Here is a 55,648-nt window from a genome sequence, read left to right on the forward strand (position 1 = left end):
AGTGCGGCCTATGGCCGCGAAAGGAGAGGAAAGAAATGAACAACATGCCGAAAGAAAAAATCGCTATCGTAGCGGTAAGCCGTGACTGCTTCCCTATGGATTTATCCGTATCCAGAAGAAAAGCAGTAGTTGCAGCTTACAAGGAAAAATATGGGGACGGCCTTTATGAGTGCCCTGTATGTATCGAAAATGAAATCGATATGAGAAAAGCACTGGCGGACGTGAAGGAAGCCGGCTGCAATGCAATCGTGGTTTACCTTGGAAACTTCGGACCTGAAACACCTGAAACCCTGTTAATCAAGGAATTTGACGGACCGGCTATGGTAGTGGCTGCTGCGGAAGAAACCGGAAACAATCTGGTAAGCGGCAGAGGCGACGCATACTGCGGCGTTCTGAATGCAAGCTATAACCTGAAGCTGCGCAACCTGAAAGCATATCTTCCCGAATATCCGGTGGGAACTGCTTCTGAATGCGCTGATATGATCGCTGAATTCGCACCTGTTGCCAGGGCAATCGTTGGTTTAAGAAACCTGAAGATCATTTCCTTCGGACCCCGTCCGAAAGACTTCATGGCCTGCAACGCACCGATTAAGCAGCTGTTCAACCTGGGTGTGGAAATCGAAGAAAACTCTGAACTGGATCTGTTCGAAGCCTTCAACAACCATGCAGGAGATGAGAGAATCCCTGAAGTTGTAAAGGATATGGAAGAAGAACTGGGTGCAGGAAACAAGAAGCCCGAAATCTTAAACAAGCTGGCTCAGTACGAGCTGACCCTGCTTGACTGGATCGAAGAACATAAGGGAAGCCGTGAATTCGTAGCAGTTGCCGGAAAATGCTGGCCCGCATTCCAGACACAGTTTGGCTGCGTTCCCTGCTATGTAAACAGCCGCCTGACCAAGAGAGGCATCCCGGTATCCTGTGAAGTTGATATTTACGGCGCTCTGAGTGAGTTCATCGGAACCGTTGTCAGCAACGATGTGGTTACTCTGCTGGATATCAACAATACGGTTCCCGCTGATATGTTTGAATCCGACATCAAAGGAAAATATGACTATACCCAGAAAGATACCTTCATGGGCTTCCACTGCGGAAATACCGCATCCAGCAAGCTTTCCTTCTGCGAGATGAAATATCAGTTCATCATGGCAAGAAGCCTGCCTGAAGAAGTTACCCAGGGTACTCTGGAAGGAGATATCATCCCCGGGGACATTACCTTCTACCGTCTGCAGAGCACAGCGGATGCCAAGCTGCGCGCATACATCGCACAGGGCGAGGTTCTGCCTGTGGCAACCCGTTCCTTCGGCGGAATCGGCGTATTCGCCATTCCTGAAATGGGACGCTTCTACCGTCATGTCCTGGTTGAGAAGAACTATCCTCACCACGGCGCAGTTGCTTTCGGACATTTCGGAAAGGCTCTGTATGAAGTATTTAAATACATCGGTGTTGAAACGGATGAAATCAACTTCAACCAGCCTAAGGGCATGATGTATCCTACGGAAAATCCGTTCGCTTAAGTAAAAAAAAATTCCGGTTCCGGCGCTGCCGGATCCGGGTAAAAAAGAAAGAAAACCGCAGAAGCAGTGTTTACGTGGGGTGGCGTAAACCTCGTCTGCGGTTTTCAGAATAAAAACCTACAGAAAAATGCAGCCGGAGAGATACCTGAGGCTGCATTTTTTCATAAGCTGTAACTGTTCAGTTCCTTCACAGTTACCATAGGTCATTCATTATTTAATTACGAAGCTTCAATGCCAGAAGGATTAATTCATATATGATCTTCTGTTCTTTGGGAGTCAGTTCCATTACAAGAAACATGATTTTATCCGGAATATAATCCATGGCAGGAAAGTTGGCAGCAGTGACATTGGCAAAGAGCTGGTCTAAGGGAACCTGCAGTCCGTCGGATATCTTCATGACACTTTCTATTGTCGGGTTTTTCTCTCCGCGTTCCAGCTGCCCGATGTAAGTGGGATGAAGATTGCATTTTTCTGCCAGCTCCTCCTGGCTTAAATGCTTTTCCTTCCGAAATCCTCTGATTCTGGCCCCAACCAGTTTCGAGATGTTATCCATATTTTTTCCGACCTCCATATAAAAGACTATAAATACGGAAGTTATCTTTCAATATACTAATAATATGCAATTCCTTGAATTTGATACTATAAATATTTCCCTGTGCGCCATGGATTACGGCTTTGCGCATGTTGACAAAGCACGGCGGATGAGGTAAATTCCTTGTAATTTATTTTTGAAGGGATTTATGGGGAGTGTACGCGTTTTAGCGGAGAAAGAGGGGAAGAAATGCCTGAATCTAAGCTGTTGATGGATATTGGGGACAGACTGCGGGCCCGGAGGGAGAAAATGGGGCTGACACAGAAGCAGACTGCAAAGCTGCTTGGAATTTCAGAAACGTATTACGGAGAGATAGAGAGAGGAAACAGGAAGCTTACCATAGAAAGGATTTTACTGGTCAGGAAACATTTAGAGCTTGACCCTACCTACCTGATTACAGGGGAGCATAATTCCAACCAGCTGATTGAACAGCTGATGGAGGAATGCCCCAAAGGAAAAGAGGACCTGGTGATACAGCTTATGCATTATCTTGCGCTTCTGTACCGGTGATGCTGGCAGGTCCTTTTTGCCTGGGCTGCGGATTATCTGGCGGAATCTGTTTTTTTATCTGTGGCCTTACCGGCTCTTTCATCCCAGTAGGGACAGCTGCGCCCGATAACTGAAGAGGTAAAAGGCGTTCCGTCTTTCTTTTTAAAATGGGCGGTGGCGCGGAACACACATTTTGCTCCCAGATAGAGAAGGGGAATGTTGGCAAAAACGATCAGGATGTTGCCCAGATCGGAGATGGCCCAGAGATTTCCCAGTTCAATTCCGGCCAGGGAGCAGGCGATACCGAAAGCCGTGATGAAAATGCCAACAATGCGGACGGTATAAATCACCTTTTTGCTGGAGCTGATCCGGTTGGCTGCGATTTCGCTGAAGGAGATCATTCCCACCAGGCAGGTAAAGGCGAACAGACAGAAGCAGAAGGTGAGCAGGAAGGCCACTGCCGCGTTCATGGCCGTACCCGGGGTAAGCACCTTTGCGGATTCCAGGAATTTAGGCAGGCGATCCATGGCAAACCAGGCCTCAGCGCTGCTGCCGGTCCAGACATGCGCCATGACAACGACGAAGCCGGTAAGGGTGCAGATAACCATGGTGTCGAGAAACACGCCGATGGACTGGACACAGCCCTGTTCGCAGGGATGATCCGTATTGGCGGCGCCGGCGGCCATGGTGATGGTGCCCTGTCCGGCTTCATTGGACATCAGCCCTCTTTTCACGCCCTGTACCAGAACCGTGCCGAAAATACCGCCGAATACTGCCTGGGGCGTAAATGCGCCTCCGAACACCGCGCCGAAGAAATAGGGGACGCTTCCCAGGTTCAGGAGAATGAGCAGGAAAACCACACCCACGTAGATCACAGCCATGACAGGTACCAGCCCGTCGGTGACCCTGGTGACCTTGCGGATGCCTCCGAAAGCGATATAGGCGGTAACGAGGATGAGAAGAACGGATACAATATAGTAAAAATAAGAAGCGCTGCCCATGGAAGCGCCGGTAACGATTTCAGCCATCTGGCCGATGGAGCTTACCACGTTAAAGCCCTGGGCGGGAAGGCAGCACATGGCGTAGATGATGTACATCAGCGACAGGGCGACGCCTGCCCAGAGCTTGTTCCCCAGCAGCACCTTTCCATAAAAGGGAAGGCCTCCTACGAACTCATCTTTTTTCTTTTCTTTGAAAATCTGTGCCAGGACGGCTTCCGTATAAGCGGTTGCCATTCCGAAAAATGCGGATACCCACATCCAGAACAGCGCGCCCGGGCCTCCTGTTGCGATGGCGCCGGTAACGCCAAGAATATTGCCCGGGCCGACGCGCATGGCTGAGCTCAGGAAGAACGCCGCCAGGGAGGAAATGCCGATTTCATCGCTTTTTTTCTTTGCCAGGATGCGGATTCCCTTTCCAAAATGCGTCACCTGGATAAAACCTGTCCTGATGCTGAAATAAATGCCCGAGCCGATGAGCAGCATTACCGCCAGTGAAAAATTCCCCAGGATGGGAATGGAGGCATACCAGCTGAAATTGGTGGGAAAGTCCCAGAAAAAGTCGGAAACGGGTATGACGAAGTTGAAGATATTGTTGATTGCCGAAAAGAGATGTTCCATAGCGCCCCTCCTTATGTGTTTGGTGCCACGCTGCCTGTATTGGCAGCCTTTTTTATTATTATACGAGAGGCAGAATGCATTCACTACAGAAAAAACACTGATTATATTGTAAAAAGTGCTTCTTTTAACAACGTTTTTGCCTGCTCACCGCCTGCGGGCAATAATATAAAAAAGAACATATGTTTGATATTTCAGTTGCTGTTGCAGAGGGATACTGTTATAATGAAAGCAGCAAAACGGAAAGAAGGATGATCGCATGGAGTATATCCTGGTTCGTACCCCGGAGGAAGGGGAACCTTTTCTGGAGCAGTTGAAAAAGGCGCCTGTGCTGGCGGTGGATACGGAGACTACAGGGCTGGACGTACACAGGGACAGGCTCAGACTCATACAGATAGGCGCTCCCGGTATGCCCGTGCTGTTGATAGACTGTTTTTCCTTTCTCGGCGGCGGGACGGAGGACAGGCGTGACAGGACGGCCGGGCCGGAAAAGGGAACCGCGTTCCTGCGGGAGGCGCTGGAGGGTGACAGTGTGAAAATTTTTCATAATGCCAAGTTCGACCTGCAGTTTTTGAGAAAAGCGGGAGTGTGCGCGGCGCCGGTGTTCGATACCATGCTGGCGGCGGAGCTGCTGCGCCCCTGCGGTGGCCCGCGTAAGGTGAACCTGGCGGCTGTGTCGGAGCATTATCTGGGAGAGACGCTGGACAAGACGGAGCAGACCGGGGACTGGAGCGGTTCCCTGACCGCGTCCCAGCTTGAATATGCGGCGCTGGATTCCGGTGTTCTGCTGCGGCTGTGGGAATGCCTGGGAAAGCAGCTTCAGGATAACGGGCTGGAGAGGGTGGCACAGATTGAATTTGCATGTGCGCCGGCGCTGGCCTGGACGGAATATGATGGGATCTGTCTGGATCTGGAGCAGTGGGAGGTTTTGTGCGCGGATATCCAGGAGCAGTATGAGAAGTCGCTTAAGGCGTTATATGCCTTCAGCGGGGAACCGACCTTCCAGCTGACCCTGTGGGGAACGCAGGAAGCCGTGGATGTGAATTTTGACAGCAATGTCTATGTGCTCAGGCTGCTGCGGGATAACGGCATCCATGTGCCGAACACCTCCCGCTACAGCCTGGCGCCCTATCATAATCATCCTCTGGTAAAAGCGCTCACCGATTATCGGAGATATTCCAAGCTGCTTTCCGGCTTCCTGCATCCTCTTCCTGCGCAGATACATCCGGTTACGGGCCGGCTGCACCCTAAATATGGGCAGATCGGCGCATACAGCGGCAGAATGTGCTGCTGGGGGCCGAATATCCAGCAGATTCCCAGGGAAGCCCGTTTCCGCAGCTGTTTTATCGCCCCGGAGGGCAGAAAGCTGGTGCTGGCGGATTATTCCCAGATTGAACTCCGGGTGGCGGCGCAGATTTCAGGGGATGTGAGGATGAAGGGGGCATATGCCCGCGGGGAGGATCTGCACAGGCTGACCGCCTCCCTCATATCGGATATTCCGGCAGAACAGGTGACATCCGCCCAGAGACAGGCGGCCAAGGCGGTGAATTTCGGCCTGATATTCGGAATGGGGGCGGCGGGGCTGCAGCAGTATGCAGCCCAGTCCTACGGCGTGGATATGACGCTGGAGGAGGCTAAGAAATTCCGGGACAGTTTTTTTAACGCTTATGCGGGAATCAGCTGGTGGCATCATGACCTGAAGGTGGGAACCTTCTGGGAGGGCAGGACGCTTACCGGAAGGAAATTCCTGTTTTCCCCAAGATCCGGCGTGGCCGACATGGCCAATACCCCCGTACAGGGAACGGCGGCCGATATCCTGAAAAGGGCTTTGGGCCTGCTGTTTGAGGAAATTGTGGGCAGGGACTGGAAGATCGTGGGGATTGTCCATGATGAAATCCTGATGGAGGTGCCGGAAACGGAAGCATTGGAGGCGGCGGCACGTCTGAAGACGGTGATGGAAAGTGCGGGGAAGGATATCCTCAGGTCGGTGCCCTGTGTGGCGGAGGCCAAGACGGCGGACAGCTGGGCGGCGAAGTAGAGCACGGAAATTATTTGCTGTTCATATTTACCGTTTCTTTTATTCATAAAGGATGCTAATATAGAAAAGAGCGACTGTTGAATATTGCATCGGGGAAAGAGGCCCAACCGCCATGAATGAGTTGACACAGTACAAGGAACGGCTGCATGTGGCGCTGACCGCCGCAAAAATCTGTATTTTTGAGGTGGATATACAGAAGCAGCTGTATACTTATTTTGAAAATGCGGAAGTCATCTTTGGTGTTTCCGGAGAATCCATTTTGAAGGATGTCCAGCCCTACAGCGGGCTGGATCCGGAGGCATACAGACTGGCCGTAAGCAGGTATTTTTCACATCCGGAGGATGAGGCTGTGATTGAGAATGCCTTTTCAGATGTTCTGGCGGGAAAATCCACTGCCTATGAAGCCCGTATGAAGGCAGGGAATTCCGGCTATATATGGTGCAGGATTTTTGTAACCCCTGTCATGGAGAATGGAGTACCGGCAAGAATGGTGGGGGTGATCACGGATATATCCGATATGAAGGAGCAGACGGACTGCCTGCGCCAGGCGGTTAAGCTTGATGCGTTTACAGGCCTTTATAATAAAGAACACACAATAAAACTGATTACTGAAAATCTGCGCAGGGAAAGCCACATGAAGCATGCCCTGATAATGCTGGACATTGATAATTTTAAGAACTTTAATGATACCTTCGGCCATTTCGAAGGCGATAAGGTGATTAAAGCAGTTGCGGAGAAAATACGGAATACTTTCAGGAAAACGGATATTGCAGGCAGGTTCGGCGGGGATGAGTTTATTATCCTGGCCAGGGATATTGATAATGAGCGGTGGCTGTGGGGCAAGCTGTCCGGCCTGACGCGTATTGAGACAGACGGCATTGCCTGCACGAACAGCATCGGTGTGTCGATCTGGCCCCGCGATGCAGCGGACTTTGGCGAATTATTCAAAAAAGCCGATACCGCCCTCTATCATGCAAAGGCGGAGAAAGAGAAGTTTCTATTCTGTACGGCCCAGGATAGCTGAGCCTGCCGGCCCTTTGCAGCAGGACGTAAGATAAAACAAAACCGGAGTACAACATGGAACCCTACTATTATATGCAGCTGGACAAACAACAGCAGGCTGCTTACCGTGACATGAAAGCGGGCCTTCAGGCCCTTGCGCCCTCATTCCTGGTTACAAGGCTGGAAAACCGGGTACTGGGGGATATCTTTTTCCAGCTGCGTCTGGACTGCCCTGAGATTTTTTATGCCGTGGGCTTTCAATACCGTTTTTATCCGGATTCTGCCAAAGTGGAGCTGGTTCCCGAGTATCTGTTTGAGAAGGCGAAGATCCGGGAACACCAGAAGGCAATGGAAGCAAGGATCGCCAAGCTGATCCGCCCGGCACAGGCGCTTACAGCGTGGGAAAAGGAGCTTTATATCCATGATTTTATCTGCCAGGGCGTTCGCTATGATAAACTGAAAAAGCCCTATTCCCATGAAATTATCGGCCCGCTGGGACAAGGCGTGGGCGTCTGCGAGGGAATTGCCAAAACGGTAAAAATATTGTGTGACGCCCTTGGAATCTGGTGCATGATCGCCATTTCCGAGGCCAATCCGGAGAAAAACATTAAGTACAGACATGCCTGGAATATCATCAGGGCGGAAGGAAAGTACTGTCACCTGGATGCCACCTTTGACAATTCCCTGGGTACTGGGGACAATATCCGGTATGATTATTTTAACCTCTCAGACAGCGCCTTTTTCCGGGATCATGAGCCGGTTCTTTACAAAGCGCCTCCCTGCAGCGAAGGGAACCTGTTTTATTACCTGGTAAAAAAACAGTCCTTCACCAAAACGGAGGATGTGGAAAAAAGAGCGCTGCAGGCAATCAAAAAAAAGAAAAACCTGACCTTCCACTGGCGCGGCGGATATCTGACGAGGGAAAAGCTGACTGAGCTGCTGCAGCTTCTGGAAGGAACGGCGCGCAGCCGGGGAAAATATGCGCAAGTCAGCCTGAACTGGCCGCAGGCCGTTCTGTCCGTCAGTTTTTTGGACGAACTTCCGGAAAATGAACTGGTGCTTGAAGAAGTAAAGGACACCTGAGTGATTCTATCCCGCCCTTTGCCGCGGTGTAGCTTTCCGTATTCGGCTGGCTCATGCGATCTCTTGAGGATGAAATATTCACGATGGAAGCGCCGGGATTAAAATACGGCAGGAACAGCTTTGACAGATAAAAAGGCGCAGAAACGCCCACCTTAAGCGCGTAGTTGAATTCCTGCCAGGTACAGCTGTCAATTCCCTTCATTAATGGCAGCGCGTTGTTAATCAGATAGTCTATATGGCCATAGTCGGCAATTACCTGCGCCGTAAAGCGCTCCAGTGTTTTCTCGTCAGCCAGGTCACCGGTATAATAGACGCCGGGCTGCTTGTCAATCACACATACCTTCGCACCGTTTTTCTCAAATTCCCCGGCAATGGTCCTGCCGATCCCCTGCGCGCCGCCGGTTACCACAGCGATTTTTCCCTCAAACATATATTTTCCCCTTTCTTCTTTCCATACGTCCTGATTTATGGTGATACAGTATCTTTATGATACCATTTTACGCAAAAGTATGCCAGGGAGCCGGAGTAATAAACGGCGCCGCTGTGTGGAAAGCGGAAAACCCGGGTAAGCAGGGCGGAGAAGGAAAAATAAAACGTAACTGTGAGACGCACAGTTACAATAAAAAATGATAAAAAGGAAACCAATGCATGAGTACAGAAAATAAAAACACGCCCGCGTCCCATGGCTTCGCCCAGTACGGACTATCCCTGTCAATCCTGGAGGCCCTGGATATGCTTGGCTATCACCATCCCACCGTAATCCAGCAGGAGGTTATCCCCCTTGTCCTGGCGGGTAAGAATGTGGTGGCGCGTTCCCGGACGGGAACCGGAAAAACAGCGGCCTTTGCAGTTCCCCTCTGCGAAATGGCTGTATGGGAAGAAAATTCTCCCCGCGCGCTTGTGCTGGAGCCGAGCCGTGAGCTGGCGGTGCAGGTGAGCCGGGAGCTGTTTCAAATCGGAAGGAAGAAGCGGCTGAAGGTACCGGCCGTATTCGGCGGGTTTCCCATAGATAAACAGATGCAGACCCTGAAACAGAAATCCCATATCGTTGTGGGAACGCCGGGCCGTGTCATGGATCTTGTCCGCCGCGGCAGCCTGCAGCTGTCAGGCATCACCCACCTGGTCATTGATGAAGCGGATCTTATGCTGGACATGGGCTTTTTGGAAGAGGTGGGAGAGATCATTTCCCTGCTGCCGGAAAATAGGAAAATCCTGCTCTTTTCAGCAACTCTGGAAAAACAGGTGCAGACCCTGATCGACAATTATGCAGCCGACGCTGTTTTTGTGGCGCAGGATCAGGAGGATGGCCCGCCGCCTTCCATCGGACAGGCGGCTTATGAGGTCACCGCAGAAAATAAGTATGAGATGTTCAAGAGGGTGTTAATGAAGGAAAACCCTGACAGCTGCATGATCTTCTGCGGCACCAGGGAAATGGTTAACGTATTGTTTCAGAAGCTGCGGCGGGACCGGATTTTCTGCGGCATGATTCATGGGGAAATGGAACAGAAGGAGCGGCTGAAAAATGTGGACGCATTCGGCCGCGGCGGCTTCCGGTACCTGATCGCCACTGACGTGGCGGCAAGGGGAATTGATTTTGAGAACATCGGCCTGGTGGTAAATTATGATTTCCCCACAGGAAAAGAAACCTATGTCCACCGGATAGGGCGGACCGGACGAAACGGGAAGGACGGCCGCGCCGTAAGCCTGGTTTCTGCACAGGAGAAGAAAATGCTGCAGAAGGTGGAGGAGTATACGGGAACGGCCCTTCCGGTTTTACAGGAGCTGATTGTGACGCAGGAGGAAGAAAAAGCCTTCTGGGCGCTGCAGCGCAGGAAATCTGCGCCCAAAGCAGGAAAAGGGGAGGCGCTTAACCGGGATATCATGAGGCTGTCCATCGGAGGCGGGAGAAAATCCAAAATGCGCACGGCGGACATCGTGGGGACCATATGTGCAGTTGACGGCATTACGGCAGAGGATATCGGTGTGATAGATATCCGGGAAAGCCTTACTTATGTGGAAATCCTCAACCGGAAGGGCCCGCTGGTCCTGGAACGGCTGCAGATGAAGCCCATCAAGGGAAAGGTGAGAAAAGTAAGAAAAACATCGGGTCAGGCAGGCGTCTGACCGATTAAAGCACTCGGATACGCAGAAGCGGGCAGTTCGGAGCAATTCTGAAAAGGCCCGCTATTCTTTTGCCGTAAAACGGAAGACACGGAATACAAATATACGCGCGCTCTCTTCCGTTTTTTTACAAAAAAGTAAAATCAGGGTACACAACCTTGAAATCGGGGTGTATGACCGCCAGCATCCGTTATTATATAATCTTCTTAAATGAAAGAACGTAACTGTGAAGGCATTTAACAGTTACGATTATGGGAAAAGGGGATGCGGATATGAAAAAATTATCAAAAGCAAAGAGCGGCGGGGGAATGACGGCGGCGTGCAGAGGCTGGAAACAGGAATTTTATCACAGCTGGCCGCTTTATCTGCTGCTTCTGCCAAGCATTATTCTGGCTGTTATTTTCTGCTATGCGCCTATGGGCGGCCTGGTGATGGCATTCCAGAATTATAAGCCCTGGCTGGGGATTCTGGATTCCGAATTCGTGGGACTGGAAAACTTCCGGCAGATTTTTGCCTTTAAGGAGTCCTATCAGGCAATCATCAATACGCTGATTATTGCCGTGAGCAAAATCGTCCTGGGTCTTGTCGTTCCGATTGTTATGGGGCTTCTGCTCAATGAAGTCCATCATACGGGGCTGAAAAAAGGGATACAGACGCTTGTGTATCTGCCCCACTTCCTTTCCTGGGTTACGGTGGCGGGGATGCTGAGGGATATCCTCAGCCTTGACGGCATTGTAAACGGTTTCCTGACAAAGCTTGGCATGGAACGGATTTTTTTTCTGGGAGAGGCGGGGATGTTCCGGCAGATAGCGGTCATATCCGATCTCTGGAAGGGCTTCGGGTTCGGCATGATTGTTTATCTGGCGGCAATTTCCAATATCGACCAGAACCTGTATGAAGCGGCGGAGATGGACGGGGCAAACCGTTGGCAGCAGACGCTGCATATCACGCTTCCGGGGATAATGCCGATGATTATCGTCATGGCGACACTGAGCCTGGGAAATGTGCTGAATGCGGGCTTTGATCAGATTTTCAACCTGTATTCCCCGCTGACCTATTCCACCGGGGATATTATCGACACCTATGTTTACCGCCAGTCACTGGTGAACGGGCAGTACAGCTTCGGTACGGCGGTGGGGCTGTTCAAGTCCAGCATCAGCCTTGCCCTCACCGTGGTTTCTTACAGGATTGCCTACAAATACGCCGGCTACCGGATTTTCTAGGAGGGAGAGACTATTATGCGACGTACACATTTGAGCAGAAAAATATTTGTGCTGTGCAATACCATATTTCTGATTCTGGTAGCGCTGCTGTGCTTCCTGCCGTTAGTGAACCTGTTCGCTATTTCCCTCAGCGGGAAAAGTGCGGCCAACAGCGGGCTGGTCACCTTCTGGCCGGTGGATTTCACCACGCTTGCCTATATCAAAACCTTCCATAACAGCAATTTTATCCGTTCCCTGGTGATTTCCTTCCTACGGACGGGGACGGGGACGCTGTTTGGCATGTTTGTCATCACCACGGCCGGATATGCGCTGTCCAAGGAGTTCCGCGGCAGGACGGCGCTGATGTGGTTTTTTGTATTCACCATGCTTTTTGGCGGCGGGCTGATTCCCAGCTACCTTGTGAATACATCCCTGGGGCTGAAAAATAATTTCCTGGTTTATATCCTGCCGGGAGCGTTCAGCTGCTACAACCTGATATTGATTATGAATTTTTTCAAATCCATTCCCAGGGCGCTGGAAGAAGCCGCCCTGATAGACGGCGCCAGCTTTTTCAAGGTGCTGTGGAAAATATATCTGCCCCTTTCCAAGGCGGGCCTGGCTACCGTGGCGCTGTTTATCATGGTAGGAAACTGGAATGAATGGTTTACCGGTATCCTTTATATGTCGGATACCAAGAATTATCCGCTGGCGTCCTTCCTGCAGGTGATTGTGGTACAGGGGAACCAACAGGATCTGGCGCTGGATCCCACCTCGGCGGCCGCCATGTCAGAGAGGACCATCAAGGCGGCGCAGGTATTTATCGGCGCGCTTCCCATTTTGCTGGTATATCCGTTCCTGCAGAAATATTTTGTGACAGGAATTGTTATGGGGGCGGTAAAGGAGTGAGCAATTCAGGGCAATTTCCAAACATGCTCTGAACCGGTTTACCGGATTCTGATTCCTCTTTCAGGAGGATTCACGATAAAATAAAAAGTGGAGGTAAGATATGGAAAAAAGAAAGGCATTGCTGACAATTGCACTGGCAGCTGTTATGCTGGTTGGTGGCTGCGGAAAGGCGGCGGAAAGCACACAGGCCGCGGGTACGAAAAACGCGGAGGGGAGATACGACCCCGTGGTTACGATCAATATCGCAAAGCAGCTGGATGAAAATGCGGGCCGTTACGGGGACGGCGAGGATATCAATAAAAACCCCATGGTAGATCTGGCGGTGGAAAAGCTGGGCATAAAAATGGAAACTACGCTGCTGGGAGGGGATGCGAACAACTATGATACCAAGCTCCGCCTTGCGCTGACCGGTTCGGAGGAGCTGCCCGACGTATTTCCCGTATATGGGACACAGATGATCGCGGATATGATTGAATCCGGCCGCGTCAAAGCCATTGACGAGGATATTGAAAAATATATGCCGGACCGGCTGAAGGAAATCTACGACAAATACCCGCAGACCTTTTACCCGGTCACCAAGGATGGGAAGACCTATGGCCTTGCATGCGCTCCGGTTCTGACGGAGGGACAGGTCATGGTAATCCGGCAGGACTGGCTGGATAACCTGGGGCTGAAAGCGCCCGCTACTTTGGATGAGTTCGAAGCGGTAATCCGTGCCTTTACCGAGGATGATCCTGACGGCAACGGGAAAAAAGACACCTATGGCTTTACCTATGAAGGCGACAGCATTTACAACAACGGCTGGGTGGCGGATCCGGTCATCCTGTTTTCCGCCAATTCCGGAAAATACATTCCCGGCAGCTGGCAGGAGGATGAAAACGGGGAGCTGGTTTATGGTTCTATAAATGAAGGAAACAGGGCTACACTGGAGCGTATGGCGCAGTGGCACGCCAACGGCTGGATTTTCCAGGAGGCGGCAGCTACCAGCGCATGGGATGCGATGACACAGTTCACGGAAGGCAAGGCGGGTATTTTTATCGGACGTCCCTGGGCCATTGATTCCGTTAAGGACGTGACCAGTGTGGCGCCGGAGGCGGTAATCAAGGCTTATCCCAATATCAGGCAGGAGAACGGGGAACCTACATATCAGTCCGCACAGACCAATGACGGCTGGCTGATGTTCAATAAGGATTTCAACAATATGGAAGCCTTTTTCACTTATTATGACTGGCTTTATGATGTGGCCTTCGGCACCGGGGATTTCCAGTACGGCTTCCTGGAGGGCTGTGATTATGATATCGTGGACGGAGAAGTGGTGTTTGATTCCGCGTTGTTTGATCCGCCGGTCACAGATCCTTTCCTTCCCGGCAAGTCCACCGTACTGAAAAACTCACCTTCTCTGGACACCATGCAGGCCTATGCGGATATCAGTGAAGGAAAAGAAGCCGTATCCGGCGCGCAGATCAGAGCCAAGGCCAGCTTTGTCACCTCGCCGGCCACCTCGGAAGGGTATGTGGTGGCGTACGAGCATAAGGACGAGCTGATACCCAATCTGTTTAACGGTGAGCCCACAGCTACCATGAAAAAGAACTGGGAACAGCTCCAGACTATGGAAAAGCAGGTGTATACCAATATTATTTACGGCAAGGAGCCTGTGGAAGCCTTTGATAAATTTGTGGAAGACTGGAAAGCCCAGGGCGGCGATGCGATTACCAAAGAAATTAATGAATGGTATCGTAATGTGAAAAAATAAGTTGTAATGCATGAAACAGGAATTGCCGGGAATCCCCCGGCAGTTTCTTGTGATCTGTCCGTTTGCCTGCCGCAGCCGGCGCCTGTTTTACAGGAAAAGGGAGAAGCTATGGAGAAAATCAAATCCATTTTCGTTATTTTTATTATTTTCCTATTTACGACAATGGCAAGCTTTGCGATTCTGTTCCGCTACAGCACCACGGCGCTGAAGGACTCGCTGATGCGGGTGGCCCGGATGCAGATGGTCTATACGAGCGCGCAGCTCAATCAGAAGGTCAGGGAGATCGAAATCGAGGCGGAGGGGATTCTTCACAGTGAGGATCTGAAGGCGCTGCACCTGACGCTGATGGAAGCCTATGATGCCTGGCAGTATGTGACAGACGCCAATCGCATGAAGGATTATCTGAAGAGCCGACAGAAAAGCAATGTGGGGATGGCTGAATTCATTTTATACTGGCCCGCTTCCGGCCGGATTATCAGTACGTTGAACATAGAAGGCGTGGAAGAGCAGGCTCTGGAGCTTGCGGAGGATAACCTGTGGTTTCTGTACAGGGGCGAGGTGTACTATTCCAGAAAATATGTGATGGACTGGGATAAAAACGATGATGAACCCTTTCTGCTCATCCGTATGGAGCGGGACTATCTGTATAAAATCAAAAATATGGCTTCCGGCGTGCAGAACGGGGGCGCACTGCTCACCTTTTCTGACGGGGAGAGCCTGTTCTACGTCAATGAAGCGGAGCAGGCCCTTTTGAAAACGATGGAAGGACAGGCGCTGCCGCAGGAAAAATCAGCCCAGAAGAAACAAACGGAAGAAATGGCTTATGAGGTGTCGATTGCCCAGGGGAAATACCAGCTGGTCACAGCGGCGCCCGCCCCTAACGGACTGCATCTTATCACCTATTATCCGCTGAAAGAGATGCTCAAGCCTGTCAACACGGTTACCTGGGTGACCGGCGCCCTGCTTCTTCTGCTGATGGGAATCGGCCTGGCCTTCCTGATTCTTTATTACCGGAATATCCTGCTGCAAATCAGAATCCTCACCGGAAAGCTGATGCAGGTGGAGAAAGGGGATTTTGATGCCAAAATCTCAGCTGTGGAGATGCCGCAGAACGAATTTTCCTATGTATTTGCACAATTTAACAGGATGGTAATGAGAATCCGCCAGCTGATTGCATCCATACTTAAGGAACAACAGCTTCGGGACCAGGCCGAGCTCCGGCAGCTTCAGCTGCAGATTAACCCGCATTTTCTTTCCAACAGCCTTTCTTACATCGTAACGGTGGCGGACAAGCCGGAGGCAGTTACCCAGATGGCGGTGCATCTGGCCAATTATTACAGATATTGCACCCAGAATAAATCCATGGCCACGGTGGGTGAGGAGGTTTCGTATACCAGAGCCTATCTTTCCGTTATGGCCATGCGCAGGGATGTGGAGTATACAATCGATGTATCGGAAGCGCTTTACGGAGTACGGCTGATCCCGCTGCTGCTTCAGCCTCTGATTGAAAATGCGGTGAATCATGCCATTGAAGAAAGAGAAAATGCGAAGCATATCTATGTGAAAATATACCGGCTGCAGGGCCCGGAAATCCATTTTGAGGTTTCCGACGACGGCAACGGGATGACAGAGGAACAGATTGGGGATTTAATGAGCCGTCTTGCGGATAAGCAGCGGGATGAGGAATGGGGCGTGGGCCTGTGGAACGTGAACCAGAGACTGGTAAACTATTACGGCGCATCCGCGGGGCTGCGCTTTGGAAAAAGTGTCTGGGGAGGTCTGCTGGTTTCCTTTGCCATTTTGCCGGAGGGAGAAGTATGAAGGTACTGATTGTTGATGACGAGATGTATATGGTTGACTATATCCGTAAGCTGATAGACTGGGAAAGCTATGGGTTTGATACGGTGCTGACGGCAAAGGGCGGTTCCCTGGCGCGGGATCTGCTGCTGGAGCACGAACCGGAGCTTTTGATTACGGATATCCGTATGCCCCGGGTTTCCGGCCTGGATTTATCTCAGATGACTGCGGAAAATAATGGCCGGACAAAGGTGATCATCATTTCCGGCTACAGTGATTTTACCTATGCCCGGCAGGCGCTGCGCTATGGAGTATCGGAATATCTGGTGAAGCCGGTATTAAAGCAGGATCTGGCGGAGGCGGTGGAACGGCTTGTACCGGAGATGACAGCGGAAGAAGTGCAGAAGGAAGGGGAAGAGGGCAGCTTTAAAAAGACGGATACCATCGCTTACATAAAAAAATACATCCGGGAGAACTATGGCAGGGATTTGTCGCTGGATGTCCTGGGAGAGGCGGCCCATCTGCATCCGGCATACCTGTCCCGGGTTTTTAAGGAGGCGACGCAGGAAAATCTCTCCGGCTACATAACCTCCGTCAGGATGGAAAAGGCGGCGCAGCTGCTTGAGGAAACGGATCTGCGGATTCACGAGGTGATGAAGCAAGTGGGTTATCAGAAAAGCCAGCATTTTGCCAAGCTGTTCCGGGAAAAATTCGGCGTGACGCCCACGGAATACAGACAGGGGCTGCGCGGCTTTGGTGGGGAAGGAAAATGTTAGGGCAGAGTTGGGAATTCATTCCTGGCGTCTGCGTGCCCGGGAAGACATTTTGGTTTTTCCGCTGAGGCAGGTATTATTTTACCGGAATGATTATGGTCACCGTAAAAATCCCCTGTTCATGCCGTATTTCCAGAGTTCCTCCATATTTGTCCACAACAGCCCTCACACGGGCAAGGCCAAAACCATGTCTGCCCGGCTCCTCTTTTGTGGTATGGTAAACACCGCCGGAAAAGTGAAGCGGGCCGCAGTAGGAATTAACCGCCTGAAAACTGAAAAAGCCCTTGCTGCACCGTGTCCTGAGCTCCAGCAGACGCGACTGGGAATCAGGCACTTTTTCACAGGCTTCTATGGCGTTATCCAGTAGGTTGGCAAACAGGGAGCACAGATCGATATTGTCAAACGGAAGGCCTTCTGTAAGCTCGATGTGGAAAAAGGGTTCCAGTCCCTTTTCCAGGGCCAGGTTATATTTGGCATTCAGCATGGCGTTTACCAGGCCGTTTGTGCAGAAGCTCCTGCCAGTGACGGAGGCGGTCTGTGAAAGCCCGTCAAAATACTGCAGGGCCTCCTCCGTGTTCCCCTGCTTCAGGCAGGCGCCGATGGCGGTGAGATGGTTGTTCATATCGTGGCGCAGCCGCCTGATTTCCTGCTGGTTGTGTTCCAGCTCCTGATAATAATCCCGCTGGAGCCGCAGGTTTTCATTTTCCGCCGCCGTGCGGGTATTTTCCGCCATGCGCACGATCAGCTCGAGAATTCCCATGTTTGTAAGCAGGTTGGCCAGAATGACGGGGAGACTATAGGGTAACATGCTACGTGACGCGGTAGTGACAATGTAAATCATGGAAAGCAGAGGAGTCAGGGATACCAGGTCCAGCAGTATGAGCGTCCCGGCGTTGAGATATTCCTTCACATAACGGAGCCTTTCCGCAAAAATGCGGGACATGAAAAACCAGAACAGACAGGTGATTATGCTTCTGAATACGCCAAAGCCCATGAATTGATAACGGTTGGCCTGCGTATACACGGAAGGGAGCAGCGGTAGCATAAGGGCGGAAATAAGATAATTCAGGGAGCCGATAAAGGGGTACAGGATAAAGGCGGCGGAAAGCTTGTGAAGCAGGCTCCCTTCAAAGCCTGCAAGAAGAAGGAGAATAAGCCCCAGAAAGGCCAGGGTGATATTTATGGCATCCTGGCTGAGTATCACCGTATTTACCACTACGGACAGGCCAATATAAACAGCCGCCTTTACCAGGCGCTGTTTCCTGAGCGTTACGAAAGCGCCGTTCAGGCGCTGGTAAAAACAGGTGGAAGTTAAAAACAGGATACCCATTATACTGTACATCAATAATACTGCAATTCTCATCAGACAAACCTTTCTGAACTTATACAGAATTTCCGGTTTACCGGACGTCCAGCATTGCTCCGGCAAAGGCAATCAGGAACGCCTGCTTATGCGCCCTGCTCACAGGCAACTTTTCACTGCCGATGACGGCGAAGGAATCCCCTGTCCGGGAAACCTGCCGGATATTCACAAGATAGCGCTGGTGGATTCTGACAAAATAGCCAGGAAGCTGGGATTCCAGGTCATTCAGCTTACCCCGGAAGCTTTTTTCCCCGCTGCAGGCAAAGGCTGTTATATATCTTCCTTCACTGCGGAAATACAGGGTATCCCGCAGGTTCAGCCGGCAGCTGCCCGCCACCTGGGGGAGAAGAAAAAAATCGTTGTCCCCCTGCTGTATTTCTTCCAGCGCCCTTGCCGTGATGTCCAGAAGCCGTTTTTCCTGATAAGGCTTCAGGATATAGTGGAATGCCCTCACTTCATACCCCTGGAAGACATAATCGGGATAAGCCGTAACGAATATGAGAATCCCATGCTGGTCGATGGAGCGCAGCTGCCTGGCGGTTTCCATCCCGTTCATCCCTTCCATCTCAATATCCAGGAATATCAGGTCAAAGTGGTATTTCCTGTATCCCTCACACAGCTTTTCCCCGGACTCATATTCCCACAGCTGACAGGGAACCGCCTGCAGCTCAAGCCAGGGTTCCAGAATATCCCGCAGTGCCCTGCGCGGTTTCTTTTCATCATCTGCAATCGCAATCTGAAGCATGGCATTCCCTCCCTTTTGATGCTCCATATTGTATCACATTCCCTTCCCCGAAAAAAGCGCACGGCTTAGTTTCCTCCAAAAATGACGGAATTCATGTCAGTTTTGACACATTCCCTCACTTTTGAAAACGCGGCTTCCCCTATAATAAAAGTGACCGGAGGGCTGACATACCGGAAAGAAAATCCAGGGGCAGGCCCGGGGACGGGAAGATAACTGTCCGGCCCTGAATGCCGGGACATCAAAGGAGGTAATTGAGATGCTGCGTGTGGAACATTTGTATAAAAATTATCAGACCGGCAACCAGACCTATCCTGTGCTGCGGGATGTGTCTTTTGAGGTGGAGAAGGGGGAATTCGTGGCGGTTATGGGGTCATCGGGCTCAGGGAAGTCCACGCTCCTGAATTGTATCGCCTGCTACATACCTTTCCAGAAGGGGGAAATAGTTCTGGGAGGGCAGAATCTGGCGAGTCTGGATGCGGAGGGGCTGGCGGTGGTGAGAAACAGGAAGCTGGGCTTTGTGTTCCAGGATTTCTGCCTGCTGGATGGACTGTCGGTTAAGGATAATATTCTCCTTCCCAGGATTATCAGCGGACAGACGGAGGAGGCAATGGAGGAGGATGCAGCGCGCCTGTGCCGGATATTCGGCATTGAGCATATCAGGGATAAGTATCCGGCGGAAATATCCGGCGGGGAAAAACAGCGGACGGCTGTGGCGCGGGCGCTGATTAATTCGCCGCTCCTGATGCTGGCGGATGAGCCTACCGGAAATTTGGATTCCAAATCCAGCCGTACGGTGATACAGTCCTTTGAACGGGCCAGGGAGGAACTGGACACCACGATTTTTATGGTGACGCACGACAGCTTCGCTGCGTCCTTCTGTGACCGGGTAATCATTCTGAAGGACGGGGAAATTTTCAAAACGGCATATTGCAGCGGCAGCCACCGTGACTTCCAGAAGGAACTGCTGGAAATTATTGAAGAAATGGGGGAAGAGGGTGAAGAAAAGGAATGAAAAACCAGAGACAGATAAATAAAGAGCTGCGTTATTATAACCGGAAAAATTATTACCTGCTGTTTTTGTGCCTGTTTTTATCCGAACTGTTGATTACGGCTTATGCCGTTATGATGCAGTCGTCTACCGTGCTTACCATTCTGCCGGAGGGCGGGGATTCACGCAAGCAGGTATCCATGATATTTTTCCTGGCTGTTTTTGGGTGCGGGGTATTTGTCGTGTATGCCGCGGCCCTGTTTTTAAAATACAAATCCAGGGAAACCGGGATTCTTATGGCGCTGGGCGCTTCTGCCAGGCAGCTTGGGGCGAGGCTGCTGCGGGAGCTGCTGTTGGTTTCGGGCATTTCCTTTTTGGGCGGTATGGTGCTGGGGACGCCGCTCGCCTTCTGTATCTGGAAGCTTTTCTGTATTTTCCTGGTAAATACGGATGAAACTTCTTTTTCCATTGGGGTGCAAGCTTATGGGATTTCTGTCTGTTATGCGCTGGTATGTATGGTTCTTCTGATTTTTATGGGGATCCTTTTTATCAGGCAGACGGATGTGATTGCCATTGTCCATAATGAGAGAAAGTGTGAGCCTGTCAGGGATGTGAAGCCCTGGTATGGCTGGGCGGGGATCCTTCTCATGATCCTGGGGGGAGTCTGCGGATATATGACGCCGATGCTCTGTGTCCGCCTGCTGAACTGGTATTGCCCGGCGTGGATCAATGTGACCTATCTTCCCTTGTTTGTCGGGCTTTACATGCTTCTTCTGTATATTGTTGTCCATGGAAGAAAAAAAGGGAAGAAGCGCTGGCGGGATATTATTACCGGCAGCATGATGAAGTTCCAGGGGCGGCAGACGGTGAACAGCATGCTGGTAATAACGGTTTTGCTTGCCGGCGCGTATTTTGCGGCGTTTTATACGCCAATGATGCTGTCTGGCTCGCAGAAAGCCATTGATGAGAGGCCCATAGATTTCCTTTTCCCCTACAGGCAGGATCAGGATATGCTTACGGAAGAGGAGATAAAGGCGCTTGCAGAAAGCTATCAGGTGGAAATTACAGAATACAGCACATATCCTCTGGCGGTGCTTGCCCACGACGGCAGTACGCAGATCATGGACAGCAAGCGGAATTTCCACTATGAGTACAGGGAGCTGGTGGGGGAGGGGAACTACCTTCCGGCTTCGGAGTTTAACCGGTTAGCGAAGCAGGATATTGAGGTACCGGAAGGAACCTGCCGGGCGGTCATCGGAGAGGACGGGGGCAACGCGTTCTGGCTCGCCAACGACACAACCATGCTTACCAATCCGGTGACGGGAAAAACGCTGGGGATTTCCTTCGATGGATATGTCTGTGACAATATGCTTTCCGGAAAATATTATGTGCTCAATGACGAAGATTATATGAAAATATCGGAAGGGCTTACAGATGAGTGGCGTGAGCGGCTGGTGGCCTTTAATGTGGCGGATGTGGACGGCTCCTATGGGTTTGCACAGGAATTATACAGGCAGATTGTTGCCCGTACGGGCAGTGATTGCCAGGTCACAAGAATGGACGACAGGATTTATGACAGGCAGGCCCGTGCGGGCAGTTTTGGGGAATATGAAGACAGCGGCTCTGACATTACGATTAGCTTTAAGGAATATCAGTCCTTTTATTTTAAGCAGTTCTGGAAATATGCGCCCATGTTCCGTATATTGGATAAAACGGACTTCCTGTCCACCTATGCCGTATTTTTAATGCTGTTTTTATTTATTTCCCTGATCTGCTTTGCGGCTGTTTTCATTATTATATATACCAGATGCATGACCATTGCCATGAACAGCCGTCTGGTTTACGAGGATTTAAAGCACCTGGGCGCGGGGCATGACTTTTTAATCAATTCTGTCAGGGGGCAGGTGGGAAAGGTATTCAAAGCGCCAGCGGCGGTAGGGACCGTGGCAATCTATCTGTTTTACTGCCTGATTCTTTACATGAACGACGGCGGGCGCTTTACGCCCGGTGAGCTGGCGGGGCTTGGAAGCTGCGCAGCTGTTGTGGGCGTGGTTACGCTCTGTATCTGGGGCTTTTACAGATTTGTCCTGAAGCGGGTATGCGAAAAGCTGGAAATCAGGTAAAAGGGGCTAGTCCACATCCAGGGGGTTACAGTACTGTACCTCTGCGGGGATGGCGTATATTTTAATGCTGCCATCCTGCATTTTGCCGAACCAGATGGCGCCTGTGCCGAGCATGACGCCGTCCTGGTTCCAGAAAAGATCCTCGGTTTCCGAGCCTTCCACATCATAGATGACCTGCAGGTTCAGGATGTCATTGTAGCTGGAAAGAAATTCCTCAGGAGATGAAATCAGGAGCTGTTCACCGTTTCTGACCAGGTTCAGCGGATAATTGATTTTTTGTGAAAGGGCTTTTCTGTTATCATTCAGAACGTCATTTTTTACAAGAAAGGCGAAGCTTTCGATTTCTCCCCTGGTCCAGCCGCCGCTGCCGAAATTACAGTAAACCGGCTCTTCCAGGATAGCGAGGATATTTTCAATGGTATATTCTTCGGGACGGGAGGCATCCAGGCTGTTGCCGATGGAAACGGACAGACCCTCTGCGAACAGGAATTCACTGCCCTGATTCAGGTAAATGCGCGTCATGCTGAAGGGCACCGTACCACCGTCTCCGGCGCCGGTAATGTACTGCTCGCTTGTGATGACATCCTTTTGCCCGTCGCCGTTCACATCGCGGAAGGCGATGAAATTTACTTCGGAGGCAAACAGCCAGTAATCATAGGCATCCGGGAAGGTGTATACGGCATCGCCGTCTAAGACAAGGGAATATTCCACACGGGTACGCCCGTTTTCCGTGATTTCGCGGGTGGTGAACTGTATATTTTCGTAACCGCCCAGGCTGACTCCGGAGAAGGTCTGGGACTCTATGACTTTTGCGTCTGCGCCGCCCTCCTGGCCTTCCAAAGAGGCTTCGGTGCCGTCGGAGGATGATGAGGCGGCCGGAGATGTTCCGGCGGAACTGTTATTATCGGAAGATGCACCGGTTCCGGAAGGGCTTTTGCCGTCTGCCGTATTTCCGGCATCTGCGGCAGCAGTATTGCCGGCGGCCGGATTTTCGGCCTGTCCCTGGGAAGCGGACGGGCTTTCCTGTACGCCCGAGGCATCATTTTTACCGTTTGCTGCGCATCCTGTGAGGACAGAGGCTGTCAGAATGCAAAGGGCCGCTGTGAGCAGGATGTCAGTCATTTGTTTTTTTATCATAAGGTGTTGTCTCCTTTCGTGGGCAGGAAGTATTCCTGAAAAAAAATTAACAGGAAAAGATGTTTATAGTTGAATATAGCATATACGGGAGGGATAGTCTACCCGCCCGTATTTTTTTGTTGGGGACGATTTGTGAAATATGCCGGGGAAAACTGTGAACAAAAAATGTTTTATAATATAAAATGAATATGATGGGGCGTTTTATTGACTTTTTTTTAACAAGAATGTATAATTTATGGTAACAGTTAAGGTCGGCGGGAATATTGGTGCAAAGCAGGTGTTAAGCTGGCTTATAAGACTTTTTTTGCGCCAACATTTACATCGGATGGACTTCCGGTGCTTCTTGCATGGAAGAGCCATTCAAAAAGACGGCCGTCCGGAACAGTTAACATCTATTTATTATCAGCGCAACTGTTATGGTATTGGGGTTCAAAGAAAGGAAAGGTATTTTTATGAAAGGTTATGCAATGCTTAAAATTGGGGAATCCGGCTGGATCGAGAAGGAAAGACCGCAGTGCGGGCCCATGGATGCCATCTGTAAGCCGCTGGCTATAGCAATCTGTACGTCGGATGTACATACGCTCTGGGAAGGGGCGATCGGTGAAAGGCATAATATGATTCTCGGTCATGAGTGCTGTGCGCAGGTGGTCGAGGTCGGCTCTATGGTAAAGGATTTCAAGCCCGGCGACAGAGTGCTTGTACCGGCTATCACTCCGGACTGGAACTCCCTGGAAGCGCAGGCAGGCTATTCCATGCATTCGGGGGGAATGCTTGCGGGTTGGAAATTCTCCAATTTCAAGGATGGTGTATTTTCAGAATTCTTCCATGTAAATGATGCGGACGGGAACCTGGCGCTTCTGCCTTCCAATATCAGCCCTGTTGACGCCTGTATGCTTTCCGACATGGTTCCTACGGGTTTCCATGGCGTGGAACTGGCGGATGTACAGTTCGGCGATACGGTCCTTGTAATAGGAATCGGGCCGGTGGGCCTGATGTCGGTGGCCGGGGCGAATATGCGCGGCGCGTCCCGCATTATTGCGGTGGGCACCAGGCCAAACTGCATGGAGGCGGCCAGAGGCTACGGCGCTTCTGATTTTATCAGCTATAAGGACGGGACCATTGAGGATCAGGTGCTGGCGCTGACGGACGGCAAGGGCGTGGATAAGGTAGTTGTAGCGGGCGGAGGCTGTGAAACCTTTGAATCTGCTGTGAAGTGCCTGAAGCCCGGCGGAAAAATCGGCAATGTTAATTATCTGGGCAGCGGCACCTATGTTAACATTCCCCGTGTGGAATGGGGCGTGGGCATGGGACATAAGCAGATTAACGGCGGCCTGATGCCCGGCGGGCGTCTGCGTATGGAGAAGCTGGGCTCGCTGGTTTCCGCAGGCAAGCTGGATGTGCATCCACTGGTTTCCCATGTATTTGAAGGCTGGGATCATGTGGAAGAGGCGCTGTTCTTAATGAGGGATAAGCCGAAGGATCTGATTAAGCCCGTAGTGAAGATTGAGGACTGATATCAGGGTATATTGAACTTCCTGACGGATACGGGATGCCAATAGCATGCCTTGTCCGGCACGGCGGGAAATGTGTGCGTGCGGCCTGTTTGGACCGCACGCATTTTCAGGAAAGAGCTGCAGCATAGGGGATAATTTTATGAAGATACTGGTAATATCGGGATTCCTGGGAGCGGGAAAAACCACGTTCATCAAGGCTCTGGCAGAAAAAACGGATAAGAGGTTCGTGGTCATGGAAAATGAATATGGTGAAGTGGGGATTGACGGCGGTTTTTTGGCATCGGGGACAGGGCAGGCGGAAATGAAGGTGTGGGAGCTGACGGAAGGGTGTATCTGCTGCACGATGAAGGTAGATTTTGCTTCCTCCATACTGACGATTTCCAATACGCTTGATCCGGAATACCTGGTGGTAGAGCCGACGGGGCTTGGGAAGCTGGAAAATATCCTTACCAATATCAGCCAGATCCAATATGAAAGAATAGTACTGCTGCAGCCGGTAACGGTGCTGGATGTATCCGCTTTTGACAGGGATAAGGAAAAGTACCCGGAAATCTGCAGGGACCAGATTGAAAACGCAGCCACGGTTATTTTTACCAAAACAGGGGCAATGGACGCCGAGGAGCTTTGCAGGATTGCGTCAGAAGTGAGGGCAATGAATCCTCAGGGGGAGATTGTGACGGATTCCTGCGAGAAGAAAGAGGCTTCCTGGTGGAATGGGTTTTTTGAGAGATATCTGACGAAGGAAGGGGAGGAGAACGCGAAGAAAAGGGAGAGGGAAACGCTGCAGCCGGATTTGGAGAATGCAGGCTTTACCTCCATACACCTGGGGTCCGGTAACCAGCTGGTTCTGTTTCTGCAGGGAGTGGTGTCGGGCGTGTTCGGCGATATCAGGCGGGCCAAGGGGTATCTTCCGGCAGGCGGCGCCTGGCTCAGATTCGATGTGGTGGACAGGAATTACAGTATTACCGGCTATGAAGGCGGCGGGGATTCCCGTGCCGTATTTATCGGGAAAGGGCTTCACCGGAGAGAACTGGAGGAGGTGCTTTGCCCGGAAGAGAAGAATTTGATGGGAAAGGCTGAGAAAATGCGGGTTTCCGGGAAGTACAGATGAGGCCGCTGCTGGCAGGAAAATAAAATGTGGAAAAAATGAGAAAATGGTAAAAATTTTTCTTGCCAAGCAGGGAAACATTTGATATGATATATCACGGACGGGGCATTAGCGCAGCTGGGAGCGCGCCACGCTGGCAGCGTGGAGGTCACGGGTTCGAGCCCCGTATGCTCCATTGGAAAAGTACCGTATTTGCGGTACTTTTTTTTGATCGTGTTGCATTTTGTGTTACTTCGTTACAATTCGTATAAAAAAGGAAAATTAGATTGACAGAGCAATTTGAGTGTGATAACATCAATCTAATTTAAAACAAAAAGGCCTTGACGAGAAATAGTAAGTATTAGGGATTTCGCAGAGAGAAGATGGTTGGTGTAAATCTTCATTGATCTAATATTGAAGCAGTCTCAGAGCTGTGAACCGAACGGATAAATCTCAGTAGGCTTCAACGGAATTCCACCGTTATTCAGGAAACAATATCGGAGATATCCCGTATTGATAGAGTGCAGAGAAATCTGAAATTAGGTGGTAACACGGACAGGAGAGTTCGCCCTAAGCTGACAATATAAATGTCAGCTTAGGGCTTTTTTTGTTTTAAAAAACAAATTAAACGGAGGTATTAAGTATGGTAAAAATGACACCGGATGAGTTAAGGAAATCATATATTGATTTCATGAAAAGAAAAGGGGCCAGTCAAGTACCTTCCGCTGGCTTGCTGCCGGAAAATGATCCCTCAACATTGTTTACCGGAAGTGGGATGCAGCCTATGGTTCCATATTTGTTGGGGGAAAAACACCCAATAGGCAATGAAATAACAAATATTCAGAAATGCTTAAGAACAGTGGATATTGATGAAGTTGGAGATACCTCGCATTTAACTTTTTTTGAAATGCTGGGCCGATGGGAATTTAAAGCAAATGAAAATAACTATAAGAATAAGCAAATTGATGCCATTTGGAATTGGCAGATTAACGAATTGGGAATTGACCCCGGCAGGTTATATATCAGTGTGTTTAAGGGAAGTGATGATTGGAATATACAGAAAGATACAGAAACAATTCAAATCTGGTCAGAGAAATTCAAATCGGTAGGTATAGAGCCTGTCGTTGAGGATAATCCATATAAATATGGGTTATCCAGAGGAGGGAAAATATTTTTATATGATGAAAAAGAAAACTGGTGGAGCAGAGCTGGAAGTCCTTTAGACATGCCTGTTGGTGAACCAGGCGGGCCAGATAGTGAAATGTTCTATGATTTTGAACCAGATGGTAATTCACTGGATCATCCTGCTTCTGACAGCGAAAGGTTTTTAGAGATTGGGAACAATGTATTTATGTGTTATAAAAAAGAGGGCACCGGGTTTGTAAAAATGCAGAATCCCAATATTGATTATGGAGGCGGATTAGAAAGGGTCGCAGCAGCTCTTAATGATGATAGGGATGTTTTTAATACGGCATTCTTTTTTAATGCTAAGAAAAAACTGATGGAGTTAAGCGGAAAAGATTATGCTGACGATTTTAAGTCATTTCGAATCATACTGGATCATGTGAGAGCAGCAGTTTTTCTAATCAATGATGGTGCGGAGCCTGCAAATAGTGACGCAGGGTATATAACAAGAAGGTTATTAAGGAGGGCGATTCGTGCAGGTAAAAAAATCGGTATACAAGGAAGTTTTATGGGTGAGTTGTCTGAAGTTTATATAGATGAAGCAACAGCTTATGAAGACTTGCACAGTAATAAAAAGAAAGTTATTGAGATAATAAACAAGGAAGAAAACCTTTTCTATAAAACATTGCAGCAAGGAGAACTTGAAATAAAAAAGCATCTTAAAAATAAGGGCAAAGTTACAGGGGCAGATGCATTTTATTTTTATGAAACATATGGTTTCCCTCTGGAATTAACGGAGGAATTCCTGACTGAAAGTGGCTGTAGCATAGAGAACAGGGCTTCTTTTGCAGAGGCGGAAAAAAGACATGCAGAAAAGAGCAGAACAGCTTCCGCAGGTAAATTTAAAGGTGGATTAGCTGACCAATCAACGGAAACAACAGCATTACATTCTGCTGCTCATTTATTACTTGCTGGATTAAGGGAAGTTTTGGGTGCTCATGTTCATCAAAGAGGAAGTAATATTACTTCAGAACGGTTGAGGTTTGACTTTAACCATGATGAAAAACTTACACCAGAGCAGATTGCAAAGGTGGAAAAATATGTGAACGAAGCAATTTCATCAAAAGCGGTTATCTATATTTCTGAGATGCCTAAAAATGAAGCAAAAGAGAGTGGCGTTGAAGGTAACTTTTGGGATAAATACCCTGATATAGTCAAAGTGTATACAATGAAAGACGACAAGGGGAAAATTTGGAGCAGAGAAGTATGTGGAGGACCTCATGTAAGCGATACTGCAAACTTGGGAAAGTTCAGTATTCAAAAAGAACAGTCTTCTTCTGCCGGAGTAAGAAGGATTAAAGGCGTCCTTAGCAAATAACGCAAACCTGATACCACAGATTTTGACGGGGGACAAATACTTTTTCAACATCAGGGGAACTGGCGGTGCATGTGCTGAAATGCAAAACGCAGGAGAGGTAATCTCCGGCATAAACAACTCCTGCCCCTTAAGATGGAGAGGCAGGAGAGCTGCGGCGCCGGAAAGCGGTATTTATGACATTTTATGCCATCAGCAGAACGGCAAAGCCATTTTTTTCAAGCATATGGGAAACCGAGCCCTTCAGAAGAAGAAGCTGACCGCCGTTCATGAAGCGTTCGGTATCTGCGGGAGCTTCTCCCATGTGGATGATTACGCGTACCGTATGCGCGCCGTATCTTTCAAATACCACCAGTCTGTCGTCATGGCCGCCATAAACGGCTCTCCATTCATCCGCCGGGGCAATCCAGTCCCTGCGGATACGCAGGACTGTTTTTACAAAGTCTTCCGAATCGGCGTGGTTTTCATCCCAGGGCATTCCCTGTCTGTACTCTGTTTCCCGGATGCCGGTCACCTTTTTTTCATCTCCGTAAAAAACACTTGGCACTCCGGGAGCCATACAAAGGTACAGGAAAGCCGCCTGCCACCGGTCATAATCGCCACCGCACAATCCCAGGAAACGCGCCACATCATGGCTGTCCAGCAGGTTCAGCTGTGCCGCCGTCACCTGGAAGGGATAACGCAGCTGCATGTCGGCCATCCTCCAGAGGAAATCATCCGCCCCTGTTTTTTCCAAGGCAAAAAAATCTCTGCAGTGCTTTCGGAAATCATAGTTCATGACGGAATCAAACATGTCGCCCTTCAGCCAGTCCGCCGCATTTTCCCAGACTTCTCCAATCAGCACCGCCTCCGGATTTGCTTTCCGTATAGCTGAACGGAAGCTGCGCCAGAAATTTTTATCTACCTCATTTGCCACGTCCAGACGCCAGCCGTCCACATGGAATTTCTCGATCCAATAGCGGCCCACTTCGGCAAAATATTCCTGCACTCCGGGATGGGCCGTATTCAGCTTCGGCATTTTAGGCTCATAGGCGAAGCAGGCATAACCGGGCGCTTCTCCCTCCTGAGGCCTTTTTACAGGAAAGCAGAGATCGTAAAACCAGTCTGCATAAGCGGAAGTGTTCCCATGCTTCACCACATCGTCGAACGGGGGGAAATACCAGCTGCAATGGTTGAATACCCCATCAATGATGATGCGCATACCTCTGTTATGGACGGCTTGTGTCAATTCCAGGAAATCCTCATCCGTGCCCATGCAGGGATCCACGTGGAAATAGTCCACAATATCATATTTGTGATATTCCCCGGCCTGAAAAACCGGATTCAGGTACAGGCAGGTAAATCCCAGCTCCTGAATGTAATCAAGATTTTCCATAATGCCCTTAATGGTACCCCCCAGACGGCTTTTGCTCACCGTGCCGTGAGGCGCCTTCAGCTCTTTTCCCATGCCGCAGAGCCGGGCCTTCCCGTTTGCAAAGCTGTCCGGGAAAATATTGTAGACAACGGCATTCAGAAACCATTCCGGCGCCCTGACGATTTCCGAACGCAGGATATAAGGATACTGGTAGTATTCACTCCGCCCCTCAACAACAAAGCCATCCTCCATCACCAGATCCGGCATATCCTCATGGAATTCATCCGCATAATACCAGACATATTCCCCTCCCTTTTCCAGCCTGAAAAAATAACAGATCCTGCGGGGACACGGTTGGATAGTCCCCTCATAAAAATCAAACAGCTCATCGCTGTAACGCCGCTGCATGGGGATGGACGCAAAGCTTACCGGTGAATCCGGACAGGCCCTGTCCCCATAAAAAAGCGTACACAAATCCAGATCCCCCTTCGCGGCCCGCAGACGGATGGTAAACGTATCCTCCGACCGGGCGAAAGCGTACTGGGACGCCTGTATGTGCGCAACCGCACTCCTATTCATTTCAAATCCTCCTAGTTTTGCGGAGCAAAATGCGAGCCCTCTGGCGAGCAGAGGATTTTCCTCCTGGTTTTTAACCTTTTACACCGCCTGCGGTCAGCCCTGACACCATGTACTTCTGGATACAGAAGAAAATAATAAGGATAGGCACCGATACTAAAATGGCAGCCGCTGAAAACAGGGGCCAGCTACGGCTGTAATCGTTTGCCTGAAGCTGATACAGGCCGCCGGCCAGCGTATAGCTTTCTTCCCGGAGCATAAAGGTAGTGGCAAAAAGGTATTCATTCCAGACAAATATCAATACCATGACGGCAGTTACAATAATGGCGGGACGTGCCAGCGGCAGGATGATTTTCGCTATCAGCGTCAGATTGCCTGCCCCGTCAATTTTGGATGCTTCTTCGATCTCAACGGGAATGGAATCGAAATAGCCCTTCATGTTCCAGATGGAAAAAATACACATGCTCCCGGAATAAATAAAAATCAGCCCTGCATGGGAATTCAGGAGATTCAGCAGCTTAAACAGTCTGAAGATAGCGAACATGGACAAAATCTGGGGAAAGGCGTTCAGTAGAAGAAGCAGCTGCATGACAGCCGTCCGGCCGGGGAAACGGAACCTGGAAAAAGCGTAGGAAGCCGTGACGCTCGTTCCCATGGCAAGCACCATTGTACCCGTGCTTAGGAGGACGGAATTGAAAAGCCATTTCAGGAAGGGCTTTTCCACAAGGATGCTGCGATAATTATCCAGCGTGAATTTTTCCGGCAGGAGAGAAAGGCCGGTGGTAAGCGCTCCGCTTCCGCTGCTGACAGAAAGCAGGAAAGCATACAGTATCGGAATCAGTCCGGCCAGACATATGCTGATAAAAAACAGATTTAAAAAAGCCAGGCCAATCGTTTTTTTTACAGAGCGTTTCATACCGTTTCCTCCTTCTGTGCCCTGTTTGTCCAGAAGGAAAACAGGATAATAATTACAAAAATGATCATGGATACAGCAGAGGATAATCCATAATTATTGGAGACAAATGCATTCTGATGGGCATAGGTAATGATGGTTGACACGGTAGCCCCGGTTACTGAGCCCTTCTGCATGGTAAGAAGGTAGATAATATCAAACTGCTTAAAGGTGATAAAGGTGGTCATGATCACCGCCGGGGCCATGATTTTTTTCAGGGAAGGGATGGTAATATACCGGTTCTTCTGCCACAGATTGGCTCCATCCAGCACTGCACTCTCGTACATGCTCTGGTCGATGCTCTGCAAAGCCCCGTCCATCATCAGGATCATATAAGGAAGTGACATCCAGAGATTTAAAACCATGCAGGATATAAAGGCGGGTACATTTCTGGACAGGAAATCCACTTTTTCCATCCCGAATGCCACAAGAAGCTTATTAAGCAGCCCGAACTCCGTATTGAACATTCCCACGCGCCATACCAGAATGGAGACATAAGCAGGCATCGCCCAGGGGAAAATAAGCAGGGTTTTGTACAGGCGCTTCGCCTTCAGCCCCTGTGTATTGAGGGCCACGGCAAGCACGTAGGCGATAGCCGTGTCCAGCACCATATTGACAGCCGTCCATAGTATGGTGGTGCCCAGGGCCGACAGGAAGCCTGAATCCACTTTCAGAAGCGCCCTCTTATAATTATCCGCACCGACCAGGGAATAGTCCGTCCAATGATAAAGATTCATATTGGTCAGAGAAATATAGCCGGTATAAAGGATTGGGAAGAGTACAATCATGGCAATCAATATCATGGCAGGGAGACTGTAGCCCCAGGGACGGAGCTGCCTTCGGACCGGATGCTTCCGCTTCCCCGGAATATCCGGCTTCCGGGGAGCGCTGTGCTTTACGTTCATCATTTTATTGTATTCCCTTCTGATTTGTCCCGGCCGGATTTCGCCGGCCGGGCTGTACAGGAAGCGCCGCATTCATTTTTCATGTCTGTATGCAATGCTCCGGGCATAACCGGACTGCAAAATTATTTCATATCCTGTATGGCGGTCAGGGCTTCCTTTTGATATTTTTCAGCTGCTGTGTCCACATCCTCTCCGGATTTGTTGACTGCAGCAAGCAGGGATTCTGCCGGCCCCCACATAACGCTCATTTCAGGAATGTTGGGCATGGGGATAGCTTTTTCTGCGCTTTGCTTCATGGCAAGGATCATTTCATTGGATGCAACCTCCTTGTCGTCATAGGCCCTGCTGTTGGCAGGGGCGCAGTTGAATCCTTTGGCCAGCGTGATTCCGACTTCCTCCCCGGCGAGTACCTCCAGCACCTTTGTCACTGCTTCCTTTTTTGCTTCGGCAGCATATTTTAATACGCCGATACACTGAACACCGGAATACGGAATGAGGGAATTGCCGTTGGGAAGCGTAAAATCTGTCAGGGCTTTGACGCCCAAATCAATGCCGGCTTCCTTAATTCCGGATACCAGCCAGGGGCCGCCTATAATTGCCGCCGCTTTCCCTTCATTAAACAGGGCGGTTACCGTATTATAATCCCCGTCAGCCTGCAGCCTGGAAAACTTTTCATTGTATAGGATGGCGTCCTTTGTCGCCTGCGCATCCAGCCCCGGATTTCCATCCTTATCGATGACATAGCCTCCGAACCCGTTGATAAAGGGGGCCACATTATAAGTGTTGGAATGCTGGTTCACCAGCGCATAGGTTCCGGCTGCGGTATCCGTGTGAGCCGTCATATAGTCGTAAAGCTCCTCTGTGGTGGAAGGAATCTCGCCTTCCCACAGCGCCTTATTATACATAAACAGCACGGTTTCATAATAAACCGGCATAAGATACTGTTCTCCCTTGTAGGTTGCGGCTTCAATTGTCATGGGCAGCAGATCAGCTTCCTTTTGGGCGCTTATCAGGTTCCCCACCGGCTCCAGAATACCCATTTCCGCGAAGCTGCCCAGCGAATCATGGGCAAACAGGTACATATCGGGGCCATTTTCAGCATCCGTGCCGTACAGCTTGATCTGTCCGGTCACATCGCTTTTCTTTTCAAATTTCAGGGTGATATTTTCCCCCGCCAGCGCTTCATTCACCACATCCGCCAGCGCATTCATCATCGCTTCATCATTATCATGCCATGCGGTGAGTGTAACCGCCTCACCCGGCTCCTGCTGTACCGGAGCCTCCTGTTGTACCGGAGCTTCCGGCTGGGAGGAGGCCTCCGTCTGTACGGCTTCTTTTTCCTCCGGCGCTGTATTTTCCGTGCCGGTCTGCGCTTTCTGTCCGCAGCCTGCCAGCACTCCTGCCGCCATGACACCGGTCAGAAGATAACACAATATCTTTTTCATTTCACGTCCTCCATTTCTGCGAAACCGCTTTCCTGATTAACAATGTCCTTTGCTTACCCAAAACAACTTTTATTTCTCAAATAAGGATGCGCACCATTTATTTAAGTCATTTATAGCATTTATCGGCTCCCTTTTCTATCGGTTTTTGTAAAATACGTTGACTTTGTTAGGAAACCGCTATACTATAATTTTAAACTTATCACTTTTTCACAAGGAGGTTCCCATGGCCGTAACAATAAGCGATGTGGCAAAGGAGGCCGGTGTTTCCACCTCTACCGTTTCCAAGGTACTCAACAACTGGAGCTCGATTTCCCCCGCAACCTGTGAACGGGTGCACAAAGCCATAAAAAAGCTGCATTATACGCCCAATGCCAGGGCTGTCAGCTTTGCAAAGGGTGCGTCCCATAATATTCTCTTTTTATCCAGCCTGAAAAAAGAGGAGGCCTACCGTAACCCACATATGTTTGACATTCTCTGCGGCGTCCGACGAACTCTGGCGGAGCATGGATATACACTGATGCTGACGGACTTCCCGGATACGGCCGAACCGCAGGAATATCTCACCGGGCTTATCGGGAAAGGGCTGGCAGACGGTATTCTCATCCATGGTTCCTGTTCCTTCCCGCAGCTCTCCAGGCTGCTTACGGAAAGCCGGTTTCCCCATATCCATATCGGCCATCCCGGTCCCGGAAGCCGTATGTGCTGGATCGACACAAACAACGGCCTGGCAGGGCAGTTTGCCGCGCAGCATATGCTGGAATGCGGCTATGAAAAAGTCGCATTCATCGGTGAACGGCGCACGGATCATATATCCACCCAGCGGCTGAACGGTTTTCTGGGTGGTATGTATGACTATGGCTACAGGGTGCCTGACGAATACATCCGCTACACGGATTCCACCAGAGAGGATGCCTGCTGGCAGACACATGAGGTCCTTTCCCTGCCCGTACCTCCCCGGGCCTTCATCTGTGAAAATAATACGCTGGCGCTCGGCGTCGTCAAGGCTCTCCATGAAAGACAGTTGCAGATTCCCGATGAAGCCGCCTTCCTGACTTTCGACAGCTATCCCTATTCCTCCATTATTGATCCGGCGCCCACCGTCATTGACATTGATGTTTATGATCTGGGCGTCCAGGCAGCACAAATGCTGCTGCGCAAGCTGGAAAACCCTACTTTGCTGGTGCAGGCCTATACCACGCTGCCGGTGCTCAGGCAGGGGTTGTCTACCGTACCGGCTTTTTAGTGCAGTTTTTTCATGGGCACGATATAAAAAAGATTCGCGGATATAACTGCCCGCGAATCTTTTTCTACTATACTTATATAAGGAATGCTCTGCATTGATGGGTACAGCATCAGCCGTCCAGCCTGCGTACCATTGCAACATAAGAGTCGAGAACCATAACGCTTTCTACCTTCTTTTCAGAAGATAAATAAATAGTGACCGTAACGCCGTCCTGGAATTCCATTTTAGGATCAAAGGTATCGGTTAATTCATATTTCCCGTTGTTATTTTTATAATAGGCGTTGCCGTCTTTATCGTTGTAGACGGTAAAATCATATTTATCATAATTGGTATCACCCAATGATAATCCGTTTAACAGGGAAACAGTGGAATCACCGTTAAAAGAGATGTAGGATAACAAGCCATCTGTGTAGCCAAGGGTGATATAGCCATAATCATAGGTATTATTTACCAGTTTGTATTCCTCGTCCCCCATGATTTTCTCCACATCGGCGCGGCTCATGTACAGCTTAAGCTTATCTCCCGAGGGAAGCTTTACCCCGAACATTTTTTCTGCGGAGCTGCCTGAACAGGCGCCAAGGAGCACTCCCAGCAGCAGTGCGGTAACCAGGCACAGCATTTTCTTTTTCATAATTTAACCCTCCATAGTTTATGAATTTATGTATCTACAGTATATCATACCATTGTTTAAGGAGAAAGCCAACCACAGTTTTACCATACATTTGTGGCAGGATTTCCCGTACTGTGACCAGGGGAGGCAGGACTGCGGGATATTTTAACTTAGCGGAAGATCTTAGCGGGAGAGCCTGTTAGAGGAACCATCCTTTACATTTTACCTTATTTCTTGAAATACAAATGGAAAGCAGGTAAAATGAGTGCAATACAGGGGCGTAAATACAGTAATCGGATGCAGGCGGAGACTGCAAAACATGGACAGGAGGCAGATATGGCCCACAGGATTTATTATATTGAGGATGATGCGGGAATCGCGGAGGGAGTGGCTTTTTTCCTGCGAAGAAAGGGCTTTGAGGTGATAACGGCCGCTACGGTTGCGGAGGGGAAGCAGCTGCTGGGCAAAGGGCTGCCCTCTGTGGTGCTGGTGGACTGGAATCTGCCGGATGGCAGCGGAGAGGGGCTGTGCAGGTGGATAAGGGAAAAGTGGCCCATGCTGCCGGTGATTTTTCTGACGGTCAGGGGCGATACCAGGGACATTGTGAACGGTTTTCAGAAAGGGGCGGATGATTATCTGGTCAAGCCTTTTGAACTGGAGGTGCTGTATTCCAGAATCTGTGCGCTTCTGAGGCGGGCCGGGCAGGCCGGGGGAAGCTATTTGGTATGCGGCCCGGTTTCCATGGACAAAAATCAGATGAAGGTGTTTCTTAATAAGGAAGAAATCAGCCTGGGATCACTGGAATACCAGCTTCTTGCAGCGCTGCTGGAGCATAAAAACCATACGCTTACCAGGCAGAAGCTTCTGGAGCTTTTGTGGGATGCAAACGGAAATTTTGTAAATGACAATACCCTGACCGTTGCCATGAAAAGGCTGCGTGAGAAGCTGTCGAATCCGGCCTGTATCAAAACGGTGCGCGGTTTCGGATACCGTATGGAGGATGTGGAGGAATGAATAAGAAACAGTCGGTTATGGCGGCAGGTATTCTGGCGGTTTTGTGCTGCCTGTTTTGCAGCATGTGTGCGGGAGTGCTCCTGGCCCGGTATTTTGCGGCGAGCCAGAAGCGTATCCTTACGGAAGTCACAGCCGGCCTGGTGGAAGCATATCCGCAGGAGGAAAAGGAAATCATGCTTCTGGTAAAGAAGGGGCTGCAGCCGGCTGCACGGGAGGCGGAAAAAACGGCGGACTATCTGTCGGCATATGGATACCGGCTGTCGGATTTTGCTTCCGGTTATCTGAAGCGTTCCATAGGGGCGGCCTTTGCGGGCACGGCGGTGGTTCTGCTCCTGCTGGCAGGGCTGTATGGGCATGTGCAAAAGAAGAGGCAAAAAAGGGTCGGGGAGCTGACCGGATATCTGGAAAAAATAAACCGGGAGGGGACAGCCTCCATACTGCCTGACGCAGAGGATATGCTGGCCCCGCTGCAGGATGAGATATACAAAACGGTGACTGCCCTGCGTTTGGCCAGGGAAGCGGCGGTGCAGGAGCGGAAGAATTTTGCGGATAATCTGGCGAATATAGCGCACCAGCTGAAAACGCCGGTAGCTTCCCTTTCCATTGTGGCGCAGCTGATGGAAACGGACGGACAGGGGGGAGAGCGGGCGGTTTCGCTGAGAAAACAGACGGCGCGGCTGGAACGGCTGATTGAAGCGCTGCTGACCCTGTCCAGAATTGATGCGGGCGTGCTGCAGCTGGAAAAAAAGGAAGTGGATATTTTTACCCTGCTGGAGCTTTCGGCGGAAGGCGTGGATGAGATAATCCGCGCACGGAAAATCCGGGTGGATATCCCCAACCATCCCGATATTACGTTTCAGGGGGATATGGAATGGAGTATGGAGGCTTTTTCCAATCTGATAAAAAACTGCGCGGAGCATACGCCTGAGGGCGGCCTGATCATAATGGATTATACCTGTAATCCGTTATATACCCAGATTATGATCCAGGATACGGGGGCGGGATTTGCTCCGGAGGAGCTTCCGCATGTGTTTGAACGGTTTTACAGGGGAAAGGATGCGGGAGAAAACGGGATCGGCATCGGCCTGTCCCTGGCAAAATCCCTGATTGAGATGCAGAATGGTTTCCTTACGGCGCAGAACCTGCCGGAGGGAGGAGCCTGCTTTATGGTCCGGTTTTACCATCACTGAGGGGGGGACGGCAGACAGTGGAAGGAAAATCGGACAGCGGTGTGGACAGTGGGCGCGTTGCTTTTGAAGGGAAGCGGCTTGTGAGGGCAGGGAAGCGGCTGAAACAGGGCAGGGAAGAGACTGAAACAGCGCCGGCAGCCTGCAGATTATGTCTGCGGCTGCCGGTTTTTTTATTTCAAGAGAAAGCTTTGCGGTTTATTGTTGGGGAGAAAGCGGAGGCCTCTACTGATTTTTTGTAAAGCGCCGGGGAGACAGTTATTTTGCTGCCGTCTGAGCATATTCCGTATTTACCAGGTCGGTATAGGGAACCCTCTGGGAAAGCTCGCCGGATTCCTCCAGGATATTCTGCAGCAGGGTGAAGGCGTCCTCATCAAAAACCAGATTGTCCTTCCAGGTATCCTGATCATAATATCTGGTGACGATGGTGGTGATGGTTTCCTTGTCGGTTTCTTCAAACTGCGGCTGGATGGCTGCGGCAATTTCTTCAGGAGTGTGGCTCTTTACATAATCCATACCCTTCTGGAGGGCGTTGGTGAAGGACTGGATTACGTCGGGATGCGCCTCAATATAGCCCTTTTTCGCGGAAAAAGCCGTGTAAGGGACATATCCGGAATCCTCGCCCAGAGATGCTACCACGTAACCGTCGCCTTTGGCTTCCAGGGCGGTGGCATGTGGTTCAAATTCTACGGTAAAATCACCCTGCCCGCCGGAAAATGCGGCTGCGGTGGAACCGAAATCAATGCTCTGGTCAATTGTCAGGTCTGCCTGCGGATCGATGCCGTTCTTTTTCAGGATGTATTCGAAGACCATTTCCGGCATTCCTCCAGTCTGCCCTACCACGATGAACATTTTTTCCACATCACGCAGTTGCTGTCGAGAAGCCACGATTCTATAGGGATAATGGTAGATTCCTGTTTTCTCAACCAGCCCTAAGTCAAGTAAGTGCTCCATGTAAGTCACAAACTTCTTTTTGTGCATGGGATAGCCCATCTCTTTCAGGCTGTCGGCAAGGAATTTTACCGAGGTAAAGCCTGTTTCGTCCTTTTCCAGAAGCCGGATAGATTCAATCAGCATAGTCAGTTTCAGGTTTTCTTTGTCTGCCCTGAAATCATAGGCGGCAAGGTTGCCAAGGCCGTGTTTCAGGTAAATATCTACGTTGCCGTCCTTATCCACTATGATTTTCTCAACCAGAACCTCAATATCTTTTCTGCTTAGTTCTTTCTTTTCAAGAACCTCGTTCAGAATGTCCAGCGCCGTCTGTAAGCTGGGCTTGATTGTGGTGGAGGGGATATGAGGCTCCTTTGTTAAATCCTGCAACGTTTTTTCAATAGCGGAAATACGCTCCATTTTATCACTTTGAAGGGCCGTATAAGTTTCAGTGATAATCTCATTCATGGAAGGATTGGCGGTAATCTCCCTTACCTTTTGCGTTATGAGAACCTTTAGTTCTTCTTTGACTTTTTCAAGTTCGGCCTCTAAACGCTGTTTGCTGTCAGTGGGAGTGAAGGTTTCTACCTTTAGCTTTGACAAGTCAAAATTCTGGATAATATCTGCAAGACTGTCGCGGCAGAGAACCAGATATTTAACAAGAGCGTCCATCAGGGTTTCTTCTGTCACAAGGTGGGCATGTTGACAAAACTGCTTTCCCTTTTTATTGTAAGTGCCGCACACGTAATATTTCCCACGGTTAGGGCGGTTAATTGCCGTTAGTTTCCAGCCACAGTCTTTACAGTACAGACAGCCGGAAAAAAGGTTTACATGGGCTCTCTGTCCTCTATATTTGCTATGATGGCGGCTGTCCTTGACTTCATTTAACAGCTTCATGGTATCATCATCAAAAATTTTGGGGTGATGATTCGGAAAAATATATTGATTTTCTTTAGGAACTTTTTTATCTTTACCGTTTATTGTAACACGTTCCCGTTTGTGTGTTCTAAGGACACCATTGTTATAGTCGTTGAATAATGTGTCCTTTACCATTCCGTAACTCCACTGATAGGCTACCTGCTTATTATAAACAAGCCCTAACGATTCATGACGTTCTTTATCTATCATACTGGGAGTGGGAACACCACGTTCTGAAAGTATTTCAGCCGTTTTTCGTATTCCGTTGCCGTCCAGATAAATTTCCTTTTCCAGATTAAGAATAGCGGCGGCTTCTTCATCAATCAAAATCATCTGTTTATTGAGAGGGTGTCTGGTATAGCCAAATGGTGTCTGGCTGACAAGCGTTCCGCTTTCCTGCTCCATGCGCTTGATTCGCTTTACCTTCCGGCTTGTATTTTTTACATGACGTTCATTATCCCATGTTTTGATACCGATTATATCATCATCAGAGTAAAAAGAATCGTAGTTATCGTCAATCAGGATAACACGTTTTCCCATTTCCTCCATTTCTTCAAGAAAGAGTAGTACCTTTGCATTGTGTCTGCCAATTCGGGATAAGTCTTTAGCAACAATGATGTTAATGGTATCAAGACTAGCCATCATTTTTTGAAAATCGGGCCGGTTGAATGAATAACCGGAAATTCCGTCATCTTCATAAATGTGGCGGATTATCATGTTATTTTCTTCTGCATATTGTTGGATAATCTTTTTTTGGTTTTCAATAGACGAGTAGTTCCGCTTATTATCGTCTCTGGAAAGCCGAACATAGCCATCTATAATTTCAGGGGTATCTGTTAATTTTGAAATCATAATATCGTCCTCCTTATCGTTATACCTATATTGTACTATATAGGGGGAATAACACAATGTTGCGAATGATTAGTGGAAATGGTTCTTCACAACCTCCCGCAAACCTTTCTCCATGTGTTCCGCACCCTCGATAATGGTGACAACAAGATACCCCTGCTTTATCAGATGTTCTTTTTTTTCAGCAATTTCATTACTGTCAGTGTCAGCTTTTTGAAGTAAGTAACAGATTTCTTTTCCTCTTTTTATAACAATCACCTCTATGTATGCTTGCTACATCATATGCGGTTTGAGGCTTATCCTATAGATGAAATTTAAAATGGGCAAAATTAAAACTCCGGGTCAGGTTGTCCCGAAGTTAAAAAGAACTTTCATAATAATGACTGGCCGCTTCTTCAATGGTCTTAAAGTCAAATACGGTGTATAACTCGGCTACAACCTGTTTTATTTCTGGCGGCTTAAATCCGCAGTTCTCCATGGCCCAAATGACGTAGCCACGGCAGGCGTCATTACTCCATGGGTCTGCCGCCATAGCCTGAATTTCCTCAAATGTTCTACCCATTGAAAAACTCCTTCTTGAAAAACAGGGAAGCCGCACCGGAAGATTTGGCCTGTCACAAGACAGTAAGGCCGGGTGGCTCCCCATGATATGATGTTACTTATCAGATTCCCGGACGGGTGTAGGCATGTCCACCCCATAGTATCTCAACTCTCCCCATTCTGATGGCAAGGCGTTCTCATGGCCTGCGACGGCTCACGGCTTGCAAGGCCGCTTCACGCTCGGACGGTGACTAAACGCAAGTAACAAGGTCTTTGTGTTTTATCCGGCAGACCAGCCACGGCCTGCCTGCGGCATGAGCCTTTTCGCTCTCCCCATTCTCTGACAATGGAGGTCATGGCGGGCCTGTCACTGGACACATCAACCCTTCGTATCCGGGTATCTTTTTATTCAGCTTTCAAATTGCAGTCAAGGCGTATTTTTCTTCGGGCCACGTTGGCCCGAGTCTGTTTGCCTCTCATAAACCATTTCAAAAATCGCTTCTCTGTAAAGTCAATCCAAAGAATTTTTTAAATATTTTTCCATGGACTTTAAAGCGCGTTCAATGGAATAGCTTACCGCCATTTTGCTGACACCTTCGGCTTTGGCAATATCTGTCTGGCTCATGCCAAGAATGAAATGGGCATAGACACGTTTCGCCTGTTTGTCCGGCAGACTGGATATGGCGGCATGAAGCTCCTGCATGGAAATCTTGCGCTCATACAGTTCATGGGGAGAGAGGGAAACAAAAAGCGCCTCATGCTCAATGCCGTCATTCCGGTCAAGAGAGTAGTAGGCTTTATGGCGGTATGTACGCAGACGATAGGCCGCCTCTTTTCGGTCAAATTCTTTGAACAGTTCCACCACTTCGTCAGGTACGTCAATGAAATAGTCGTGGGTATAAAACGGGTAATAGTCCCGGAGATTTATAGTAGTCATAATTTCCTCCATTTCGGTGTTGGGTGAATGAGCAACCGAAATAGAGGCGGTGGAGATCGGCACCGGGGCTGTGCTTCGGGCCATGTTGGCCCGAGGTTTGTCCATAAGAACGCAAAAACGCCTGCACAGCAAAAAGCTATACAGGCGCATGAAATTGCATTATCGGTTATGGCATAAAGAATTTCATATAAGCTACCAGACTGTCCCTGCGTAGGATACGGACTTTTTTTAACAGGAAGATTTCTGTCGTAATTTGTCGGCGCTTATTTTGTGTCATGGCGGCTACCTCCATAAGCCGCCATTATTGCCAGAATTAGTCGTCATTCCTCCCCATTGAGGCATAAAGAAACGGCGGCTTTGAAAAATCAAAACCGCCGTTGCGATATACAATATAGGTATGGAAAAGTGCTACCCAGCGACGGTTTTTTTCTTTTCTGCCGCCGGGCAGATGGAATGATAATCAGTTTTTCGTTTTAATCTCGCATTCTTTCAACTAATGATTGTTTGTGGATATATCGGTTCGTAAAAAATGTAATAGCTATCTGTCCCAGAAAGATTGCAACAATTAAAAGAACCGTTGGAATAAATGGGTACTCATATTTGTTTATCATCAATATTTTCGTGTTTTTTATAAAGCGTACCAATATGTAACCTAATCCGTTGCCACATACAAGAGCTAATAATAGTGTACCAAATGTGAAAAACATTCCTTCTCGGTGTATCATTTGCCGGAGCTGTTTGTCTGATAAGCCAATAGCCTGTAAAATTCCCAATTCTTTTTTTCGGACCAAAATGCTTGTGATCATAGTATTAACAAGGCTGATATATCCAATAATACCAATCACAGCCAATAGTCCATAGATAGTAAACTGGATAGAACGAATTACATGTTCAGCTATACCCATTTCTTCATCATATGCTTTGAATGAAAAATGGGAATTATTCTGTTGCAGTGAGTTCAGTTGTGTTTTTATGCTATCAAATTTTTCTGGACGAACAGTAATGTATAATGCTGTTGTAGGATTTACATCAGTAATCAGGCTTTCCAGTATGTCATCAGCAATTAAGAACGTTTCTTCACTACTGTTTGTACTGGCTAATAAAGTACCAGTAAAAGGGATTTTCCTATTACCATCATAGAGTGTTAATTCTATCGTATCCCCAATATGAAATCCATATTCTTCAAATAAAATATCCCAAGTGAAAATAATTCCGTTAGATTGTATAAGTTGGTTATAGTCCAGAGAACCACGTTTTAATGTGCCTTTCAAAGAATCTAAATCACCTTCAGAGATTCCCTTCAACTCAACCCGCTGTTCTTCTAATTTTACATTTTCCGGTTCTGCTAATACAGTATGGTTTTCTTCTATACGTTCCACCCCATTAATAGACATTATTAGATTTTTTAAGCTATCTCCAAAAAAATTTTGTTGTTGGAGGAAATTCAGATTATTTTCCGGGTATTCCTGATCGTTCAACGCATAATTAAGGCTTATTTCAAAGTCACCTTTTGGCATAAGCATTCTTGCATAGTTTTCTGCTTTCAGATTGTTTGCGACATTGGCAGTCACCATAAATAAAATTCCAGAGAAACCAAGTGCCAATAGCGTCACTATGGTTCTGCGTTTGTTTCTCTGTAAATTTGCATAACTTAATTTTGAGATAGAGAGAGTTTTAAAAGATTTTTTCTGCTTTTTCTTCCCCTGCGGCTCTTGATATCGCATGGCTTCAACTGGTGATATTGCCGACGCCATTTTCATTGGTTTTCGGATAGAAACTAATATCGTGAGCAGAACGGCGGCTATGACTGCAAGAACTACAGCAGGATACCAAAATGTATCGACCTCACTTTCGCCTGTAAATATAATCAACGTAAACATGGCCGCTGTTATGAGGTAGCCTAACAGAATCCCTAACGGAATACCAATAATAGAAAGTGTCATGCTTTCTGTTGAAAGTAGCCGCCGTATTTGCTTCTTTGTTGCTCCAAGTGCTTTTAACTTGCCCATCTCCTGAATGTTAGATATGACGGAAACATAATAAATACTGTAAATTACCATGCCGCCAAGGATAATCACCAAAAGTCCAAATCCAACCATTACCTTCTGCGCTTCTATACTGGGATTAGTCATATAAGTAAGGTATTGGTCGTTGTAGGAAACGTCCGCTTTACTCAACCCTACATCCTCAGCTATTTCTATACACATTTCCTCGATTTCATCTTTGGCATACTCTTTTTCATTCATAATGCGGAGATAAGCATTATAGACACGTTTTTCCGGCATAACATTCTGTTCAACGAATTTTTCTGAAATATATGCGCCGTAGACAAGCCGTGTTTCATTTACATTGAGATTAGATATATCTTGCTGTTCCAAGATTCCACTAATCACAAATTCAAAATTTTGTATAGCGCCCCCTTGAATCCGTAAGGGTAGCTGTATCTCTTGCCCAATTTGCGGTGCTACTCCCAATCGCTCAAACAGAGCAGGAGGCCCGGCAATTTCGTTTGCCTCTGATGGCATATTACCTTCTTTTAATTCTGTTTGTTTAATACTTCCTTTTCTTAATACCTCATAATTTAAAAATGCGCTAAGTTTTGAAATTTCTATGGAGGCAATACTTTCCCTTGTCAAAACAGATTCTACATCAGTATGATTTTCCAATTTAAAAATCTGTTCTGGTGTAACTCCTTTCAAAATGACATGGTAATTCCCAGCATTTTGTTCGGTTTCTATCTGCTGATAGCGGATAAAGGTAAAAGCAGAACTGCCGATAGCCATTAGGAGCGTTGTCATTAAAGCAATAGCAATAGCAATGAGAAAAGATCGTCCCTTATTGTACTTTAAACGGCTGAATGCTAAATGATAAACTGTTTTCATTCTTCCACCACCTTGCCATCTGTAATTATCAGGTTACGTTTTCCCATCTGTGCAATATCTTCATTATGCGTGATTACAATAAGTGTCTGCTCATATTTGAAAGCAGAGGTTTTTAAAAGTGTCATTACTTCATCACTGGTTTTAGAATCGAGGTTTCCTGTCGGCTCGTCTGCTAAAATGATAGCGGGTTTTGTTGCAAGCGCTCTTGCAATAGCAACACGTTGTTGCTGTCCTCCTGATAATGTATTAGGAAGATTGGTGAGTTTATCAGTCAGTCCCAGCATTTCGATAATCTCTTTCAGATAGGGCATATCTGGCTTCTTATCATCAAGACCGATAGGCAGGATTATATTCTCCCAAACATTTAACGAGGGAACCAGATTAAACGCCTGAAAGATAAAACCAATTTTTCGCCTGCGGAATGCAGATAAATCTTCTTCAGACATTTTTGTGATACATTCATTGTCAATCCAGATTTCTCCTGAAGTGGGAGAATCTAAACCTCCAATTAAATGAAGCAGTGTACTTTTGCCGGAACCGGATTTACCTACAATCGTAACAAAGTCTCCCCGTTCAATGCGGATTGAAGTATGATTCACCGCATTAAAAGTATTGATTCCAGTGACATATGTTTTTATAAGGTCTTTTGTTTCAAGAATAATATCCATCTTAATAATTCTCCTTTAATAATATGGTTTGATAGTTTCTGCCTAAATGATAATAAAGCCATTGTTCTGCCTGATAGTTTTTTTGTAGATATTGATAATGACTTAAAATACGAGCCGCAATTATTTTCTCACTGTAACGCTGGGCTGTTCTTCTGGCTCCTATTCTCATTCCTGTAAGAACATTCCGGTTTTTCATAATAAAGACTAAGTTTTTCGCCCATTCTTCTGTCGAATCAGTGGAGAGTATTCCATTTTGTCCATTTTCCACAACATCAGCAACACCGGTTGCGTTTATTGCGATAACAGGCAGATAAGCGGCCATGGCTTCTAATAGTACAATCCCCTGTGTTTCAGATTTTGAAGAAAATAGAAACAAATCACAAGCCTGATGATAGTCTGGAATCATCTGATTGGGTATTTCACCAATAAAAAATACGTTTTTATCAATTCCCAAGTTGGCAGACTGGTTTAGTAAATAGTTCTTATCCTGTCCATCACCTATGACAATTACATTGAAAATATCTCCTGACTGTTTTTTTGCTTTTGCAATACCTTGAAGCATGAAGGAAAGATTTTTTTCTTTTGCCAATCTGGAAACAGTGCAGAAAAGATACTTTTTGCCTTGTAAATAGCGCTGTCGAATCTCTGTAGCCCCAGAGTGGGCTTCAAAACTATTTTCTGGCAAGCCCGTTGGTGCGATATTTACGGGCGTATAAAAGTCATACTGTTTTAGGCGCTTTTGAATAGATTCTGTTGGCGCAAAAACCATATCGCATTTCTTAATAAAATAATTGAGATAGCGTTGTACAATTTGCTCCTGGACAAAGCCGATAATTAATTTTCCAAAGACAGAGCCCTCATTAGCCTTATTTTGCAAATATCCCAGAGGTTTTAAATAATGCAGATATTGCTCATATCTTGTGTGATAAGTAAACACGACCGGAATATGTAATTCCTTTCCCAGACGAGTTGCTACATTTCCAATCATAACAGGGTGATGAACATGAATTAAATCAATAGCCAGTGTTGAAATGATTCCCTTAACATGATGGTACATAAGACTGGGAACAGGAACCGCACCTGCAATTCTTTTTTGTGTTGTCGGAAACCGAAACGTATATTCATCATCTGGAACATTGGATTTATAATCTGGAGCAAAAATATAAACAGTATTTCCTAAAGCCCGTAAACTATCTGCAAGACGCTCAATAGAGATAGGTACTCCACCGACAAACGGTTTATAATTATTTGTCATCATAGCAATCCTCATTCCCTCACCTCCCCGCAATTAAATTCAATATAGGTTCTCCAATTATGTACCCGGCTCCGACAAACACCGTATTCCAAACAGTTACGCCGAAAAACGAAGCAATAGAATACCTTGTAAAATCCATCTTCATAATTCCGGCTGGGATAGAAATTACAGTCCTGATCATCGGAATCAGTTTGCTGAAAAAAATACCATAATAACCTTTGCGCCGGATTAACTCAAATGTGCGGTTTATGGCAGGTTCATGCTTCGGGAATTTATTCAGATACCTTTTTAAGAAGGCATTTCCACCATATGCGCCTAAAAAATATAATATCCAGCTTCCAAGTTCTCCGGCGGCAACAGAAATAGTAATTGCTGACAAGAGGCTAAGTCCTCCTTTTGCGGCATAGACACCAGCCAGCGGCATGATAATCCCGGCTGGAAATCCAGGAAGATTCAAATATTCCAACAGGACAATAACAAAGATTGCCAAACCACCATAGAGTTCAAAATAGTTAGTAATTAACGTTGTATCCATGTTTCACCTCCTTCGTACCCTTCCCTAATTTACTTTATCAAAGAATACTTACAGGAACCTTACAGGATAGCTTACCGTTGTATAACAGAAGGGATACTTCGGGCCAACCTGTCCCGAAGATAGCACAGCTTACTTATGTATAACAAAAGACCGGATTCTCCGGCCTTTTATCAATCAATTTTTAAATTGCAGAATAAAGGTGCTGCCTTTTCCCGGAGCTGATTTAACACTGATTGTTCCTCCCTGACGTTCCAGAATCATACGGGTCAAATACAGACCGACACCACTTCCTTCTATCTTTTTTATGGCTGGCTCGTTGGAACGATAAAAGCGCAGAAAAATTTTATTATACTCGCTTTCTTGTATACCGATACCCTCGTCTGTAATTTCAATGCGGGTATAAAAATGTTGTTTCTGCACGGAAATGTTAATATGGCTGTATTCGGGGCTGTATTTCACTGCATTGTCTAAGACATTGATAATCGCTTCGCTCGTCCAATGCTCATCTAATTGTAAGGAGATATTTTCAATTTCTTGCAAGGCAATTTCAATATTTTTCTTTCTGGCTTTTTCATAAATTCCATTAACCGCAGTTACAAGTAAATCATTTAGAAATACAGGCTGTACGGACAGGGAGATCATGGCAGTCTCCAAACGTGATATGTTCATCAAGCTGGAAATCAACTGCTCCAGCTTTACTAATTGTGTCTGGCTTCTTTGTAAAAATTCGGCTTTCTCATCAGTGTTCCCAGCATCAAGATACATATAAAAACATGTTTTTAACGCCGCCATCGGTGTTTTTAGTTGGTGAGATATATCTGTGACAAGTGCTTTTGTGCTTTCTTTTTCTTGAATGATTTTCGTATTTTTTGTTTTAATTTGGTGTCCTAACTGTTTTAGGCGGTCGCCTACCTGATTTATCATAAAATCAATTCGACCTTTGCGAATCGGTTCCGTACTAAATGCAAAAGAGAAATCTTCTGATAAATACTGTTCTAATATCTGCGATAATTTCAGGTTATAACCGCGGATATTAATATAAATATATAAAAGCAAGGCAAACAGAAACAGGATTGCGGTAATCAGAAAAAAGGCTGTCCAGTTTTTCCATGCAATCAGGTAAGAGGCGTAAAGTGTGTTATCCGATAGTAAATGATTCTCGTCATAGCCATATTGATTCAAAATTTTTTCTCCGGTTTCTTGCCAATGTTTTGTTGGCTTGCGAAGCCCCAAAATAAAATTTTGTTCAAGCTCTGGGTTGTTTTCAAGCACAGCCCCACAGATTTGTTGTACTGTTACCAGTTCTTGCCTGCCTGCCTCTTTTAACATATCATGTTCTATTTTGGGCAGTACAATAATTTCAGCGGCAAAAATAACAAACAAGAAAATCAGAATTAGCTTGAACAAAAGTGAAACCTCTTTTTTGACTATCATTTGGTGTCACACTCCATTTCCCAGACATATCCTAATCCGCGCACATTTTTAATATAAACAGGATTGGAGGGGTCTGTTTCGATTTTTTCCCTAAGCCGCCGGATATTAACAGCAACAGCATTTTCATCTACATAGTCTGAATTAATATCCCATAAGTGTTCAAGTAGTTGGTTGCGGGAAAGAATACGTCGTGGATTTTCAATAAAGACCGTCAATAACTTCCAATCCGTTGGTGTGATGGAGAGGGGAGTATCACCTTTTGTAACACGCTTTTCGTCTAAAAAGAAGGTGAGTTCTCCTGAATGAATTACCGTATCAAGTGACCTAGCGTTACGTTTTAATATGGCGTTGATTTTTGAGATAAGCACACTCATACTGAATGGTTTTGTTATATAATCATCAGCCCCCATTTCGTAGCCGGTTATCATATCCACCTCTGTATCTAAGGCGGTTAGGAATAGAAAAAGTACATCACTTTTTTTGCGGAGAGTGTTGCAGACGTCTAGGCCAGTTCCGTCAGGTAAGCCAATATCGCAAATGACAAGATCAATTTTATTATTGTGAAATATATATAAACCTTCGGTTACAGTGGAGGCAGAGAAAACCGTATAGCCTTCTTTTTTTAATTTTAGGCTAATTCCACGATTGAGATTTTCTTCATCTTCAATAAGTAATATGTTTTGCATAGGCAACTCCTTATGTATATTGTGTTAAACTTTATTACATTAAACCACATACATTATATATGAACATCTTTTTCATGGCAACATTATAATAATATGAAATAAAATACTACTCTGCATAAAATTCTATTACATTCCAATACTATCACCTGAAATGTACAATGACATAGGGTGATAAATTATGTACCAAGACGAGAGAAAGTTTGACTTTCATGGCTTAGGGCTGGCTCTCAAAAAGGCCCGTGAGGAACGGGGCTGGACGCAAGCCTATGTTGCGGAATTAGTTGGAAAAACTGACCGCACAATTATGAATATTGAGAACAAGGGGCAACACCCCAGTTTTAATCTGTTCTTCAAGCTCGTTACCATGTTTGATATTTCCGTAGACCAGTTTTTCTACAAGGAAAATCAGCGGAGCGGGGAAAGTTGCCGTAAGCACATTGATGTTATGCTCAATGCGATGAATGAGAAGGAGCTTGTTGTCATGGAGGCCACAGCCGAAGGGCTGAAAAAAGCAAGGGAAACGGAGGTTCAGGAGTAAGAGCCTCTGTTTTTTTGTGTCATTTTTCGGGGTGTCACTAAATGGCAAGCAATTCCTCCGTGGCCACAGATGGCACGGAGGAGGCTTGTTGGGGCCCGCCCCAAACCCGGAACTTCGGGCCATACTGGCCCGAAGTGGCTGCGTCGCTTTGCTCCTTATTTTCACCGTCTCTATCGCTCCTGTTCTTTCTTTTTATCCTGCCCGGCATAGCCCAGCAGATAATCAATGTTTGCTTTCGCCGTGTTGACTTCCTGCATATCCCGCCGTATTCTCTGATACTCCGCATAGAGCTTCCGTTTCTGCTCCGCCAGCCTCCGTCCTTCTTCTTTTAGTACGTCCATCTTCGGGAGCTTCGCCCCGTCAAGCAGACGCTTCAAGTCAGCCTGTGCCGCCCGGTAAAGCTCAATGTCCGCCTCATGCTCCGCAAGGAATTTCCGGCTGTATTTTGCCGCTTTGTATTTCTCAAAGACAGGCCGTGTGCGGGCATACTGTACCGTGGCCGCTTTCAGTTCCCGGTTGGTATTCATGGCGTTCTCTGTCCGCTTTATCTGGTCAGAGAGGACGTGGAAACAGTCTGTTGTCTCGGCGGCCTTTTTCTCCAATTCCCCGTATTCCGTCAGGCCGTTATCCTGCAAATAGGCGAGTGCGGCGGCCATCTGTTTTAAGTTGAATACTTTAGCCCAGCGCTCATATCCCGGCCCTTTCCCCTCGGCCAGCTTTGCCTGAATATCCACCAGCAGATTGACCTTGCGGGGGCTTTGGCCGGAGCGTTTTCGGCTCCCGTCTATGACAGCCAGTATGTCTTTTAAGTCATACCCTTCCCCCAGCGTGGAGGCCCGCAGACGGGTAAACCGTTCCTGCCCCTGTCCGGCCAGCCGGAAAGACAGGCCGCCGCCTCTGACCTTCTTGATTTCATAACCAGCCTGTTCCATGAGGGAGAGGAAGGCCGCCAGATTGCCGGGGCGCTTTGCCAGTGCCGTGTCGATTGCCAGCCGCAGTTTATCCTGAAAGTTAAGCGGCCTCTCCCTGTTTTGGAGCCATTCGCCATAGTTTTTATAATCCCCTTTGCTCCGGGGCTTCGGATTCTCCACAATGGATAATCCATTTTCCAGACACAGCCGGTCGGAGAGCCTGCGCAGGGCAAAGGACGAGCCCCAGAAATTACGGAATTTCCGGGTGCAGTCGAGGGTCGTTGAATTGTAATAAATGTGACAGTGAATGTGTTTCTTGTCCGTATGGGTGGTGACGATAAAGGCATGGCGGCCTTTTGTCCAGCGCATAGCCAGCTCATACCCGATACGGTTCGCCTCCTTTGGCGTAACCTCCCCGGGGAGGAAGGACTGGCGTATCTGATAGCACAGGATATCGTCCTCCTTTTTCTGCTCCCGGCCTGTGATAGCCTTATAGCTGGCCTTTGCCAAAAGGAACTCGGCGGCCACCGTGGCCGGGTCACACTCGTATGAGGAAACGTATTTTCCGTTCTCCGTCTTTTCAGGATTTTTCCCATAGTCGAGACAGTCACGGACTGCCTCGGCTATGGTTTCTCCCTCATTGGCGTGACGCTTCAAAAGAGTGGTGGTAGCCAGATGAATCCCTCCTTCCCAAACAGAACAGCGGCCCTTGCGAGCCGCCGTCATTGGCCTCGGGCCAGTGTGGCCCGAAGCAGTATCAGCTTACGAGGAACTGGCGGAGGGAACTGCCCAGCCCGTCCACCGCCTCAATCAGAAGCCCGGCAACCGCCTGCAATCCATAGGGGGAAAGCAGGAAAGCCAGAAACAGGAAGATGAACCCGCCGTGTGGGGTGGGCGTAAAGAAAAGCCCGATACCCAAAAGCGCCGTTATGACAGAAGCCACTGTCAGGAGAAATGAACAGATATCAAACAGGAACATCAACATGGCCGCAAGGATTGTCAGCACCAGCATGACGGGAGCGGCAAACAGCTTTAGCAGTAATCTCATTTATAACGCCTCCTTTTATTCTTTCTACTTATATTTTACCATGGCGGCTCTGGGACAGGAATGTTGCGAATGATTAGCGAATCCTGTCCCGGGACTTCGGGCCACACTGGCCCGAAGCCGCTGGGGAAAGAAGTGTCAGGCCAGCATATCCTCGTAGCTTTCCATGATCTCCATCATCATCAGGACACCAAGATGAAAGCCATATTTGAACTTGTCAAAGGCCCTTGAACTTTCTATTTCTTCATCTGCCTGGACGAGTTCATCAAATAGTTTTTTCTGCTCCGGGGAGAGTGTGGCAATCAGTTTTTGCCGCTTTTCTTCCCGGTTGCGGGCCATTTTCATAAGTTCGGGATTCTGTCCCGGCTGTATGCTGTTCATGCCAATGGGTGCGTCATACAGTTGTTCTATGATACGATACATAGAAATCCCCCCTATTCTTCTGAACCGTAAGGTACGGCAAATACCTCCGCCATCATCAGGACACCCAGCCGGTAGCCGTCAATGAAACGGGCGGTAGCTGATAATTCGGCCACGTCCAGTTGCAGATCTTCCAGCTTTTTTAACAGGCTGCTTTCCGTGGGATTGAGCGCCGCATACAGGATATTTTCAATTTCGCAGATTTCTTTCATGCTTTCCCCGTATTCCGGGTTCTCCTTTATGGTGCTTGCCATAGTAGAGAGGTCATCGTTTGCAAGTGCTTCTAAAATTCGTTCCATGCCGTTTTGTCCTTTCCGTATTGTTTTTCACAACGCCTTGCAGGACACAGCCGCACAGTGTATAATATTTATGCGGCCGCCTCGCAGGTGGCTGTGGGGAAAGCGGTGTAATACGTTCGCCAACGGGCACCGCTTTCCTTATTTTTTGTCTGCATGAAGGGCTTTGATTCCATCCCGCAGGCCCTGTGGGCGTGACACGCCCCGTTCCTGGCAGTATCCGTCCAACAGCTCTAATTCCTCCGGGGTCAGACGTACATCTACCCGGAGGTTTTTTGGGTTGTCTGTGGCCGGACGCCCTCGCCGCTTCTTTGGCATACATACCCCCTTTCCTCGCCAACACCACTATTATATTTTTTTACCGCCAATAAATCAAGGTTGCCTTTTGGCGGCTGTTTGGGACTTCGGGCCATGGTGGCCCGAAGCTCAAAAAAAGACAGGGCGGCAGGCCATAACTGTCCATGGCCGCCGCCCCGTCTGTTACTTTGCCACCAGCTCGGAAAGCTCTTTGAGTACATCGGAAACCTGCCCCCACAGCGTTTCATAATCACGCTGGAGCCCTGCGATTTCCTCCGGGTATACGCCGTACATGTTGGCGTGGACGGCCACCTGATTGAGATTGTTGGCACACCGCCGCTGAAGGGAAACCAGCTCTTTTACGGGAGAGAGATCAACATGGAGGATATAGCCGTTTAATGCCATCTTGCGCACATAGGCCCCGGCGTTGGTGATACCGGCCTCGTCCATGCGTTCCCGGATTCTTGCCAGTTCCTCCGCCGTCACCATCACATGAAGGTGGATATCGCGCCTGCGGCCTTTCATCTGTCCTCACGTTCCCGGCTCCGTTTGCGGGAGGGCGGCTCCTTTACTTTATCCAGCGGCTTTCTGTCCGGTTCCGGGGGAGCCGGAGGGAGCGGCGTGTTGTTGGGAATCCCGTCAATCATGTTGCAGTTCTGCTCTGTGGAAAGCTCTGCGTTTTTTAAATAATTGTCTTTTTCGTGCATGGTTCGTCCTCCTATCTGTCCTCGTGGGAGTGGCCGCCCTTTTTCGCAGACGGTTCCCTGTTTTCCTTTTCCTGTTTCGCCTCTTTGCGGAGCTGGGCGGTGCTCGACCGTTTTTCTTTCCGCTCTGCCTCCAATTCTTCCATGGCCTCAATCCGTTCGGAAAGCTGTTCCGGGGAAAGGGGCTGTTTCAGGATATAAGTCCCAAAATCCGGGTGGAACCACGTCAACCGCCGTTTGTCACCGAAATGGCGGCTGTCCTCCCATTTGCCAAGCGCCTGCGTCTGTTCCTCCATTTTCTTTCTTATGTCAGGATTCAGGCGGGAGGGTTTGAGCTCATAATCAGCCACCAGCTTTTCCGGCAGCGGCTTTGTATAAATCAGTTCTCCCCACGTCCGTATGGAATTGCCTTCTACCATCGTCCGGTTATCGTAAGGCGCAATCTCCAACAGTCCCAGCTCCTTTGATTTTGGGAAGGTGTTTTTATCAAGGGGATAGTGGGTGTAATACCGGTAATAATCCGTTACCATCGGCCTTTTGCCCTCCGGCAGTTGCGGAACCTTGTAAACATAGTCGTAGGAGGACAGGAACCTCTCAAATTCTTTTTCCGGCGGCAGGATACCACGGCAGGCCGTATAGCCATAATAATTGCGTTCCCCTTCCGGCATAACCGTGAAATGCCAGATTACGGAGGGGGACTGCGCCTCCGGGTTATGGGCCAGCGCAAAGCCCCGGCCATTCTCAAAGACGGCCTCCTTCTGGATTTGATACCCTTTTAAATCTTCCATGCAGATTCTCCTTTCCGGCCTCGGGCCAGCATGGCCCGAAGTCTGGTGATGTTACGAAATAAACGGCAAAACCGGGGGCGGAGGTATCAGATTATCACGGCCCCGGTTCTGCCTCTTAGAAATCCTGCAAAATCAGGTTTTCCCAGAGGGCAAAACGTAACAGGAGCCCTCCGTTTTCCTCCTCATTTTGCGCATACGTTCCCGGCTCTTTTTGCGGTTCCCCTCGGCCTTGCAGGCTTCGGAGCAGTAGGCTTGCCGCCCCATCGGCAAAAAGGGCCTGCCACAGACCGTGCAGGGCCGGAGCCCGGGGGCGGGCCCTTCCTCCAATAAGGCAGTTTCCAATGCCGGATTGAGGGGCAGGACGGAGCGCCGGAAGTAGCGGCAGTAAGCGCCTGTCCGCCATTTATTCAGCATATAGCAGGGGCAGTCCAGCGGGAGGCACAAGCCGGTTTCGCTGTCATAGCTGGCGCACATGCCCGTGACAAGCCCCCGGATTTTCTTCCTCTCGTCACGGGTCAGCTCCCGGGCCATCAGGACTTCGGGCCATGTTGGCCCGAAGCCTGCGGCTCCACAAGCAGGGCACGGAACTTTTTCCGGCAGCGTCCTTTCTGATTTTTGCACTCTTTGGCATAACGGCACCCGGCGCAGGGGCCGGAGCTGCCCCTGCCCGGACGGGGAGCCTCCTTCATCATCTGTTCAAAAGGGCTGTCTGTGAAATTCATTCCCTGTCCTCCTTTTCTTCCCCGTCTGCTTCCAGTTCTTCCTCGTCCCACGGCGGGGTATCATCTTCTTCGGATTCCTCCGGTTCCCCGGCTTCTTCCTCATACTCGCAGTAATCATCCTCCAAGTCCGGGGCCTGATGTTTGGGCTTATAGATTTTGAAGTAATATCCGGCCCCGCCGCCAATCAGGACTACCGCCGCAACCAGAAGGAGGGAGAACAGGCCGTTGTCTGCCTTATCCTCTTTGGGCGCGGGCTCCGGCTGTTCCGGTTCCTCCGTGGGCGTTTCCGGTTCCGCTTTCGGTGCGGGTGTGGTTTCCGGCTCTACAGCCTTACCTTCACTGTCTTTTTCCGCAAGGGGAAGGAGGTCTGTTTCCGTGACGGCGTTCAGGAAATAGACGTTTTCGCTGGACTTCTGGTTATCAATCACCAGAAAGAAGATATTCTCGTCCGGGGTGGTGATGGTGTAAAATTCCTTCCCGTCCTTGTCGGTGGCCTTATCCACCACGGTTCCGGTTCCGTCCGGGGTGAAGGGGTTGGGCTCCGCTGGTTCTTCCGGGGCCACGGTTTCAGCCGGTGCGGTTTCGGCCTGCGGTTCGCTGCTCTGGGCGTAGGCGGGGATTGTAAAATAAGTACCGCACAGCAGGCAGGCGGCCAGCGCCGCCA

50 protein-coding genes, 1 tRNA gene, 1 pseudogene and 1 other annotated feature are annotated in these 55,648 nt (G+C 48.6%); of the genes and pseudogenes, 21 read left to right on the forward strand and 31 right to left on the reverse strand.

Features of this window, described 5'->3' with window-relative positions; all coding sequences use genetic code 11:
- Positions 1-35 precede the first annotated feature (35 nt).
- Entirely contained in the window at positions 36-1,514 is a 1,479-nt protein-coding gene (locus tag HMPREF1548_RS26380; RefSeq protein ID WP_025491400.1) for an L-fucose/L-arabinose isomerase family protein, read from the forward strand.
- 214 nt (positions 1,515-1,728) lie between these two features.
- On the opposite strand, the gene HMPREF1548_RS26385 is transcribed toward HMPREF1548_RS26380, so the two are convergent.
- Positions 1,729-2,067, reverse strand: coding sequence for a helix-turn-helix domain-containing protein (locus HMPREF1548_RS26385; RefSeq protein WP_025491401.1), 339 nt, complete (start codon positions 2,065-2,067; stop codon positions 1,729-1,731).
- 228 nt (positions 2,068-2,295) lie between these two features.
- Between HMPREF1548_RS26385 and HMPREF1548_RS26390 the strand changes: the two genes are divergently transcribed.
- The gene (locus HMPREF1548_RS26390) at positions 2,296-2,616 is read left to right on the forward strand and encodes a helix-turn-helix domain-containing protein (protein WP_021639869.1); all 321 of its coding nucleotides are present in this window, start codon (positions 2,296-2,298) and stop codon (positions 2,614-2,616) included.
- A 32-nt stretch (positions 2,617-2,648) separates the two neighbouring features.
- On the opposite strand, the gene HMPREF1548_RS26395 is transcribed toward HMPREF1548_RS26390, so the two are convergent.
- The gene (locus tag HMPREF1548_RS26395; protein WP_021639870.1) at positions 2,649-4,214 is read right to left on the reverse strand and encodes an alanine/glycine:cation symporter family protein; all 1,566 of its coding nucleotides are present in this window, start codon (positions 4,212-4,214) and stop codon (positions 2,649-2,651) included.
- Positions 4,215-4,470: 256 nt separating this feature from the next.
- Between HMPREF1548_RS26395 and HMPREF1548_RS26405 the strand changes: the two genes are divergently transcribed.
- The 3 genes from HMPREF1548_RS26405 (at position 4,471) to HMPREF1548_RS26415 (ending at position 8,334) form a co-directional block, all read left to right on the forward strand.
- Entirely contained in the window at positions 4,471-6,249 is a 1,779-nt protein-coding gene (locus HMPREF1548_RS26405) for a bifunctional 3'-5' exonuclease/DNA polymerase (protein WP_021639872.1), read from the forward strand.
- 112 nt (positions 6,250-6,361) lie between these two features.
- Positions 6,362-7,273 carry a sensor domain-containing diguanylate cyclase gene (locus HMPREF1548_RS26410; protein ID WP_021639873.1) on the forward strand — a complete coding sequence of 304 codons (912 nt, stop codon included), beginning with the start codon at positions 6,362-6,364 and terminating at the stop codon, positions 7,271-7,273.
- 53 nt (positions 7,274-7,326) lie between these two features.
- Complete coding sequence (locus HMPREF1548_RS26415) at positions 7,327-8,334, forward strand: transglutaminase domain-containing protein (protein ID WP_021639874.1); 1,008 nt, start codon at positions 7,327-7,329, stop codon at positions 8,332-8,334.
- Here the strand turns inward: HMPREF1548_RS26415 and HMPREF1548_RS26420 are convergent.
- A pseudogene (locus tag HMPREF1548_RS26420) lies at positions 8,333-8,764 on the reverse strand (SDR family NAD(P)-dependent oxidoreductase); the annotation flags it as partial. The gene HMPREF1548_RS26415 and the pseudogene HMPREF1548_RS26420 sit on opposite strands and share 2 nt — an antisense overlap.
- Positions 8,765-8,982: 218 nt before the next feature.
- Here HMPREF1548_RS26420 and HMPREF1548_RS26425 point away from each other — a divergent pair.
- The 6 genes from HMPREF1548_RS26425 to HMPREF1548_RS26450 all read left to right on the forward strand — a co-directional run bounded on the left by HMPREF1548_RS26425 (position 8,983) and on the right by HMPREF1548_RS26450 (position 16,889).
- On the forward strand, positions 8,983-10,458 hold the full coding sequence (locus tag HMPREF1548_RS26425) for a DEAD/DEAH box helicase (protein WP_021639877.1): 1,476 nt from the start codon (positions 8,983-8,985) through the stop codon (positions 10,456-10,458).
- Positions 10,459-10,763: 305 nt separating this feature from the next.
- Positions 10,764-11,678: an ABC transporter permease gene (locus HMPREF1548_RS26430; RefSeq protein WP_051358490.1), complete on the forward strand. Its 915-nt coding sequence runs from the start codon at positions 10,764-10,766 to the stop codon at positions 11,676-11,678.
- Positions 11,679-11,693: 15 nt separating this feature from the next.
- Positions 11,694-12,563 carry a carbohydrate ABC transporter permease gene (locus HMPREF1548_RS26435; RefSeq protein WP_021639879.1) on the forward strand — a complete coding sequence of 290 codons (870 nt, stop codon included), beginning with the start codon at positions 11,694-11,696 and terminating at the stop codon, positions 12,561-12,563.
- Between the two features lie 100 nt (positions 12,564-12,663).
- Positions 12,664-14,316: a type 2 periplasmic-binding domain-containing protein gene (locus HMPREF1548_RS26440; protein ID WP_021639880.1), complete on the forward strand. Its 1,653-nt coding sequence runs from the start codon at positions 12,664-12,666 to the stop codon at positions 14,314-14,316.
- Positions 14,317-14,424: 108 nt separating this feature from the next.
- Positions 14,425-16,137, forward strand: a complete 1,713-nt coding sequence (locus HMPREF1548_RS26445) for a sensor histidine kinase (protein ID WP_198168688.1) — start codon at positions 14,425-14,427, stop codon at positions 16,135-16,137.
- A complete protein-coding gene (locus HMPREF1548_RS26450) occupies positions 16,134-16,889 on the forward strand; it encodes a response regulator transcription factor (protein WP_021639882.1) in 756 nt (251 codons plus the stop codon). Before HMPREF1548_RS26445 ends, HMPREF1548_RS26450 begins: the two co-directional genes overlap by 4 nt.
- A 73-nt stretch (positions 16,890-16,962) precedes the next feature.
- On the opposite strand, the gene HMPREF1548_RS26455 is transcribed toward HMPREF1548_RS26450, so the two are convergent.
- Together HMPREF1548_RS26455 and HMPREF1548_RS26460 are read right to left on the reverse strand one after the other, a co-directional pair.
- The gene (locus tag HMPREF1548_RS26455; protein WP_021639883.1) at positions 16,963-18,249 is read right to left on the reverse strand and encodes a sensor histidine kinase; all 1,287 of its coding nucleotides are present in this window, start codon (positions 18,247-18,249) and stop codon (positions 16,963-16,965) included.
- Positions 18,250-18,286: 37 nt separating this feature from the next.
- Positions 18,287-18,994 carry a LytR/AlgR family response regulator transcription factor gene (locus tag HMPREF1548_RS26460; RefSeq protein ID WP_035324052.1) on the reverse strand — a complete coding sequence of 236 codons (708 nt, stop codon included), beginning with the start codon at positions 18,992-18,994 and terminating at the stop codon, positions 18,287-18,289.
- 256 nt (positions 18,995-19,250) lie between these two features.
- Between HMPREF1548_RS26460 and HMPREF1548_RS26465 the strand changes: the two genes are divergently transcribed.
- Together HMPREF1548_RS26465 and HMPREF1548_RS26470 are read left to right on the forward strand one after the other, a co-directional pair.
- The gene (locus tag HMPREF1548_RS26465; RefSeq protein ID WP_021639886.1) at positions 19,251-20,006 is read left to right on the forward strand and encodes an ABC transporter ATP-binding protein; all 756 of its coding nucleotides are present in this window, start codon (positions 19,251-19,253) and stop codon (positions 20,004-20,006) included.
- A complete protein-coding gene (locus tag HMPREF1548_RS26470; RefSeq protein WP_021639887.1) occupies positions 20,003-22,105 on the forward strand; it encodes an FtsX-like permease family protein in 2,103 nt (700 codons plus the stop codon). The genes HMPREF1548_RS26465 and HMPREF1548_RS26470 overlap by 4 nt, the downstream gene beginning before the upstream one ends.
- 6 nt (positions 22,106-22,111) lie before the next feature.
- Here HMPREF1548_RS26470 and HMPREF1548_RS26475 read toward each other — a convergent pair whose 3' ends face one another.
- Positions 22,112-23,242, reverse strand: a complete 1,131-nt coding sequence (locus tag HMPREF1548_RS26475; protein WP_021639888.1) for a hypothetical protein — start codon at positions 23,240-23,242, stop codon at positions 22,112-22,114.
- Between the two features lie 452 nt (positions 23,243-23,694).
- Here HMPREF1548_RS26475 and HMPREF1548_RS26480 point away from each other — a divergent pair, with 452 nt between their 5' ends.
- The 4 genes from HMPREF1548_RS26480 to HMPREF1548_RS26495 all read left to right on the forward strand — a co-directional run bounded on the left by HMPREF1548_RS26480 (position 23,695) and on the right by HMPREF1548_RS26495 (position 28,346).
- Positions 23,695-24,756, forward strand: coding sequence for an NAD(P)-dependent alcohol dehydrogenase (locus HMPREF1548_RS26480; RefSeq protein ID WP_035324055.1), 1,062 nt, complete (start codon positions 23,695-23,697; stop codon positions 24,754-24,756).
- Positions 24,757-24,895: 139 nt separating this feature from the next.
- Positions 24,896-25,867 carry a CobW family GTP-binding protein gene (locus HMPREF1548_RS26485; RefSeq protein WP_021639890.1) on the forward strand — a complete coding sequence of 324 codons (972 nt, stop codon included), beginning with the start codon at positions 24,896-24,898 and terminating at the stop codon, positions 25,865-25,867.
- 99 nt (positions 25,868-25,966) lie between these two features.
- Positions 25,967-26,039 (forward strand) — tRNA-Ala (locus HMPREF1548_RS26490).
- 136 nt (positions 26,040-26,175) lie between these two features.
- Positions 26,176-26,419 (forward strand) — a binding site (T-box leader).
- 67 nt (positions 26,420-26,486) lie between these two features.
- Complete coding sequence (locus tag HMPREF1548_RS26495) at positions 26,487-28,346, forward strand: alanine--tRNA ligase (protein WP_021639891.1); 1,860 nt, start codon at positions 26,487-26,489, stop codon at positions 28,344-28,346.
- Positions 28,347-28,527: 181 nt separating this feature from the next.
- On the opposite strand, the gene HMPREF1548_RS26500 is transcribed toward HMPREF1548_RS26495, so the two are convergent.
- The 4 genes from HMPREF1548_RS26500 to HMPREF1548_RS26515 all read right to left on the reverse strand — a co-directional run bounded on the left by HMPREF1548_RS26500 (position 28,528) and on the right by HMPREF1548_RS26515 (position 33,575).
- Positions 28,528-30,276 carry a glycoside hydrolase family 13 protein gene (locus HMPREF1548_RS26500; protein ID WP_021639892.1) on the reverse strand — a complete coding sequence of 583 codons (1,749 nt, stop codon included), beginning with the start codon at positions 30,274-30,276 and terminating at the stop codon, positions 28,528-28,530.
- Between the two features lie 70 nt (positions 30,277-30,346).
- Positions 30,347-31,189, reverse strand: a complete 843-nt coding sequence (locus HMPREF1548_RS26505; RefSeq protein WP_021639893.1) for a sugar ABC transporter permease — start codon at positions 31,187-31,189, stop codon at positions 30,347-30,349.
- Positions 31,186-32,133, reverse strand: coding sequence for a carbohydrate ABC transporter permease (locus HMPREF1548_RS26510; RefSeq protein ID WP_243005877.1), 948 nt, complete (start codon positions 32,131-32,133; stop codon positions 31,186-31,188). Before HMPREF1548_RS26510 ends, HMPREF1548_RS26505 begins: the two co-directional genes overlap by 4 nt.
- A gap of 119 nt (positions 32,134-32,252) precedes the next feature.
- Entirely contained in the window at positions 32,253-33,575 is a 1,323-nt protein-coding gene (locus tag HMPREF1548_RS26515; RefSeq protein WP_021639895.1) for an extracellular solute-binding protein, read from the reverse strand.
- A 223-nt stretch (positions 33,576-33,798) separates the two neighbouring features.
- On the opposite strand from HMPREF1548_RS26515, the gene HMPREF1548_RS26520 reads away from it, so the two are divergent.
- The gene (locus HMPREF1548_RS26520; protein WP_021639896.1) at positions 33,799-34,818 is read left to right on the forward strand and encodes a LacI family DNA-binding transcriptional regulator; all 1,020 of its coding nucleotides are present in this window, start codon (positions 33,799-33,801) and stop codon (positions 34,816-34,818) included.
- Positions 34,819-34,927: 109 nt separating this feature from the next.
- Here HMPREF1548_RS26520 and HMPREF1548_RS26525 read toward each other — a convergent pair whose 3' ends face one another.
- Positions 34,928-35,449: a hypothetical protein gene (locus HMPREF1548_RS26525; protein WP_021639897.1), complete on the reverse strand. Its 522-nt coding sequence runs from the start codon at positions 35,447-35,449 to the stop codon at positions 34,928-34,930.
- Between the two features lie 240 nt (positions 35,450-35,689).
- Between HMPREF1548_RS26525 and HMPREF1548_RS26530 the strand changes: the two genes are divergently transcribed.
- Both HMPREF1548_RS26530 and HMPREF1548_RS26535 read left to right on the forward strand, forming a co-directional pair.
- Positions 35,690-36,442: a response regulator transcription factor gene (locus HMPREF1548_RS26530; RefSeq protein WP_021639898.1), complete on the forward strand. Its 753-nt coding sequence runs from the start codon at positions 35,690-35,692 to the stop codon at positions 36,440-36,442.
- Complete coding sequence (locus HMPREF1548_RS26535) at positions 36,439-37,632, forward strand: sensor histidine kinase (protein WP_021639899.1); 1,194 nt, start codon at positions 36,439-36,441, stop codon at positions 37,630-37,632. Before HMPREF1548_RS26530 ends, HMPREF1548_RS26535 begins: the two co-directional genes overlap by 4 nt.
- 255 nt (positions 37,633-37,887) lie before the next feature.
- On the opposite strand, the gene HMPREF1548_RS30985 is transcribed toward HMPREF1548_RS26535, so the two are convergent.
- The 9 genes from HMPREF1548_RS30985 to HMPREF1548_RS26590 all read right to left on the reverse strand — a co-directional run bounded on the left by HMPREF1548_RS30985 (position 37,888) and on the right by HMPREF1548_RS26590 (position 49,263).
- Positions 37,888-40,329 carry a recombinase family protein gene (locus HMPREF1548_RS30985; RefSeq protein ID WP_021639901.1) on the reverse strand — a complete coding sequence of 814 codons (2,442 nt, stop codon included), beginning with the start codon at positions 40,327-40,329 and terminating at the stop codon, positions 37,888-37,890.
- 355 nt (positions 40,330-40,684) lie between these two features.
- Positions 40,685-40,888 (reverse strand): hypothetical protein, encoded by a 204-nt coding sequence (locus tag HMPREF1548_RS26555; RefSeq protein WP_021639903.1) that lies wholly within the window; start codon positions 40,886-40,888, stop codon positions 40,685-40,687.
- A 489-nt stretch (positions 40,889-41,377) separates the two neighbouring features.
- Complete coding sequence (locus HMPREF1548_RS26560; protein ID WP_081338352.1) at positions 41,378-41,803, reverse strand: sigma-70 family RNA polymerase sigma factor; 426 nt, start codon at positions 41,801-41,803, stop codon at positions 41,378-41,380.
- 473 nt (positions 41,804-42,276) lie between these two features.
- Entirely contained in the window at positions 42,277-44,685 is a 2,409-nt protein-coding gene (locus tag HMPREF1548_RS26565) for an ABC transporter permease (protein ID WP_021639907.1), read from the reverse strand.
- Positions 44,682-45,353, reverse strand: a complete 672-nt coding sequence (locus tag HMPREF1548_RS26570) for an ABC transporter ATP-binding protein (RefSeq protein WP_021639908.1) — start codon at positions 45,351-45,353, stop codon at positions 44,682-44,684. Before HMPREF1548_RS26570 ends, HMPREF1548_RS26565 begins: the two co-directional genes overlap by 4 nt.
- Position 45,354: 1 nt before the next feature.
- Positions 45,355-46,623: a glycosyltransferase gene (locus HMPREF1548_RS26575; RefSeq protein ID WP_021639909.1), complete on the reverse strand. Its 1,269-nt coding sequence runs from the start codon at positions 46,621-46,623 to the stop codon at positions 45,355-45,357.
- Positions 46,624-46,627: 4 nt separating this feature from the next.
- Positions 46,628-47,143: a DedA family protein gene (locus tag HMPREF1548_RS26580; protein WP_021639910.1), complete on the reverse strand. Its 516-nt coding sequence runs from the start codon at positions 47,141-47,143 to the stop codon at positions 46,628-46,630.
- A gap of 174 nt (positions 47,144-47,317) precedes the next feature.
- The gene (locus HMPREF1548_RS26585; RefSeq protein WP_021639911.1) at positions 47,318-48,577 is read right to left on the reverse strand and encodes a sensor histidine kinase; all 1,260 of its coding nucleotides are present in this window, start codon (positions 48,575-48,577) and stop codon (positions 47,318-47,320) included.
- Positions 48,574-49,263, reverse strand: coding sequence for a response regulator transcription factor (locus HMPREF1548_RS26590; protein ID WP_021639912.1), 690 nt, complete (start codon positions 49,261-49,263; stop codon positions 48,574-48,576). Before HMPREF1548_RS26590 ends, HMPREF1548_RS26585 begins: the two co-directional genes overlap by 4 nt.
- A gap of 178 nt (positions 49,264-49,441) precedes the next feature.
- Here HMPREF1548_RS26590 and HMPREF1548_RS26595 point away from each other — a divergent pair, with 178 nt between their 5' ends.
- Complete coding sequence (locus HMPREF1548_RS26595) at positions 49,442-49,801, forward strand: helix-turn-helix transcriptional regulator (RefSeq protein ID WP_021639913.1); 360 nt, start codon at positions 49,442-49,444, stop codon at positions 49,799-49,801.
- A gap of 170 nt (positions 49,802-49,971) precedes the next feature.
- Here the strand turns inward: HMPREF1548_RS26595 and HMPREF1548_RS26600 are convergent, their stop codons facing one another.
- The 11 genes from HMPREF1548_RS26600 to HMPREF1548_RS26645 all read right to left on the reverse strand — a co-directional run.
- Positions 49,972-51,438: a relaxase/mobilization nuclease domain-containing protein gene (locus HMPREF1548_RS26600; protein WP_021639914.1), complete on the reverse strand. Its 1,467-nt coding sequence runs from the start codon at positions 51,436-51,438 to the stop codon at positions 49,972-49,974.
- Between the two features lie 31 nt (positions 51,439-51,469).
- Positions 51,470-51,760, reverse strand: coding sequence for a CD1845 family protein (locus HMPREF1548_RS26605; protein ID WP_021639915.1), 291 nt, complete (start codon positions 51,758-51,760; stop codon positions 51,470-51,472).
- A 135-nt stretch (positions 51,761-51,895) separates the two neighbouring features.
- Entirely contained in the window at positions 51,896-52,180 is a 285-nt protein-coding gene (locus HMPREF1548_RS26610) for a DUF6809 family protein (protein ID WP_021639916.1), read from the reverse strand.
- An 11-nt stretch (positions 52,181-52,191) separates the two neighbouring features.
- A complete protein-coding gene (locus HMPREF1548_RS26615) occupies positions 52,192-52,476 on the reverse strand; it encodes a DUF6809 family protein (protein WP_021639917.1) in 285 nt (94 codons plus the stop codon).
- 138 nt (positions 52,477-52,614) lie between these two features.
- Positions 52,615-52,791: a hypothetical protein gene (locus tag HMPREF1548_RS30170; protein WP_021639918.1), complete on the reverse strand. Its 177-nt coding sequence runs from the start codon at positions 52,789-52,791 to the stop codon at positions 52,615-52,617.
- Positions 52,792-52,953: 162 nt separating this feature from the next.
- Positions 52,954-53,295 (reverse strand): plasmid mobilization protein, encoded by a 342-nt coding sequence (locus tag HMPREF1548_RS26620; protein ID WP_009296709.1) that lies wholly within the window; start codon positions 53,293-53,295, stop codon positions 52,954-52,956.
- Positions 53,292-53,477 carry a DUF4316 domain-containing protein gene (locus tag HMPREF1548_RS26625; protein WP_009296708.1) on the reverse strand — a complete coding sequence of 62 codons (186 nt, stop codon included), beginning with the start codon at positions 53,475-53,477 and terminating at the stop codon, positions 53,292-53,294. The genes HMPREF1548_RS26620 and HMPREF1548_RS26625 overlap by 4 nt, the downstream gene beginning before the upstream one ends.
- A gap of 11 nt (positions 53,478-53,488) precedes the next feature.
- Complete coding sequence (locus HMPREF1548_RS26630; RefSeq protein WP_021639919.1) at positions 53,489-54,262, reverse strand: defense against restriction DarA-related protein; 774 nt, start codon at positions 54,260-54,262, stop codon at positions 53,489-53,491.
- A gap of 132 nt (positions 54,263-54,394) precedes the next feature.
- Positions 54,395-54,793 carry a cysteine-rich VLP protein gene (locus tag HMPREF1548_RS26635; protein ID WP_021639920.1) on the reverse strand — a complete coding sequence of 133 codons (399 nt, stop codon included), beginning with the start codon at positions 54,791-54,793 and terminating at the stop codon, positions 54,395-54,397.
- Positions 54,793-54,984 carry a hypothetical protein gene (locus tag HMPREF1548_RS26640; protein ID WP_021639921.1) on the reverse strand — a complete coding sequence of 64 codons (192 nt, stop codon included), beginning with the start codon at positions 54,982-54,984 and terminating at the stop codon, positions 54,793-54,795. The genes HMPREF1548_RS26635 and HMPREF1548_RS26640 overlap by 1 nt, the downstream gene beginning before the upstream one ends.
- Positions 54,981-55,648 (reverse strand): DUF4366 domain-containing protein (locus HMPREF1548_RS26645; RefSeq protein WP_021639922.1); only part of this gene is annotated, 668 nt, incomplete at its 5' end. The genes HMPREF1548_RS26640 and HMPREF1548_RS26645, both read right to left, overlap by 4 nt.

The sequence above is a fragment of the Clostridium sp. KLE 1755 genome (assembly GCF_000466465.2).
Lineage (GTDB): Bacteria > Bacillota > Clostridia > Lachnospirales > Lachnospiraceae > Eisenbergiella > Eisenbergiella porci.

Coding starts and splice junctions, on each gene's coding strand:
- HMPREF1548_RS26380 (WP_025491400.1), top strand. CDS start 36: ATGAACAACATGCCGAAAGAAAAAATCGCTATCGTAGCGGTAAGCCGT.
- HMPREF1548_RS26385 (WP_025491401.1), bottom strand. CDS start 2,067: ATGGATAACATCTCGAAACTGGTTGGGGCCAGAATCAGAGGATTTCGG.
- HMPREF1548_RS26390 (WP_021639869.1), top strand. CDS start 2,296: ATGCCTGAATCTAAGCTGTTGATGGATATTGGGGACAGACTGCGGGCC.
- HMPREF1548_RS26395 (WP_021639870.1), bottom strand. CDS start 4,214: ATGGAACATCTCTTTTCGGCAATCAACAATATCTTCAACTTCGTCATA.
- HMPREF1548_RS26405 (WP_021639872.1), top strand. CDS start 4,471: ATGGAGTATATCCTGGTTCGTACCCCGGAGGAAGGGGAACCTTTTCTG.
- HMPREF1548_RS26410 (WP_021639873.1), top strand. CDS start 6,362: ATGAATGAGTTGACACAGTACAAGGAACGGCTGCATGTGGCGCTGACC.
- HMPREF1548_RS26415 (WP_021639874.1), top strand. CDS start 7,327: ATGGAACCCTACTATTATATGCAGCTGGACAAACAACAGCAGGCTGCT.
- HMPREF1548_RS26425 (WP_021639877.1), top strand. CDS start 8,983: ATGAGTACAGAAAATAAAAACACGCCCGCGTCCCATGGCTTCGCCCAG.
- HMPREF1548_RS26430 (WP_051358490.1), top strand. CDS start 10,764: ATGACGGCGGCGTGCAGAGGCTGGAAACAGGAATTTTATCACAGCTGG.
- HMPREF1548_RS26435 (WP_021639879.1), top strand. CDS start 11,694: ATGCGACGTACACATTTGAGCAGAAAAATATTTGTGCTGTGCAATACC.
- HMPREF1548_RS26440 (WP_021639880.1), top strand. CDS start 12,664: ATGGAAAAAAGAAAGGCATTGCTGACAATTGCACTGGCAGCTGTTATG.
- HMPREF1548_RS26445 (WP_198168688.1), top strand. CDS start 14,425: ATGGAGAAAATCAAATCCATTTTCGTTATTTTTATTATTTTCCTATTT.
- HMPREF1548_RS26450 (WP_021639882.1), top strand. CDS start 16,134: ATGAAGGTACTGATTGTTGATGACGAGATGTATATGGTTGACTATATC.
- HMPREF1548_RS26455 (WP_021639883.1), bottom strand. CDS start 18,249: ATGAGAATTGCAGTATTATTGATGTACAGTATAATGGGTATCCTGTTT.
- HMPREF1548_RS26460 (WP_035324052.1), bottom strand. CDS start 18,994: ATGCTTCAGATTGCGATTGCAGATGATGAAAAGAAACCGCGCAGGGCA.
- HMPREF1548_RS26465 (WP_021639886.1), top strand. CDS start 19,251: ATGCTGCGTGTGGAACATTTGTATAAAAATTATCAGACCGGCAACCAG.
- HMPREF1548_RS26470 (WP_021639887.1), top strand. CDS start 20,003: ATGAAAAACCAGAGACAGATAAATAAAGAGCTGCGTTATTATAACCGG.
- HMPREF1548_RS26475 (WP_021639888.1), bottom strand. CDS start 23,242: ATGATAAAAAAACAAATGACTGACATCCTGCTCACAGCGGCCCTTTGC.
- HMPREF1548_RS26480 (WP_035324055.1), top strand. CDS start 23,695: ATGAAAGGTTATGCAATGCTTAAAATTGGGGAATCCGGCTGGATCGAG.
- HMPREF1548_RS26485 (WP_021639890.1), top strand. CDS start 24,896: ATGAAGATACTGGTAATATCGGGATTCCTGGGAGCGGGAAAAACCACG.
- HMPREF1548_RS26495 (WP_021639891.1), top strand. CDS start 26,487: ATGGTAAAAATGACACCGGATGAGTTAAGGAAATCATATATTGATTTC.
- HMPREF1548_RS26500 (WP_021639892.1), bottom strand. CDS start 30,276: ATGAATAGGAGTGCGGTTGCGCACATACAGGCGTCCCAGTACGCTTTC.
- HMPREF1548_RS26505 (WP_021639893.1), bottom strand. CDS start 31,189: ATGAAACGCTCTGTAAAAAAAACGATTGGCCTGGCTTTTTTAAATCTG.
- HMPREF1548_RS26510 (WP_243005877.1), bottom strand. CDS start 32,133: ATGATGAACGTAAAGCACAGCGCTCCCCGGAAGCCGGATATTCCGGGG.
- HMPREF1548_RS26515 (WP_021639895.1), bottom strand. CDS start 33,575: ATGAAAAAGATATTGTGTTATCTTCTGACCGGTGTCATGGCGGCAGGA.
- HMPREF1548_RS26520 (WP_021639896.1), top strand. CDS start 33,799: ATGGCCGTAACAATAAGCGATGTGGCAAAGGAGGCCGGTGTTTCCACC.
- HMPREF1548_RS26525 (WP_021639897.1), bottom strand. CDS start 35,449: ATGAAAAAGAAAATGCTGTGCCTGGTTACCGCACTGCTGCTGGGAGTG.
- HMPREF1548_RS26530 (WP_021639898.1), top strand. CDS start 35,690: ATGAGTGCAATACAGGGGCGTAAATACAGTAATCGGATGCAGGCGGAG.
- HMPREF1548_RS26535 (WP_021639899.1), top strand. CDS start 36,439: ATGAATAAGAAACAGTCGGTTATGGCGGCAGGTATTCTGGCGGTTTTG.
- HMPREF1548_RS30985 (WP_021639901.1), bottom strand. CDS start 40,329: ATGATTTCAAAATTAACAGATACCCCTGAAATTATAGATGGCTATGTT.
- HMPREF1548_RS26555 (WP_021639903.1), bottom strand. CDS start 40,888: ATGGGTAGAACATTTGAGGAAATTCAGGCTATGGCGGCAGACCCATGG.
- HMPREF1548_RS26560 (WP_081338352.1), bottom strand. CDS start 41,803: ATGACTACTATAAATCTCCGGGACTATTACCCGTTTTATACCCACGAC.
- HMPREF1548_RS26565 (WP_021639907.1), bottom strand. CDS start 44,685: ATGAAAACAGTTTATCATTTAGCATTCAGCCGTTTAAAGTACAATAAG.
- HMPREF1548_RS26570 (WP_021639908.1), bottom strand. CDS start 45,353: ATGGATATTATTCTTGAAACAAAAGACCTTATAAAAACATATGTCACT.
- HMPREF1548_RS26575 (WP_021639909.1), bottom strand. CDS start 46,623: ATGAGGATTGCTATGATGACAAATAATTATAAACCGTTTGTCGGTGGA.
- HMPREF1548_RS26580 (WP_021639910.1), bottom strand. CDS start 47,143: ATGGATACAACGTTAATTACTAACTATTTTGAACTCTATGGTGGTTTG.
- HMPREF1548_RS26585 (WP_021639911.1), bottom strand. CDS start 48,577: ATGATAGTCAAAAAAGAGGTTTCACTTTTGTTCAAGCTAATTCTGATT.
- HMPREF1548_RS26590 (WP_021639912.1), bottom strand. CDS start 49,263: ATGCAAAACATATTACTTATTGAAGATGAAGAAAATCTCAATCGTGGA.
- HMPREF1548_RS26595 (WP_021639913.1), top strand. CDS start 49,442: ATGTACCAAGACGAGAGAAAGTTTGACTTTCATGGCTTAGGGCTGGCT.
- HMPREF1548_RS26600 (WP_021639914.1), bottom strand. CDS start 51,438: ATGACGGCGGCTCGCAAGGGCCGCTGTTCTGTTTGGGAAGGAGGGATT.
- HMPREF1548_RS26605 (WP_021639915.1), bottom strand. CDS start 51,760: ATGAGATTACTGCTAAAGCTGTTTGCCGCTCCCGTCATGCTGGTGCTG.
- HMPREF1548_RS26610 (WP_021639916.1), bottom strand. CDS start 52,180: ATGTATCGTATCATAGAACAACTGTATGACGCACCCATTGGCATGAAC.
- HMPREF1548_RS26615 (WP_021639917.1), bottom strand. CDS start 52,476: ATGGAACGAATTTTAGAAGCACTTGCAAACGATGACCTCTCTACTATG.
- HMPREF1548_RS30170 (WP_021639918.1), bottom strand. CDS start 52,791: ATGCCAAAGAAGCGGCGAGGGCGTCCGGCCACAGACAACCCAAAAAAC.
- HMPREF1548_RS26620 (WP_009296709.1), bottom strand. CDS start 53,295: ATGAAAGGCCGCAGGCGCGATATCCACCTTCATGTGATGGTGACGGCG.
- HMPREF1548_RS26625 (WP_009296708.1), bottom strand. CDS start 53,477: ATGCACGAAAAAGACAATTATTTAAAAAACGCAGAGCTTTCCACAGAG.
- HMPREF1548_RS26630 (WP_021639919.1), bottom strand. CDS start 54,262: ATGGAAGATTTAAAAGGGTATCAAATCCAGAAGGAGGCCGTCTTTGAG.
- HMPREF1548_RS26635 (WP_021639920.1), bottom strand. CDS start 54,793: ATGGCCCGGGAGCTGACCCGTGACGAGAGGAAGAAAATCCGGGGGCTT.
- HMPREF1548_RS26640 (WP_021639921.1), bottom strand. CDS start 54,984: ATGAATTTCACAGACAGCCCTTTTGAACAGATGATGAAGGAGGCTCCC.